The sequence below is a fragment of the Flavobacterium sp. A45 genome, from assembly GCF_002001005.1.
Taxonomy (GTDB): Bacteria; Bacteroidota; Bacteroidia; order Flavobacteriales; family Flavobacteriaceae; genus Flavobacterium.
In genome coordinates, this window is sequence record NZ_MUNX01000092.1 from 1 (window position 1) to 55,941 (window position 55,941).

A 55,941-nucleotide genomic window follows, 5' to 3' on the forward strand; every position below is an offset into this window, starting at 1 on the left:
ATCCTAAGAAGAAGAATCCTAACATATTGAAATTGTTTCACTGATTCCATCCTAATTTAAAAAACAAACATTAATTCTTAATCCTGCCAAAAAATGAGAAATATAGTTATAACACAGAATTCTAAAATACTTTCGACTAGGAGATTGAAATCAGAGCTAAACTCTCCTGTTTCTAATCATATGATTCCTGAAGCAATAGTAAAACTTCCCGAAATTTTGGTCATGACCACTTATCCTCCCAAAGAATGTGGCATTGCAACTTATTCGCAGGATTTAATTGAATCGTTGAATAAAAAATTTAAAAATTCATTTAGTGTAAAAATTTGCGCATTGGAAACGAATGTTGCAAAACACATCTACGATGAATCCATAAAATATGTACTCAACACTGATCAAAAAAATGCATTCTATCATTTGTCAGAAAAAATTAATGCTGATGATTTGATTCAAGTGGTATTGATACAGCATGAATTTGGTCTTTTTATAAAAAATGAAGCCAATTTAATACAGTTTTTGTATAAAACTCGTAAAGCTGTAATTATTGTATTTCACACTGTATTACCTAATCCAAATAGTTCATTTAAAGTAAATGTTCAAGTAATAACTCAACTGGCTCATTCGATAATTGTGATGACACATTCAGCAGCACAAATTTTGATAAATGATTACGGAGTTGATTCTGATAAAATAACCGTAATTGCACATGGAACCCACCTGGTACAGCATTCTGACAAAAAACTTTTGAAAGAAGAGTATAATTTGTCTGGTAAGAAAGTGCTTTCCACCTTTGGGTTATTAAGTTCCGGAAAAAGCATAGAAACAACACTTGACGCTATGCCCGAGATTATCAGTGAGAATGAGGATGTTTTGTTTTTAATCATCGGAAAAACGCATCCGTCTGTAGCAAAAGAAGAGGGCGAAAAATACAGAATGATGCTGGAAACAAAAATTCAAACTTTGCAATTAGAAAATCATGTCTTGTTTATAAATGCCTTTTTGCCACTACCCCAACTATTAGATTTTTTACAACTGACAGATATTTATTTGTTTACTTCAAATGATCCAAATCAAGCCGTAAGCGGAACATTTTCTTATGCCATAAGCTGTGGTTGTCCCATTATCTCCACTCCTATTCCACATGCAAGTGAAGTATTAAGTGGCGGTGCTGGAGTTATAGTCGATTTTGGCGACTCACAACAATTAGCCAAGGAAGTCAATCATTTGTTGCGAAATAAACAATTAAGAAAAAACATAAGTGCTAAAGGGGTACATAAAATTGCATCAACTGCTTGGGAAAATTCTGCAATTGCACATGCACTTTTATTTGAAAAAACAGGAGATAAAAATTTGAGTTTAGAATATAAAATTCCAAAAATAAATTTAGACCACATCAAAAAACTGACAACCGATTTTGGTATGATCCAGTTTTCTATCATCAATCAACCCGACTCAGAATCAGGATACACTGTAGATGATAATGCCCGAGCCATGGTGGCGATGTGTGAACATTTTGAATTAACAAAAGATAAAACCGATTTAGATTACATCAAAATCTATTTAAATTTTATAACGTCATGTTTACAAGAGGATGGTTCTTTTCTAAATTATGTAGACGAGGATGGTAATTTTACCAAACAAAATGATGAGACTAACTTGGAAGATTCCAACGGTAGAGCGATTTGGGCCTTGGGATATTTAATTTCATTAAAAGCCATTTTGCCTACAGCAGTTATAGAAACAGCCAAATTAACCTTAAAGCGAGCTATTGTCAATGTCACTAAAATTCATTCGACACGAGCAATGGCTTTTGTCATCAAAGGACTTTATTACGTTGATTCCGAAGAAAAAGCACACCAAAATACAGCAATAATAATAGAATTGGCTGATCGAATGATTCAAATGTACAAGCATGAATCTAAAACAAATTGGAACTGGTTCGAAAGTTATTTGACCTATGGAAACAGTATTTTGCCAGAAGCGATGCTTTGTGCGTATTTGAATACTGGAAACACAAACTATAAAAAAATCGCCAAAACTTCCTTTGACTTTCTTTTGGGCAAAATTTTTAATGATAAAAGCATCAAAGTAATATCCAACAAAGGATGGATGATGAAAGATGACAGTGAAGATTACCAAGCAATTGGAGGAGAACAACCTATTGATATTGCTTATACGATATTGGCGCTAAGCAAATTTGCAAAAGCTTTTGGTGACGAGGAATACACTAGAAAAATGAAGTTAGCTTTCAGCTGGTTTTTAGGAAATAACCATTTGCATCAAATCATTTATAATCCTTGTACTGGTGGTTGTTATGACGGATTAGAAGATACTTATATCAATTTAAATCAAGGAGCAGAATCTACCGTAAGCTATTTAATGGCTCGATTATGCATAGAAAAAAATACCAAAGGTGCTTTTAAACCAGATACAACACATAATGTATCTAAGAAAGAGAATTATTCAAAATTAAGCAATAAGAAAGCAATGGTTTAATGTGTGAAATATATAATATTTATCAAAAGTTATGAAACACTTTTAAATATTAAAGAACTGACCTTTGTCTATTGAAAATGTCGCATTTTATATTAACTGTCCAACCATAATTTCAATCCGATGAGTACAAAAAAATCTATTGATACCTTAAATATTTTCATCAAAATCAATAACAACCGATTTGAGAGTTACATACTGGCCTCAAAACAAATCAATGAATATGATTTAACAACACTGTTTGTTGGATTTCAAGAAAAAAGCAAACAATACAAAGCCGAATTGGTTTCTGAAATTCAAAAATTGGGAGGAAAACCAGCAACGGAATCACCGATAATATTATTAATTTCTAAATTTTGGATGGAACTAAGATCAAAATTTAAAATTAAAGATCGTGAAGATATTCTGAACCGATGTGAATATGATGCTGATGTGACTCTAAAAAAATACACCAAAGTTTTGAATAATAATATTGATTATCTATCGCATAAACATCAAAACATAATTAAAGCGCAACACCAATCCATCAAGAAAGATCATGACACATTAAAAGGTCTTGGTGATTTATTGGTGACTTGCAGAAGATTCAATTTAAATACTCAAACATAACACTTTAGTGACTAAATTTTACTAAATCAACTTTACAACTACATTTTTTTAGATTATGAATAGTTCAGCAAAAATTATAAAAGTATCGATTGTAAAAACCTATTTTAAAAGCATTTTTGAAGATATTGGTAAGGCCACACTATTTACAACACGTTTTTTTAAAGAAATCACAAACACTTCCTTTGAATTCAAAGAATTTTTTTGGCAATGTTATGCCATTGGATACAAATCCTTACCCATTGTAAGTATTACAGCTTTTATAATGGGTTTGGTGCTTACCATACAATCCCGTCCAACAATGGCGAAGTTTGGTGCCGAATCTTGGTTACCCAGTATGGTGGGGCTTTCGCTAATAAGGGAAATTGTACCCGTAATCACGGCATTAATTTGTGCCGGAAAAATTGCCTCTGGAATTGGAGCCGAATTGGGTTCGATGAAAGTTACTGAGCAAATTGATGCCATGGAAGTTTCGGCCATAAATCCTTATAAATATTTGGTGGTAACTAGAATTATGGCAACCACAATCATGATTCCTATTTTAGTCATTTACGCAGATTTTATTGGGGTTTTTGGTGGATATATTGGTTATAACATTCATGAAAACATGGGTTTTTACCGTTATTTTTCCAATGTATTAGAACATCTTGAATTTCTTGACATTCTGCCAGCGGTAATAAAGACTTTTTTCTTCGGATTTGCTATTGGCCTAGTGGGATGCTATAAAGGATTTAATGCCGAAAATGGAACTGAAAGTGTTGGAAAAGCAGCAAACACAGCAGTAGTTACCGCTTCTTTAAGCATCTTCATCCTTGATATGATTGCCGTGCAAATAACCGACTTATTTTATTAAATTATGACACAGGCAAAACCATTGAAGGATAAAAAAATGACAACAGATTCAGCAGAAACAATCCTAGAACTGAAAAATGTTTGCAAATCTTTTGGGGATAATGATGTTCTCAAAGGCATTAATTTATCTGTAAAAAAAGGAGAAAATTTGGTCATTTTAGGCCGATCCGGTTCTGGAAAATCAATAGCAATAAAATGTCTAGTCGGCCTAATTCATGTTGACGAAGGTGAAATAAAAATTTTTGGAACCGATATCACCGAATTAAGGAATGATGATTTAAACGACATCAGAGTTCGAATAGGTTTTCTTTTTCAAAATGGAGCTTTATATGATTCCATGACTGTTCGACAGAATTTGGAGTTTACTTTAAAACACCACTCTCCACATGTATCCTCTGCTGAAGTTGACCAAGCCATTATAGAAGCACTGGAAAGTGTAGGCTTAGAGGAAGCCATTGACAAAATGCCTTCAGAATTGTCAGGTGGTATGCGAAAAAGAATTGGTTTAGCCAGAACAATTATTATCAAGCCTGAAATCATTTTGTATGACGAACCTACCACAGGATTAGACGCTATAACTTCCAGAGAAATTAGCGAATTAATTTTGTATGTTCAAAAAAAATACAAAACAACTTCTATCATAATTACTCATGATATGGCCTGCGCAAAAATTACAGCAAACCGAATTATGATTATAAAAGATGGTGTCATCTGTGCAGAAGGCAGTTATACCGAATTAGAAAAAAGCAAAGACGAATGGGTTCGCTCATTTTTCATTTAACAAATAAAACACTCAAATTATGTATAAAGAATCAGGGTTCACATGGAAATTAGGAATGTTTGTAACTATTGGGGTGATTCTCTTTGTTGGTACAATATACTTTGTTGGGAAACAGAAAAATTTATTTGGATCTACATTTACCTTGCAATCACAATTCAAAACAGTTACAGGATTAAAAGTTGGAAATAATGTTCGCTTTTCAGGAATAAATGTGGGAACTGTAAGTGAAATCGAACTCCTTACTGATTCGGCTGTAGTAGTCAAGTTTGTCATTAAGGAGGATGTGAGACATTTTATAAAAACAGATGCCAAAGCCAGTATAGGTTCCGATGGTTTGATGGGCGACAAAGTACTTACAATCTCACCAGGAACAGCATCAAAGAATTTTGTAAAAGACAATGCCAGAATTCAATCCATCAATGCAATAGAAATTGAAGACATTATGAAAGGCGTAAAAACCACAGTTGATAATGCCGCAGTTATAACGGATCAACTTGCTGAATTCAGTTATAAAATTAATAACGGAAAAGGAACTCTATCCAAGTTGTTAACGGATGAACAAATGGGCAATAAATTAAATAGCACAATGTCAAATCTGGAAAAAGGGACTGAAGGTTTTAATGAAAACATGGAAGCAGCAAAACACAACTTTTTACTGAAAGGCTATTTTAACAAAAAGGAAAAAGCTGCAGCCAAAAAACAAGAAGAAATCCAAAAAGAAAAGGATAAAGCAGCAGCCAAAAAGCTTGAGGAAAAAGAAAAAGATGAAAAGGAAAAAGAAAAGGAAAAAGAAAAGGAAATTCAAAAAGAGAAAGATTTGAAATCCAAAACTGACAATCCGTAAATTATGAAACGTTTATAGTTAATAGTGTAACAGAATAGTGTTTTTTTGGCTTGACCTTTGTTAATATATTATAGAGGAGATTTTTTGTCTCTTAAAAAACAATAAAATGAAAATAGTAAAAATAATTGCCCTAGCTCTCTTCTTGTTTGCATCAACTGCAAATCATGCACAAGTTTCTGTAAATGTCAATATTGGATCACCTCCACAATGGGGTCCTGTTGGCTATTCTCAAGTATCGTATTATTATATTCCCGATGTGGAATCGTATTATGATATACGTGCACAACAGTTCATATTTTTAAATAACGGAGTTTGGATCAGATCTCATAATCTGCCGAATCGTTACCGAAATTATAATTTGTATGATGGTTATAAAGTAGTATTAAATGATAATTATGGTTCTCGCCCATACAACCATTATCATGAACACAAAGTAAAATACCACAAAGGTTATCATAAAGGAAATCAAAAAAACTATAGAACAGCTTCTAATAACAATAAGCATGATAATGGTAACAACAATAATCATGGTAACAACAATAATCATGGTAATGGTAATGGTAACGGAAACAAAGACCATAAAAAAGATAAACATTAATTTGTAATGCTTGGAAATCTATTAAAGAACTGAATAACAAAATCTTGAAAGTAACTATTTTAATGCGAAAGGAATATACTGAGTTATTAAAGTATCTTCTAGAAATGCATGAAACTATTCCAGATATTAAGAACCAAGAAATAGACAAAAAGTTTTAAAAGAACATCCGAATTCTTTAAAAGAAATAATAGATAAATATGCCCCAAAGCATGGTAATGCTATTCCATAAATTTAAAAAAGCAGAATATGAAAAAAGCAAAAAAGTTAGGCATTTGGATGGATCATTCAATTGCTCATATCATAGAATTTAAAGATCAATGGTATGAATTAAAAACAATAGAATCCAATTTTACTCATCAGGATAAAGTGGAAAGTCTCGCAAAAAGTGAATCAATAATGCACAATAAAGAGCAACAACTGCATGAGGAATTCTTTAAAAGATTAGAAACTATTATTTTGGATTATGGTACAGTATTGCTTTTTGGTGCAACCAGTGCAAAAACAGAACTATTCAACAGAACACAGAAAGACCATCGTTTTACGGACATAAATATAACAGTCAAAACTGCGGATAAAATGAGTAATACTCAAAGAATCTTTTTTTTATCTGATTATTTTGAGAACACAAAAGTCCAAACGTTCTTGTAAAATTAAATTTAAGACAACCTGATCGTTCGTTTAAAATTTAGAATGAGCCCTACTAATAAATTGGTAGGGCTTTTTTATTGGTTTAAAAAAAATAATGAAAACACAAACCATACTGAGAATCTTTTCTAAAATTGGTTCCTGTCACAGCATCAATATTAGCGTACTCAATTTCGTTTCCAAAGGCATTAGGACTAGTTTTTTTTTTGGGGTGGAATTTAGTTTTATTATAAAAAACGTAAATGTTGTAACTATTTTCAAAAATTTTGTAACTCTTTTTTATTAGAATCAATCCACCTTTGTATTGTTGTGAAAATGCATTCACACATAAATTTAAGAAGATGAACACAACAGAATTAAAAGGAAACTGGGACGAGCAAAAAGGAAAATTAAAACAAAAATTTGCTGCCTTAACAGATAATGATTTACTATTTGCTGAAGGGAAAAAAGACGAAATGATGGGAAAACTTCAAATTAAATTGGGGAAAACCAAAGAAGAACTTCACAAAATTATTCAAGCGCTTTAAAATTGCTCTAAGTTGTATCCATTTTAAACTTTTTGAGGCTAAAATGGATACAATCTTTATCAAAAAAAATATAATCTTAAAAATAAATAATATGAAAAAATCATTTTTTACCCTTGCAATTGCAACTTTCGTAATGGGATCAATTTTTATAAGTTGCAAACCAAATACTGAGAAAGAACAAGCAGCTCAAGAAAGTGTTGACAGCGCAAAAGTTGCCGTAACAGAAGCTGAAGACGATTTGGATGAAGCTAAAAGAGCTGCAACAGCTGAAGAATGGCAAGAATTCAAAGATGATACGAATGCAAAAATCGAAGAAAACAACGCCAAAATAGCGGAATTGAAATTGGAAATCAAAAAAACGGGAAAAGAAATCGATAAATCGTATCAGAAAAGTATCGATACTATGGAACAAAGAAATAAAGATTTAAAAGCAAAATTGGACACCTATAAAAACGATGTCAATAGCGATTGGCAATCTTTTAAGAGAGAATTCAACCATGATATAGATTTACTTGGACAAAGTTTAAAAGATTTTACCGTTAATAACAAAAATTAAAAAAATACGTTATATAGTTGTTATATAATTGATTACAAAAAAATATTAATTTCATAAAAACAAGAATCATGAGCAATCTTCTTTATACAGTAGCAGTAATACTAATTATTTTTTGGGCAATCGGTTTTTTTGCCTACAGTGCGGGATCAATTATACACATACTTCTAGTAATTGCAGTAATTGCAGTAATACTAAGAGTAATTCAAGGCCGAAAAATTTTATGATTAATCATTAAAAAATAGAAACATGAAAGTAAATAAAATCGCATTAGGAGTTTTGGGCGGTATAGCCGCAGGAGCAGTTGCAGGAATATTGTTTGCCCCAGCAAAAGGTACGGACACGAGAAAAAAAATTCTGCAAAAAGGCAACGATTATGCTGGTGACTTGAAAGATAAATTTGAAAATTTATCCGGTACATTAAAAAGCAATTATGATAAAATAGTTCATAATGGAAAAGACTTAGTTGCTGAAGGAAAATCTAAATTTGATGATATTAAAAGTATCAATCCATAATTTTATAATAGAAACTAACTGTAATTGAAAAAAGCCAAATTGTATAAAAAACAGTTTGGCTTTTTTTATGGACTTTTCATACAATAGCGAACTTTAGAACCATAATCAGTAAATTATAGAACTAAGTATTAAAATTCTACAACATCATTTCATAGTATTCAATTAACCTTTGTCGGATAAATATCTTAATCTACAAAAATGAATATAAATAAACAACTTTCAGCAATTGCAATAGCACTTGTTGTTTTAATTTCAGGATGCTCAAAGGATGATGCTCAAGAAATCATAGGAGAATCTCCCGTAGTAGTATCAGTAAATCCAGAAAATGCAACTATAAATGTTCCCTTAGATAAAACCATTTCTGTCGTTTTCAATCAGGAAATGAAAGCTTCTACCTTTGATCTATCAAGTTTTACGCTACAAGGAACTACTTTAGTTGTCGGAACAGTTTCCATTAGCGGAAAAACTGCATCATTTAAGCCAACAGCTCCTCTTGCGGCCAATACGACATACACAGGAACTATTAGAACCACTGTAAAAAATATAACTGGACAAGCCTTGAAGGCTGATTATGTTTGGACTTTTAGTACAGGTACTGCTTTAAATCCAATGGTGATTTCAACAGATCCTATCAATAAAGCTACCGATGTTGTCATTAATAAAGTAGTCGCTGCAAATTTTAATATGCCAATGGATCAAACTACTTTAAACGAAAGTTCCTTTACAGTAAATCAAGGAACAACCGTTATTGCAGGAAGTGTTTCCTATATAGGAACAACAGTATATTTTAAACCAAGTGTTTCTTTAAAGGCTAATACGCTTTATACAGCTACGATTACTACACAAGCCAAGAATATTCAAGGAACAGCATTAAATGCTAATTATACCTGGACATTTACCACAGGTACAACAACTGCACCAACAGTAGTCTCTACTGATCCTTTGGATAATGCAAAAGCAACACTACTAAACAAATCAATTACAGCAACTTTTAGCATCGCTATGGATCCTAAAACGATCAATGATAAAACATTTACTGTAAAAAACGGAACTACACCACTAACAGGTGTTGTTACTTATACTGGAACAACAGTTACTTTTGATCCAAGTACTGATCTTTTACCAGGAACGACTTATACCGCAACAATTTCAGGAGCCAAAAATTTGGCAGGTATAGCATTAGCCAATGATTACGTTTGGGATTTTAGCACTAGTTCAACAATAGTTGGAAACATGGTAAATCTTGGATCAGCGCAAAGATTCGGAATTCTAGCGGGTGTTGGAGTAAGTAACAACGCAGGTTTTAGTGAAATAAGGAATATGGATGTAGGGATAAGTCCAGGTGTACGTTCTTCGATTACAGGATTTCCGCCTGCAATCATTGTTGAAGGTGCTATTTATGCTTCAGATGATATTACCCCTTCAGGTATAGCTGCTACTCTAGTAAACGCCAAACAAGATTTGACAAATGCCTATCTTTTTGCCGAAGGAGCTTCTACACCTGCCCCAGCAACAGTATCCGGCGATCAAGGAGGAAAAACACTGGCGCCCGGTATTTACAAATCGACTTCTACCCTACTAATTCAGTCTGGAGATTTAACCCTAGATGCACAAGGTGATGCCAACGCAGTTTGGATTTTCCAAGTAGCTTCTGACTTTACAACTGTAGGTGGTGCTGGTGGAAATGTAATTTTAAGTGGCGGTGCGCAAGCAAAAAATGTCTTTTGGCAAGTGGGTAGATCTGCTACAATTGGAAATTATACAATATTCAAAGGAAACATATTAGCCTTAACATCCATAACAATGAATTCACATGCTACTATCCAAGGCAGACTGTTGGCCAGAAATGGTTCTATTGTTATGACGCACACAAATATTATTTCTAAACCATAAGAGTTTAAAAAAAATAAGTATAAATAATACTGCTAGAAAATAAAAGGATAGACAAATAAAAAGTCTATCCTTTTTTTGTAAAAAAATAACTATTTTTACTTTCTAACTTTTTTTAAAATGAATTCTAACGAACAATTAATATTTAAGTTTTATACTGCTTTTGCAAAAGCAGATACAAAAACAATGTGCGAATGTTATCACGCCAATATTCAATTTCAAGATCCTGCTTTTGGAATTCTAAAAGACAACGATGTTTGTAAAATGTGGAATATGTTGATCGATAAAAGTAAAGGAAATATCAAAATTGAATTTTCAGATGTAAAAGCTGATGATTATTCCGGGACTGCAAAATGGATCGCTACTTATAATTTTAGTAAAACTAATAGAAAAGTCGTTAATGTCATATATGCTCAATTTCAGTTTAAAGATAATTTGATAATCAGGCATACTGATAATTTTGATCTTTGGAAATGGTCTAAACAAGCTTTAGGCTTCAAAGGATTATTATTAGGGTGGACAGGTTTTATGCAAAAGCAAATTCAAAAACAAGTGATTTTTTCTTTAAATAATTACAAACAGAAAGCTTTATAAAATGATTGAGACATTAAAAATTTTATTTAACAGAGATCTCAAAAAACTTAAACTAGAGATTGAATCTTACCCGAACGAGAATAAAATTTGGTGTATTGATAATAACATATCAAATTCGGCTGGGAATCTTTGCTTACATTTAATTGGCAATCTAAATACCTATATTGGAGCTCAAATTGGTAAAACAAACTATATTAGGAATAGAGAGTTGGAATTTTCAGATAAAGATGTTCCAAGGGCTTTATTAATTGCACAAATCGAAGCAGCAATACAAACGGTTAATGACGCACTTGCGCTTTTGACCGAAGAAGATTTAAAAAAAGAATTTCCTATTTTAGTTTTTGAATCTAAGACCTCTACCGAGTTTCTATTAATTCACCTCACAACACATCTTTCGTATCACTTGGGACAAATAAATTATCACAGACGATTACTGGGTTAGTACAGACCAAATCAAGTTATTTTAATTAAAATTATTTAAATTTTAACTAAAATTAGTTAATCTAAAATAAATTATTGAAATATTAAAATTTTAACCATAATTAACTGATTAATTTTATTTGCTATAAGTTTTCTCGATAACGTAATAGTTATTAAAAATAGTCATTAAAACCGGACTATATTTAAACAATCAACTGCTTAAAATTGAATACTTTAATTATTGTTTAAAAATCATTATCATTGTCCAAACAATCTCAAAAATCACTAAATTTACTGGTATAAATGAATTTGTTACTAACAAAAAACGTTAACTCATAATTTTTAAACAAGATGAAAAGTACGACAGAAACTCTATATTTTAAAACAGGAAATTGGAATAATGCAATTGATGTTTATGATTTTGTATTGCAAAATATTACTCCTTATGAAGGAGACTCTAAATTTTTAGTGGGACCATCAGAGAAAACTAAAACACTATGGAATGTTTGCAAAGAAAATTTACTTCAGGAACGTAAAAACAATGGTTGTTTAGCAATCGATACCAATGTTATTTCGAATATAACTTCATTTGGACCAGGATACATTAATAAAGAAAATGAAGTCATTGTAGGTTTACAAACCGATATGCTTTTAAAAAGGGCGATGAAACCTTTTGGTGGTATTAAATTGGTAGAATCGGCAGTAGCAGAAAGAGGATTAAAAGTCTCTGATGAAGTGGTCAAAATTTTTAATTATGCAAAAGATCATAACCAAGCCGTTTTCAGCGCTTATGACAGCGAAATTAGAGCTTATCGTTCCAAACACTTATTAACTGGTTTACCAGATAATTATGCTAGAGGAAGAATCATTGGTGATTTTAGAAGAATCGCTCTTTATGGTGTAGATCGTTTGATTGAAACCAAGAAAAATGATTTTGCAGCAGTTGCAGGTGAAATGACGGATCACAAAGTACGTCTTAGAGAAGAAATTTCAGAACAGATCAAAGCATTACAGGATATGAAAATTATGGCCAATTCTTATGGCATTGATATTTCTGTTCCTGCTACCAATGCGCAAGAAGCAGTTCAGTTTACTTATCTAGCTTATTTAAGTGCAGTAAAAGAACAAGATGGAGCCGCTATGTCGCTTGGAAATGTATCGTCATTTTTAGATATTTATATCGAAAATGATTTAAAATCAGGTCTAATTAATGAAGAAGAAGCTCAAGAATTTATTGATCAATTTGTGATGAAACTGCGTTTGGTTCGTCACTTGCGTCCAGGTGCATACGATGAAATCTTTGGTGGAGATCCAACTTGGGTTACAGAAGCTATTGGTGGACAACTTAATGATGGTAGAACTAAAGTAACAAAAACCTCTTTTAGATTTTTACAAACGCTTTATAATCTAGGTGCTTCTCCAGAACCAAACTTGACTATTTTATGGTCTCAAAATTTGCCAATTGGTTTTAAAGATTTTTGTGCACAAGTATCCATTGATACATCATCGCTTCAATATGAAAATGATGATTTGATGCGTACCAATAGAGGTTCTGATGATTATGGAATTGCTTGTTGCGTTTCTTACCAAAAAATAGGAAAAACTATTCAACACTTTGGAGCTCGTGCCAATTTGCCAAAAGCCTTGTTGATGGCTTTAAATGGAGGTAGAGAAGAAGATAAAGGATCAGTTGTTATTCGAAACATTCCTCAAATGGAAGATGGTGTCCTAAACTATGATTCTGTAATGAATATGTTTAAAATAACGTTGGCTGAAGTTGCAAGAGTTTATGCCAAATCCATGTACATCATCCATTATATGCATGACAAATACTATTACGAAAGAGCCCAAATGGCTTTGATTGATAGTGATCCAAATATTGATATCGCTTATGGTGCCGCAGGAATTTCTATCATAGCCGATTCACTTTCAGCAATTAAATATGCTAAAGTTACTCCTGTAAGAAATGATATCGGGTTAACAGTAGATTTCAACATTGAAGGAGATTTTCCAAAATTTGGTAATGATGATGACAGAGTAGATAGTATTGCACAAGAAATCACTACTATCTTTATCGACGAATTAAGAAAGCACAGAGCTTATAAGGATGCCACTCCTACTCTATCTTTACTGACAATTACCTCAAATGTAATGTATGGTTCCAATACGGGTTCTACTCCAGATGGCCGTAAAGCCGGTGAAGCTTTTGCTCCTGGAGCAAATCCAATGCACGGTAGAGATGTAAATGGCGCTATTGCTTCCTTAAATTCAGTAAGTAAATTGAATTATGAAGACGCACAGGATGGTATATCATATACATTTACAATGGTTCCAAAATCTTTAGGATCTGACAAAGAAGAGCAAGTTTCAAATTTGGAAACCATCTTAGACAGCTATTTTGGAAAAAATGCACACCATTTGAATGTAAATGTTTTGGATAAAGAAACCCTAATGGATGCCTATAATCATCCTGAAAATTATCCTCAATTAACCATTAGAGTTTCTGGTTATGCAGTGAATTTCGTTCGATTGTCCAAAGCACATCAGCTGGAAGTTATTACAAGAACATTTCACGATACAATGTAAATTAACACTGAACTATAAATTTTGAATTAAACCACTAACCTGTCTAAAGAAACTAAATTAAGTTTGATTTAGACAGGTTTTTTTAATCTTTTCATTCGTATGTACTTTCCACAGCAAGAATATATTGACGATTCAATCGACGCAAACAACCCCGATTTATTAAGAATCCATTCTCTTGAAACATTGGGAACACATGATGGTCCTGGAATTAGAATGGTTGTTTTTGCGCAAGGATGCCAATTTAGATGTTTGTATTGCCAAAATCCCGATACGTTGGACATTCATGGCGGTTCTTTTATGCCCATAGAGGAATTAGTAGAAAAAGCGATACATCAAAAATCATATTTTGGTAAAAAAGGTGGTGTGACAGTCTCAGGTGGAGAACCTTTGTTACAACGCGAAAAATTAATTCACTTTTTTGATCGTTTGCATGAAAATGGTATTAATACCTGTTTGGATTCTAATGGAAGAGTTTTGGATTCCAAAACTGAACAGTTATTAGAAAGAACCGATTTGTTGCTTTTGGATGTCAAACACATTAATAAGGAATGGCATAAAAAGTTAACAGGTCTAAAAAACAAAACAACTTTACGAGTTGCGGAGTATAGGGAAAGTACCGGAAAACCAATGTGGTTGCGCTATGTATTGGTTCCTGGCTGGAGCGATCAAGAAGAATATCTGCATGAATGGGGACAACATTTCGCATCCTACAAAACGGTCGAAAGAGTCGAAATTATTCCTTTTCATCAATTAGGAAAACACAAATGGGAAATCTTGGGTTTAGAATATCAATTGAATGATACTCTTCCGCCTACTGCAGAAGAAGTAAACAAAGCCGCTGAAATTTTTAAACTCTATTTTAAAAAAGTAAAAATTAAATAGATCGATTGGTTCTTAAATTAGCTGTTAGCATTAAACAATGCTAAACAACTAGTAAAACTAATCATTAATTACATAGGAGTAAATCACTAAATAAAATAACAATAAAATTATGTCAAAGAATAAATATTTGATCGTATTGGCAGGAATGATTATGCAACTGTCAATCGGGTCAATTTACGCTTACAGCAAATGGATCGAACCTTTATCAAAAGAATTAAACTGGGATGCTCACGATACCAAAACAGGGTTTAGCCTAGCCATTTGTTTTTTAGGATTAACTGCAGCTTTCATGGGAAAATTTACACAAAAAATTGGACCAACAAAAGCTGGATTATTAGCAACACTCTTTTTAACAATTGGATTATTAGGCAGTGCCCTGGCTGTCAAGATGAGTTCAATTTATTTGTTTTACTTGACTTTTGGTGTTCTACAAGGAATAGGATTGGGATTTGGTTACATTGTTCCGGTTTATACCGTTGTAAAATGGTTCCCTGACCGTCCAGGATTAGCTTCAGGTATAATTATAATGTCATTTGCATTAGGATCGTTATTAGCCTCGTTCTTAATTGGACCTTTGTATGCATCTTTAGGATTATCTGGTGCATTTGCTACTCTTGGAGTTTGCTATGGAATCTGTATGTTATTGAGCGCTTTATATTTATCTAACCCAAAAAATCCAAATACTGCACATGATGTGCATATCGATTTGACTCCAAAACAAATTATAACCGATAAACGTTTTATTGCGCTATGGTTATTGTTATTCTTGAACGTATGTGGAGGAATAGCTATAATCTCCAAAGCTGCAATTTTGGGTGAAGAAGTGGTAGGAATGAGCGCCACTCAAGCTACAATGTTTGTTGCTATTATTGGTTTATTCAACGGCTTAGGTCGTTTGTTCTGGTCAAGTATTTCAGATAAAATTGGTTGTTGGAGAACTTTTATGATTTTTATAGGAATAAATGCAGCTTGTTTTGCATTAATACCAACTTTTTCAAACAATCAAGCCTCGTTTCAAACCTTAACCTTTATCATAATTGCTGGCTATGGAGCTGGATTTGCTACTATGCCGTCATTTGTAAAAGATATTTTTGGAACTGAAAAATATGGACCGGTTCTTGGATACATATTAACTGCTTGGTCAGCCGCAGCTTTTGTTGGGCCATTATTATTGGGCTTAACTACAGAAATCACAATTTTCTATCTGTTTTCAATATTACTTGTAATCGCTTTGTTTGTTGGATTGTGGCTCAAGACATTATTGTTAAAACAAGTTACAGCATAATATAAAAGGCACAAACTTTAATTAGTTTGGGCCTTTTAAATTCAAATTAATCTATTTTAGCTGTTTCCCTAATTGAAAAATTTTATGCAGCCATTTTTCACGTTGTTTTTCATCAGATGTTTTTATGATTCCAACATAAGTGACTTTAACCGGTTTAACACCGCAAAATTCTAATGTTGCCTTTTTTAATTGATTGACACTCGGTTTTGAATAAAACAAAAAATAATACCACCTTGGCTGATCTAGTGTGGTTATGATATGAGCCGTTTTTCCTTTCAATAATTTGTTCCACCAAACAGAATTTTCTCGATATTGAAAAGCCATTCCAGGTAAAAAAAGCCTATCAATAAATCCTTTGGTAATAGCAGGTAGACCGCCCCACCAAACGGGATGAATCCAAACCAAATGATCAGCTTTTGTTAGTTTTTCCCAAGCTTCTGCCAAATCGGGTTCTAGATCTATTCTTTTTTGGTAACCATAAGCTAAATTAGGATTGAATTTTAAGTCCGCAATGACAATGGTTTCAACATTTGCTTTTGCTTCCAAAGCTCCATTTTTATAGGATTCCGTTAAAGCAAAATTATAGCTTGCAGGATTGGGATGTCCGTTTATTATCAGTATATTTTTCATAAAAATTATTTTTATCAAAAATATCTTATGCTGATTTAATAAAACAGGACAAATGTCCTAAAATACAACAGCTTGTCTAATTCGGCTTAAATGCCTTGCAGAAACTCCTAAGTAGGATGCTAAATAATTAAGCGGAATGTATTGAATGTATTTTTGATGGTTAACAAACAGCTCTTCATATCGTTCCATTGAAGATTTTTTTTGTAGAGATGAAATGCGGTTATGTAGATTGACAACTTCATTTTCGGCAATTTTTCTGCCAATATCAGCCCATCTGAAACTAGAATTGAAAAGTTTTTCGACAGCTGTTTTATCAATCACTTCCAATTCACAATCAGTAATCGCCTGAATGTTTTCATCGGTTGGACTTTGTGTAATGAAACTTGAAAAAGCAGTCATGAACTCATTCTTAAAAGTGAAACAATTTGTTATTTCATCTTCTTTTGAATTAATAAAAAAAGATCGCATAATTCCGGATTTCACGAATACAATTTCATTACAGACTTGATTCTCGGAAATTAAAAAATCCCATTTTTTAATTTTTCTGTAACTGATTAAGTTATTTAGCAGCAGACATTCTTCTGAATTTAACTGAAATAAATATTGAAAAACTTCTACCATCCTTAATTAATTCTGTTTAATTTTATTTGGTAAAATTAGATTTTTCCATAGTACATCGCCTTTACAATCCCATCTGAAAGTCCAATTTTTGGAACATAAATTTGTCTTGCTCCACTCCATTTCATAGCGTTCAGATAAATGCGGGTTGCCGGAACAATTACGTCAGCACGATCGGGGTTTAAACCCAATTGAGAAATTCTCTGTTCATAGGACAGCGAACTCAAATAAGCATATTGAGAGTTTATATAAATGTATGATAATGGTTTCTCCTGAACTTTACCAGACATTTTGAATAATTTATTAATATTACCACCAGATCCAATTAAGGTAACCTCTTCATAATCGGCAGTATTAGTTTTAATCCATTTTTCAATTTCATCCCAAACTACATCACAAACCATTTCGTTCAATAATCGAACAGTTCCCGCTTTGAAAGATCTAGAATTCACCATTTTCCCGTTAGAAAATAATGTGAATTCAGTACTACCACCACCAACATCAACAAACAAATAGGTTTCGTCAGTTTTTAATAAATGATGTAAATCTGTAGAAGCGATTATGGCTGCTTCTTTTTTGCCGTCAATAATTTCTATTTTAATGTCCGCTTTCTTTTTTATTAAAGCTACCACTTCTTTTGCATTATAAGCTTCACGCATTGCCGAAGTTGCAAATGCCATATATCTTTCTACTTTGTGTACTTTCATTAACAAATTGAATGCTTTCATGGCATCAATCATTCGTTCGATATTTTCAGGAGAAATTTCTCCAACAGTAAAAGCGTCTTGTCCCAAACGAATAGGCACACGCACTAATGAACTCTTATTGAATTGTGTTTCTTTACCTTCTTCTTCTACAATATTGGTGATTAATAAACGCATGGCATTCGACCCAATATCAATAGCAGCATATTTTTTAATTTTAATCATGTTCTCTAGGATGCGATTTATGGTTTAGAATATTTCTATTCTTGCGTTATTTGATCTTCTTTTAATTCTTCTATCAATTCAACTTTTCGTTGATAATATTTATAGGTTTCCAGCTGGGCTCTAAAAATTGGATTATCATTCCTTACTCTATACTTATTATCTAGTTTATAAGAATGATATCTCGCTTTTACATTTCCTTTCCAACCGATATCAAAATTATCAATCAGTTCATTTTTTATTTCTTGATCATAAATTGGGCAGGTTACTTCGACTCTTGCATCTATATTTCGGGTCATGAAATCGGCTGAGGAAATATAAACTTCAGTAAATCCAGCATTCCCAAAAATATAAACTCTTGAATGTTCCAAATAGTTATCAACTATACTAATAGCTTCAATATTTTCGCTTAATCCTTTAACTCCGGGAATCAATGAACAAATACCTCTTACTTCCAATTGAATTTTTACGCCAGCGTTACTTGCTTCATATAATTTGTCAATCATAGCCAAATCAGATAAACTATTCATTTTTAATTTCATGAAAGTTTTTCTGCCAGCTATTGCGTGTGCAATTTCTCGGTCAATTAATTTAACAAAACGATGTCTGGTATATTGAGGAGAAACTATAAGGTGTTTATAACGCTGAACTTTATAATTGATATCAAAAAATTCAAATATTTTTGATATGTCTTTTAATATTTGCGGATGACACGTAAAAAGTGTTACATCCGTATAAATTTTTGCTGTAGTCTCATTAAAGTTCCCAGTTGAAATGAATCCGTATCTTTTAATTTTGTTTTTCTCCATTCTTTCGATTACACAAACTTTACTGTGAACTTTCAATCCTTTTATTCCAAAAATAAGTTCGATACCTTCAGTTTGCATTTGTTCAGAATAAGATATATTGGAAGCTTCATCAAATCGGGCTTGCAATTCTATTTGAACAATTACTTTTTTTCCATTTTTGGCAGCATTAATCAAAGAACTAATGATTTGAGAGTTTTTGGCCAATCGATATAAAGTAATTTTGATTGAAGTTACTTTAGGATCCAAAGCAGCTTCACGCAAAAATTTTATTAAGTAAGCAAAAGATTGATATGGTGCATTCAACAGGTAATCCTTTTCGGCAATTTTTTCCAAAATACTGCCTTCAAGACTTAATCCAGGAATTGGTAGAGGATCATTCTTTTTATACAATAAATCAAATCTGCCAAGATTTGGGAAATCCATATAATCCCTCCTATTATGATATCTTCCACCTGGAATAATACTGTCCGTAGCATCAATATTCATTTTATCCAGAAAAAATTTGAGAGTATCCTTGTCAATCTCCTGATCATAAATAAATCGAACGGGCTCCCCTATTCTTCTGTCTTTTACACTGGTTGATATTTTTTCGAGCATACTCTTACTCAAATCACTATCAATATCCAATTGAGCATCTCTCGTTATTTTTATCATATGCGCAGAAACACTTTCGTAATTGAAAATATTAAAAATACTGCTCAAATGCATTCTGATAACATCGTCAATCAGAATTACATATTGTTTTTCACTTGGAGAAGGTAATACAACGAAGCGATTGATCATTTTAGGAATCTCAATAATGGCGTAACGAACTTCTAGGTTTTTTTTCATCACTAGCTTTACGGCCAAATATCCCAATGAATCTTTGAGAACAGGGAATTCTGCTAAATCATTTAATATAATGGTAACGAGTTCTGGACTCAATTTTTGTATAAAAAAATCTTTTAAAAATGCTTCTTGCTCTTTATTAATGTCATTTTCATGAATGATAAAAATATTTTCGGTTCCTAATTGTTCTTCAATATTATTTAGAATTCTTAAACTTTCGGATTGCTGTTCGATAACAATTTCAGTTATATCTTTAATCAACTGTTGCGCAGTGACTCCACCAAAATATTTCTCGCCAGAAATACCACTCAAACTTAACCGTCTTATCGCAGCAAATCGAACTCTAAAAAATTCATCTAAATTATTGGAAAAAATCCCTAGAAACCTTAATCTGTCTAATAATGGAACTGAATCATCAGCTGCCTCTTGTAAAACTCGAGCATTAAAAGCCAACCAGCTTTTCTCTCTATCAATATATCTATGTTCAAACACTTTTTATTTATTTTAAATCTCTGGGGAATATTACTTTTTTTGTCTTGCCTTTATTAATAGCGTCCCAACTTTCATTATCAAATTCTATATGAACAAATCCAGCTGTAGGAACATTATCAATGTAAACATCCCCAAATTTATTAACAAAATTTGTAATAGCCTCGTTATGTCCGAATATAATTATACTATCATAACCATTACTATAGGATTTGATAACTTTTTCCAATTTTCTTTCATCGAAAGTATATAGTTCATCCTTATACAGAATGCTCTCCAATGGAAAATTTATATTTTGAGCAAAAATTATTGCAGTTTCCGTAGCTCTTTCTGCTGTACTGCTCCAAATACAAAACGTTTTGGGCAAATATTTGATAGCATGCGAAGAAACTAAATGGGCACTTTGCATTCCTTGTGAAGTTAACGGTCTGTCTTTATCGTGTAAAGGTGCTTCCCAACTAGACTTTGCATGCCGAATTAAAATTAAATTTTTCATACAATACAACTTTTTATTTTTTACAATACAAAAAAAATCAAAACAAAAAACAATGATTTAAATTCAGGAAATTGCTGTTATTTATTCAGGTTAGATTTCAATCAGATAAATTGAATTACAAATTCTTTAGGGAGTTACAATTTACAAAAAAACTTTAGATTATCTATTTTAATTTTTATTCATCTGAAGTCAAGACCTGTTTTTTAATATAATTCACAGAAAATTTAAGTAATATAATATGGATTATTAATTATTCTCTCTAACTTAAAATTGCAAAATTGTTTTTTGAATTCTACTTTTTGAAATATTTTTCAAAAAAAAAGCTGCCAATAAAATGACAGCTATCCAACTAAAATACTAACTAAACTTACATCTTTACAAAAATATTTGTATAATATTTCCTTCCATTTGTTGGATTTTCTCTTATGGCTAATCCAAAATGAGAAAAATTACCTTCTATATTTTCTCTATGGCTAGGACTATTCATCCAGGCATCAAATGCGCCTTTTGCACTATTATAATTGTAAGCAATATTCTCACTTACTCTTAACGCACCCAATGCTTTGATTATATTTTCTGATCGAGCTACAAAATAATCATGGTTAACCACATTATTTTCTATCATATACTCATCATGTTCTTCTGACTTATAGGATACGTGATTTATTTTTTCCAAAGCATTTAAGCCAATACTTACTCTATAATTATTTATTAATGCCATGGTTTCCAATTCTAACGGACTGTATTCATAAACTGTAATTACTGGTAATTTTGCCTGTGCTTCATTCGAATTATCTTCAGATGAACATGATGATAAAACTGCAAAAATAAATCCAGTTATTATAAAGCGAAATAATATTGTTTTCATAGGGTGTCAGATTAAATTTAAAGTAGATTGTGGGGCAAAAAACTTTAGTTATCATTAAAATATTTCATTTCAAATAAACAATTAATTCGTTTAAATACCAAAAATAATCGATGAAATGCATATTTTGTATTTATTTTAAATCCAATTCTTACAATTAACGCAATTACCAAGCCTTTAGATAGTTAACAATTTTAACTTTAAGCAAGAAAAAACAGTTTTAACAAACCTCTTTATACCTTCTTAAAGGCAAGAAGACAATAAAAAGAAGTTTTAAAATAATAAAAAAACCTATTTACATTCCCATTTAAAATTGGAAACAGAATCATTTAAACCAGCTTTCAAATTATAATGCCACCATTCGGAATCGAAAGAATTAAAATGCTCTTTAATCATAATTTTTTTTAATAGATTTCTATTGTTCAGAATTTCTTTAGATAAACCGCGAAAACCATGACTCGCTTCTTTACCAAAAAAATCAAACGAAGTTCCCATATCCAATTCTTTGTCGTCAAAATCTACTAGAGTAATATCTACAGCACCTCCTCTATTATGTATTGAGCCTTTGCTTGGGTTTGCAACATACTGTGGATCCGAAACTATTGCCCACATTTTTTTTTGAATATCCAAAGGCCTATAACAATCAAAAAGTTTTATTTTAAAACCTTTCTTCATAAACCTTTGGTTGGCCAAAATCAGCGCTTTTACAGTTTTATACCGCAAATAACATTCGGAACAATCATATACTTTAGATTTCAAAAAATTATCTTCAGTGGCATACTTCATATCATACACGAAATCTTGGCTATAGTTCTTTAAGTTTACAAAGGTGGTGTCATTAACTGCAACCATAGGTACTAAACTCTTTACTGCAGTTTGTGAATAGCAAGTAGTAAGTTCTAGAAAAAATAGAAAAATGAATAAGGCCTTGAGATAAGAAGTCATGAGAGAAAAATTTCCATAAAAATAGGAAAATTTAAAAGGTTTAGAAAACAAATCTATCTAAAAACAGAAAAGCCCCATAATCAAAAGATTATAAGGCTTTTTGTGAACGCACTGCTATGGCTTATAGGCCCCATCATGCCTCCTGCTATGCACTCAATTGATATAATACTTTATTCATACACTATTCATACATTATCCATACATTATCCATACACTATGTCCCGTCCTGTCCCGTCCTAAAATAACTATACATGTTATTAAATAAATCCTAATATAGTTATACAACTATAATTTTTAATCCTAAACTTACTATACAACTACTTTTTCATAGTTAAATTTTTTATTATAATTCTTCCATCGCTTCTTCAATTTCTCTGATTGCAAATGAGCCTGATTTGGGGTTAGGTAGTCACAACTAGAATGAGGTCTGATTTGCGTTTTATGCAAGATTTATTGGGACTTAATAGCAAAAGAACAACAGAAATGTACCCCCATGTAAGTACGAAAAGTATCCAAAAAATAAAAAGTCCTTTTGAAGATTTATAAGTTTTTTTGTCTATTTTAGCTAAGCAATAAAGGCGTTCACTAATCAGACCTATCCCTCCATATTTGGTTGTACAGGTTAGACAAAATCAGACCTAAATATTAGTTAGCGCCAAGCGTGAGGAAAATCCCGCATTTAAAAACCGATTTTTAATTTGTTAATTTGAGAAATTAATAGAAAATTAATAGAATGGCTAAAACAGTAGATTCAGCATTTATAGAGTTTAATAGAGATTTCGTAAATCTTGATTCAGAAAAAACTAAGACCGCTCGTAGTAGTCGCGATTGGCTGTTTACACAGTTAAATAATTTTCCAATCAATGACGAAAGCTTTCCTTTAAAATACATAGAAAGACATATAAAGTACGGCTCATTCTCAAGAAATACAAAAATACGTGAACTAGATGACATAGATGTTATTTATTGTTTACACGCAGATAGCGCACACTACTCTGAAAGTTTTCTTCAACCCAAAACATATTATATACATACAGAAAATTCGGGAGACAGGCTTAAAAATCTATCTGATAATAATAAATTAAATTCAATAAAAGTTGTAAACAAATTCGTTTCTAGCTTATCCAATATTTCGCAATATAAATCTGCTAAAATACACAGGAGGCAAGAAGCTGCAACATTAAATTTGACCTCATATGATTGGACTTTTGACATTGTACCTGCATTTTATACAAAAAATGGCTTTTATTTAATACCTGATGGTAAAGGTAATTGGAAAGCAACAAATCCAGCTTTAGATGATGAGTACATAACTAACCTAAATAAAAATTATAATTATTCTATTCATCAACTTGTAAGAACTCTTAAATATTGGAATAGAAGAGCAAAAATGCCAACGATGAGTTCATTTCTATTTGAAAATTTTGTTCTAAATTTTGTGGAAAGCAAAAGTGAACTATCAAAACATATTGATATTAACCTAATTAATTTTTGGAGTTATTTAAAAACGGCAGTTTATAACAATGTAAATGACCCAAAAGGTATTGATTCAAACATAAATCAATTGTCGTTTGAAGATAAAAATAAAATTTTTGAAAGGGCTAAAGACTCATATGAAAAAGGGTATGAAGCTTATCGATTAGAAACTGAAGATAAAAACCAAAATTCTGCAATTAACAAATGGAAGGAAATATTCGGAAATGATTTTCCTCCATACAATTAATAATAAATATGACTAGATTTGTTCCATTTGACACAACTTACGATCAAATTAGAAAACTTGAAAAAAGTTCTTTTATATTACTTTTAGTATCTGCATTTCTTATTATGATAAATTGGGTTTTACCAAAATTTTTTGATAATGAAATAAATAGTAAATATGATGATGTAAAAGAAATTGCAAAAGTAATTAGTTATGTATCAATGGTATGCTATTTAATTATAAATTTAATATCACGAATTCTTTTTCATAATGTTGAAAAACGTAAAAGAAACGACCTGATTGATAATTCTTTTGGTACTAATTATTCTGATGAGAATACAGTTGGTTATTACAATAATGAGGAAACTCAGAATGGCATAAAAAAACTTACTTTAAATTCGTATGAAAGTTCATTTCACACTGAAAATACTTTGAAATTAATGTTGTATAAAAACTTAATAATTTTAATTGTATTAAGTGTTCCATTTTTATTATCTATATTTTCTAAAAACGGCAGTGACATTGTAAGATTACTCTTTGAAATAAGTATTCCACTTACCCTTATTTCTGAATTCATTGTCATGCTTATATACTACCTAAATGTGTCAGAAATAAATGAACGATTTAAGATTGAATTAACCAATTTAGGTAACAAAAGCATAAATGAAAATGACATTCCTAAACTCCTTATTCCCATTATGGAATACTATAGTATAAAAGCTTGGGCAAATACAAATCTTGATTCCGCAATATTTAACAAAAATAACACTAAGATTTCTGAAAAATGGAAAGCACGAAAAATCAAACTAATACAATAACGCCTTGTGCTAACACACGCTACAAGCAATTTGGGTATTAGGCCTAATGGAAAAATTGGTTTGTATTTGGGAGATTTGGCAAATTCGAATAATGGGCCTAATTTAATCCCAAACTGCTTGTAACGAGGGAACGTTATAGGCAATACTTACTAACCAACCACAATTATAAACTATGATCGATAGAATTACCCAAAGTTTGTTAAAAGATTTTCAATCTAAATTTGATTATGAAGATGTTCAAGAAAGTGATTTATTTGAACATTTTGTAAATTACATAATACTAGAGAAAAAATTAGAAGATAGATTAGATGAAGATGCTCTTAGCGTTGTAAACATAGGAGTTAATGGAACCTTTGGATTAGATGGTTTTGCTATCCTGATAAACAAACATTTAATTACTTCTATTGAAGATTTAGATGAAATAATAGACAATAATTCTAAACCTACAGCTGAAGTGTTTTTCATTCAAGCAAAAACATCTAGTAGTTTCGATGTGAAAGAAATTAGCTCGTTTGGAAATTCTATTGAAGATTTCGTTTCAATCGCACAAAAATATTCTTGGAACGAAAACGCAAAGAATTTTATAAACCTATTTAAGCATTTAACTAATCGTGCTAATGATTTAGAAACAAATCCATCTTGTCAAATTTTTTATTGCACATTAGGAGAATATCTTAATGATAATAATACTGAAGCAGAGAGAGAACGGATTTTAAAAAATGTTAGAGAACAAAGAGTCTTTAATAAAGTTGATTTTCACTTTTTTGATTATAATAGTTTGCAATCAGATTATAAGAAGATTGGGCAAAAAATATCAAGAACCTTTGCATTTAGTCAGAAAACTTTAATCCCTGATATTGACAAAGTTAAGGAGGCTTACATTGGTGTTGTGCCTGCAAAAACAATTATTGATTTAATTGAAGAAGATTCGGAATTAATTTCTTCAATTTTTTATGACAATGTTAGGGATTTCCAAGGTTTCAATAAGATTAATAAAGAAATTAAGAATACAATCTCTGATGAAAACTTAAAGTATGCATTTTCCGTTTTAAATAATGGAATTACAATTATCGCAGAAAAGCTGGTGTCGTCTCGTGATAATGTTACTATTACAAACTATCAAATAATAAATGGTTTACAAACATCTAGAGTCTTATCAGATTCTAAAGAATTTATAGATGATAAAGTTTTTGTAACTCTCAAACTTATTGTAACTGAAGATGAGAATTTAATCTCTAAGATTATTCGTTCAACAAATCGACAGACTGAAGTTAAAGAAGAAGATTTATTAGCATATTCAGATTTCCAAAAGAAATTAGAAGATTTCTTTAAGACATTTAGCGACCCAGACAAATTGTTTTATGAAAGAAGGTCAAAGCAATATAATGGAACTTCTACAGATGCGAAATTAATAATTGATAAGTCTACTTTAATTAAAACAATGGGAAGTTTTTATTTCTTAAAACCGCAACTAGCAACAAGATATTTTGGAGCACTATTCAATGAATTTGGTAAACAATTATTTCTTGATACCCACAAATTATATCCTTATTATACTGCTGCTCTTATTTATAATAGATTAGATAGTAGATTCCGAGCAAATAAAATTGATAAAAAATATAAAAAAATACGATACTTTATTTTGATGATGCTACGTTTAGAATATAATTTAGAGTTTCCTAAATTTGAAGCAAACAAGATTGACAAATATTGCACGGACTTAATTAAACATTTTAATATTAAAGCAAATTTTGATCAAAAGTTGAAAAATGTAATTCAAAAAATTGACTCCTTGGATTTAGATTTGGATAGCACTGAATTATCAAAATCTAATAAACTTGTGGAAAACATAAAAAAACTGTATTTCAAATAAGTACTGCCTATAACAGCCATTTTGAGCTAGTTGGAGTTTAGTGGAATTGTCGTTTCGCATCAAGTTTTCGTTAAGCCGAAAACTGAAAGGTTACGAATTTCCAGCCATCTCAAAGTGGTATAACGTTAGTGGCAAGCAAAAAAAAACGACAATGACGAACAAATTACTACCTAATACACCAATTGAAAATTTAAATTCTGAAACAGATTTTCTTGGAATTCTAGATAAAGCAACGCTTATAAAAGACTTTCTGAAGGGGTCGAAAAACAACTCTGAGAATATTAAAATGTTTTCGTTGTATGGCAATTGGGGTAGCGGAAAAAGTTCTTTAATGAAATTTCTCCAAAAAGAGCTTTCTCAAGAATACAATACTTTTTTCTTTGAAGCATGGGAATTTGAAAAAGATGAAAACTTATCTTTTTCACTTTTGGAATACTTGACTTATGAAACAAAAGATTTGACAGAAGAATTTGCTGATGATGTTCTTAAATATGGCGGAAGAATACTAAGGGGGTTGGGGAAATCTATAAAATTAAATATCCCACTATTTCCCAATGGACCTGCTTTAGAGTTAGATCCTTCAGCATTCGTCGAAGAAATTTCCAAAAATGAAGAGCTAACATTTTACGAAGCAATTAAAAAATTTAAATTAGAGTTTCAAAGATTGGAAGATCTAATGACGCGCCAAGGTCGACCTAGTCATAATATTGTATTTATTGACGACTTAGATAGATGTGAACCACAACAAGTCTTAAACTTAATTTCCGCAATAAAACTTTTTTTTACATTAGGGAAAAAGACTATATTTTTTTGTGGTGTAGATAAGAGTGCTGTTGAAGCAGCAGTAAAAACAAAGTATGGGAAAGTAGTAAAAGCAAATGAATACCTGGAGAAAATTTTTGATATTTCTTTTTCAATGCCTGAAAAATATGACTTACAAAAACTTATTAATCAATATTTTGATGAAACCTGTTATTCATTAGGCGAAACTGAAATGGGAATTAATATGTGGATTAATAATTTTTTTGAATCTTTAGAATTTACAAATCCTAGACGTATAAAAAAGGTGCTAAATAAATTCCAAATGCTTCGAGCATTTGCGAAAATGGATGTAAACAGCAACAAAAACATTCCTAATATTGATCTCCAAAATAACGAAGAGAAGGGTTTTTTAGAAACAATTCTTATTTTGTATTTAATAATATTACATGAATTTTATCAAAATGAATTCGATTCTTTCTTAAACTTTGAACAAAAAAAAGAAGTCTATTTTAAAGTAAACGAAAATAATCCAAATACGCTTACAGCTATTAAAGATGCTATTGAAACAAATTTTAGTTTGGAATTTTTTGAAAATATAGCTCAAAGAAATTTAACAAATCAAGGATTAAAACTACAAGCTGAACGTTCTTTCTTTGTTTGCCTTTCACCAGTTAATGTCGAGAGATTTAACATCAACTCTCTTCAACCAAGAAGGATTATCGAAATGACAGTAAAAGAAAAATATATTGATTATTTATTTTATAAATATATTTCTTCTTTCGACGTTCAAATATTATTGAGTAAAAGTCAAAATAAAACATCTTTTATGTCATTAAAGAATCTCATAAAAACATTCTTATAAAAAGCCAGCCACTAACACACGCTACAAGCAATTTGGGTATTAGGCTAAATTTGAAATTGGTTTTGTATTTGGCAGATTTGGCAAATCCGAAGAATGGGCTTAATTTACTCCCAAACTGCTTGTAGCGCGGGAACGTTATGTACAATCCTATAAAAAAACACAGAATTCAATAGCCTAACTCTACAAATTATAAATATTAAATGAAAAAAGAATTCAAAAATTTGGTACAGACTTCAATAAGTTCTTTAATTAAAGCTAGAGTAGTGAAATCAGTAACTGTTGATCAATTAAATGATAATGGCCGTTTAATTGCGACATTAGAAGGTGAAAATTCAACTTTTGCAGAAGTTTTAATTGGTCGTGATTCTTCTGAAATTATATATAAAAATGGTGGGCTTTCTGAAAGAATGATAAACGAATCCAGTTTGGTTTTATTAGAAGATAGAACTTTAGGAGATAATTTGAGATTCACAACTACTGAATATACAAATCTTGCTAATATGTTAGAAATTCCTAAAGATAAAAAAACTAAAGACGCTGAAGCCAAACAACTTTCTTCAATAATAGCAGTATTAGAAAGTTATTGGAAATAGTAATAAAGACAAAATTAAAGGACTGTGCATAACAGCTACAACAACGGATTTGGGCAATTGGCTTAATAGTAAGTTGGTTTGGCATTTGGGAAGATTTACTTCGTCTATTCGCTATCGCTCGGATGGCAATTCTGAATAATGAGCTTAATTTAACCCCAAGCCAGCTGCGGTACCAGAACGTTACTCCAAACCATCACTCCCAAAACAAAAAGAAGAGACTGTATTTCAAGTCTCTTCTTTTGTTTTTTTAATAAAAATTAGCAGTTCTATTTTTTCAATAGCTTCTCTAAATATTCCACTTTTTCTTTTTCAGCTTGAACCAAACGTTCATAAAGTTTTATTTGTTCTTCATGTGCTTGCATCAATTTATCCAAAGGATTAAAAGTACAACCATAATTTACTGCTGAAGAATTATCTACATGATATGTATTCCCAATAATATTCAAAACTGCTTCTTCTGAAAAATTTCTTATTCCCTCAGCAGAAACACCTAACACTTCGGCAATCGCCTGTAGTTTTTCATCATCAATTGTTTCACTTGCTTCAATATTAGAAACAGACTGTTGGCTTACACCAATTGCATTAGCCAATGCGTCCTGTTTCATACCTTTTAGTTCTCTTATGCGGCTGATATTTCGGCCTATGTGCCTTGGTTTTGTTACTGTGTTCATAGCTCAAAGATATTTAAAATTCTTTAAAAATATAGGTCTTGGTAAAAAACAAGCTTGCTTTTGTGCGATACAATTTTGAATAGTTCGGTACGCTACAATCTATTACTTACTTGCTGTGTATTAAACAAAAATACAATTTTTCAGACATGTTTCACTAAAAAAAGCAAAATTATGAAAGCAATTGACAACACCGGATTACAATTACTTAGCTCTATTATTATTGAAAATATCAGTACTAGCGGAATTTACTGTTTTGGAGAAAAAAAGCAAATTCAGGCTATTCAAAACCCATTTTGGGAATCGACTTCCAAACAACAAGAGCACACCCACTTTTATCTGTTGATTTTAACCAATGAAAACAAAATCAATGCAGCAGCCGACATTAGTGATATTATAAAGGCCAAAACGGAAGGTCGTTATACAGCAACTTTGCTATTGCATAAATCAACATCGGTACGTCATCTCACTTCCCATAAATTATCCTTCTTTTATGAGGCGTTAACTAAATCTCAGACAATTTATGAACATGTTAATGTTCCTCCAAACATCGCTTTTGATGGTATTCCAAAACGCAAAGTTGACTTAATTCGCTCTCATTGGAAAAACAGAAATATAATTGCAAAAACTTTTCTGGAAAGTGAAAACCAAATTGATGGATTTGACACCGAACTAATTCAGGAATCGATGTTGCACATTGCTGTAGAACAAATTTGTCTAGGGCTTATTGATGCTTTTTTGGGGTATCAGCCCAATCACTTTTCACTGACTTTTCTTTTTGATCTCTGTGAAATATTCACTTCCCTCCCATCTGAGATCTTTCCGAGAACAACGGAGGAAGACAAAAGGATGTTTGATTTATTAAAAATACATCCTAGTTCCCTTCGTTGGGCGAGTCTGAAAACATCCAGTTTTTTGCATACAGAACTTCTGGAGAAAAGGTGTAATCTTTTCTATGAAAGAGCCTATGGACTCATAGAATCAGAATTGGAACGCCTGGAAAATCTTGAACCTAAAAAGCAGTAGTCATGTCTAGTTAAATTAAAACCCTCGAAGAATTTAAGCATTTTACCTCTTATCATTTTGATGCTCTAACATAAAAAGAATTGCTAGATGGAGAACGGCGATAGAAATAAAGGAGGACGGGTTAGCACCGAATCATTTTCGCATTGTCAAAATAGGCCTATATGGTCTTAATAGTCCCTTTTGGTCCTTCCTGAACCCCTGTTCTTTGATATTCTTTAAAATAGTTAAAGCTTTGTACTATAAATCCGCTTTTAGATGCATCGAAATTGGTTTTATAAGGTTTGAAGAAATGTACCTAAACATTTTATATATCAACATTATAATAAACAAAAATTATGGCTCAGCAAAAAGGTATAATTAAATTAAGAGGTACTATCGGGGATATTACTTTTTACAAAACTAAGGATGGTCATATCGCACGAGAAAAAGGAGGCGTTGATGCCAAACGAATTGCTAACGATCCAGCTTTTCAGCGCACCAGAGAAAATGGTTCTGAATTTGGAAGAGCAGGAAAGGCAGGTAAAATATTGAGAGCGTCGATACGCACTTTACTTTTGAATTCCGCAGACAGCAAAATGGTCAGCCGATTGACACAATCGATGATGAAAGTGATTCAGGCCGACAGCACCAGTGCACGCGGATTACGAAACGTAATTGATGGAGAAGCTGAATTATTAATCGGTTTCGAATTTAATATTAATGCGACATTGGGATCCTGTTTGTTTGCCACCTATGAGGGAACTATTGACCGTGTTACTGGTGCAATTACGGTTGACCTTGCTCCTTTTGTACCTGCTAATATGATTGCAGCCCCAGCGGGGACAACACATTTTAAAATCATTTCGGCCGGAACTGAAGTTGATTTTGAATCGGAAACATTTGTCGAATCCCATTCGGAAACTGCAATATTATCATGGGATATGGTGCCAACTGCAACCATTACACATACCAATATGGTAACGCCAAATAGTACTAAACCACTTTTTTTGGTTTTAGGGTTGGAATTTTACCAAGAAGTCAATGGAAAAATGTACACCTTGAAAAATGGATCTTATAATCCATTGGCTATGGTAACTGTAAGTGGCTTATAGGATGGTTTTGGTGTTAACCAGAACATATTTCCCCGAAGGAACTAATGGGACACTTGTCTATAAGGACAAAATAATCTGCAAGACGATTGAATTGCCTTGGAAGGATAACCTGTGTAAAGTTTCTTGTATTCCGGAGGGGGAATACTTTTTAGAAAAGCGCTACAGTTCTCGATTTGGTTGGCATTTGGAAATTATTGATGTTCCCAACAGAAGTTTGATTCTGTTTCATCCCGCAAATAATGCCTTAAAAGAACTACTGGGCTGCATTGCTCCCGTTAGCCAACTTTCCGGCTCCGGATTAGGACTTCAATCAAAAAAAGCCTTTACAAAGCTTAAAAACTTGGTTTATTGTCAACTGGACGAGAAAGAGAGTGTTTTATTACTAGTTCAATCTTGATTCCTTATGGGAATTTCAAAAAATCGAAAAAATATGAATATTATCAAACGAGTGAAAGCTCCTACACCCAAATTTTTTAAAGTACTGCGCAATATTGGAGTAGTTTTAGCTGCTGTTGGTGGCAGTATTGTTGCTGCTCCCATAGTTTTGCCCTTGACTGTAGTTACGCTTGGCGGTTATCTAGCAGTCGGAGGCAGCGTATTATCAGCAGTTAGTCAGCTAACTACCGACTCTAATTCGAAACCAGATGCAAACGAGTAACAGTCCGCTAGTAGGGACTGCCAGTGGCACTTTTTTGAGTGTATTACCGAATTTGCATTCAGAAGACATTCTGAAAACTATTGTTCTGGCTATGGTCGGTGCAATTGTCAGTTTCGCTATTACAATACTGCTCAAAAAACTGGTTCGAAGGGAAAAAAAATGAAACCGATTGGGTTATGAGTATGAGTTTTGTTTTAAGAGTCCAGATCAAAAGGTCTGGACTCTTTTTGTTCTAAATTCAACTATAAAATAACAAACTAATTCAATGCTATTCAATATATTAAAAATCTTTACTTAAAGTAAAAATAAGATAGTTAGTAATCACAATTTTTTTATGACGATTCTATAAATGCACACTGCTAATGATTTGAATTATTTAAATTTTCAGGTATTGAACAAAAGCTATAGTTAAAGCAAAAAAAGTATCTAAAAAAGAACGTAATATGATAAAATATGTACAGAATAAACAATATAAAAATGAATCAAGTTATCCAACAATCAGGGGCAGTACCTGTTCTAACTTTAAACCAGTATATAAACAAAACTCTTCAATACTTATGAATTGATGTTCTTGTTTTTTCAACTGTTTTTTTATGTCAATCAGCAGTAATCTTGCATATCGGTAACTTTTACCTGTAATTCTTTGAACGTCTTTTGGGTAGATACACACCCTTTTCTGCTCTATTTTCATATCCTTTCTTATGATGTTGTTTTTATGAAAATTCAAAATTCAACTGGTGCAGTCTCAATATACAGCACTTTTTGCTTTTGAATTCATGACAAACTTACCCTCTGAAAAAATCTTCCACAACATTATAAATATGGTTTTCCACGATAATAAGTATGGATTTCTTGGAAATTAACACCTCTTTTTTATAAATAAAACACTACAATTAAAATGTTTATATTATTTTTGATTTCTGCTTCGTAAAATTTTACTCACAATCTTTAGAGGCTTGCATGGATATTTTTACAGAGCCATTTACTCACTAAACCTGCGACTTATCATGAATCGAAATCACCTGCTTTTATTTTTCATATTAATATCTCAATTTATCACAGGGCAAAAAAACATGTACTTAGCTATTGACTCTTTAAAAAATAAGAGCTATGACTATCTGGATGAAAAATTATATGAGCTGAGAAAAGACAGCACAAAAGCTTCAGTTTATTTATTTGCTTATTTACACAAGGCTAAAAGAGAGCACAATTGGAAAGAAGTTACAAACGCATACCAAAACATACTGCATCAGTCACCAGATAAATTGCGCCTAATCTATGCGGACAGTATGATTCTTGCAGCAAAAAAAACAAATGAAGATGCTATAATTGGATCAGCTTATCTTTCAAAAGGTATTGTTTATTACGGGCAAAAACAGCAAATCGAAGCAATGGACAATTATCTAATTGCAAACCGCTTTATTTCTAAGACCAACGACAACTACCAAATCCATAAAGTAAAATATCACATTGCGCTAATTAAGCTCTATATTGGTTTTTATGATGAAGCAATTTCATTATTGAAAGAATGCGTGGCCTATTACAAAGACAGCCAACCCAGACCCTACTTAAACTCCTTGCACTCTCTTGGATTATGCTATAATAAAATCGGGGATTATGGCCGCTGTTCTGAAACCAACGCATTAGGACTGTCTGAATGCAACCGATTAGAAATCAAGGAAATGATTCCTTACTTTAATCATTCAGAAGGAATAAATGAATATTATAAAAAAAATTATGATACGTCAATCAAAAACATCCAATCTTCTCTTGAAGAAATAAAAGAAAATAAAGATTTTGCAAATGAATCAATTGGTAATTTTTATATCGGTAAAAGCTACTGGTCATTAAATCAAAAAAACAAAGCACTGTCCTATTTTCAAAGGGTTGATAAAATTTTTGAAGAAAAGAATTATTTGCGACCCGATCTTCGTCAAGTATATGAACTATTGATTACTTACTACAAAACCAAAAAGAATTTAAATTCGCAATTGTATAATGTAGACCAGTTGTTGAAGGCTGACACACTTCTTACCGAAACTAACAAATACTTAATCGGAAAGATTTATAAAGAATATGATACTAAAGAATTAATATCTGAAAAAGAAAAAATAAAGGGAGAGCTTGCTCATAAGAAAAATAATGATTTCATCTCGGCAGGAGTTATATTACTATCATTTCTAATAATAGTCTTTATGACCTATCGCCACTTTAAAAATAGAAGCCTTTATAAAAAGAAATTTGGGGAACTGATGAATCAGTTAAATAATAATGAAAATAAGCCAAAAATTAGAATTGAAAAATCGCAAATTCTCGACATAAACGCGGACACTGTAGCTACAACTTTAAAACAATTGGAAAAATTTGAGAGGGATAAAAAATTTTTAGATAAAGATTGGAATCTAGGTACACTTTCCGCATCATTCAATTCTAACTCCAAGTATTTATCAGCTATCATTTTTCATTACAGGGATAAACGTTTTGTGGAATATATTAATGATCTTCGTATTGACTATATTATTTCACTACTGCACAATGAGCCCAAATACAAGCATTACACCAACGGATCCTTGGCTGAGGAAGCAGGTTTTAGCAGTACACAGCGCTTTGCCAATGCTTTTTTAGCAAAAACAGGTATGCCCACCACTTATTTTATGGAAGAACTACGAAAAAAGCAATCTTAACTGCATCAGCACTTTAGAAAAAGCAGCTTGCTTTTTCCCCCGATATGAAATTAAATGTTGATCCAATTTCAGCAATTTTAACAACAAATTACTTCTGTCGTATTTGTAAACTTCTATTTTTGCAGGCTAATTTAATACGAAAATATTATGAAAGATTTAGTTGCAAAAATCAACGCTGAATTCGAAACATTCAAAACAGAATCTGAATCACTTATTGAAAAAGGTGTGAAAGCTGCTGGGCCAAGAGCCCGTAAATCAACTTTGGAACTTGAAAAACTTTTAAAAGAGTTTAGAAAAGTTTCTGTTGAAGAATCGAAAAAATAAGATTTCAATTTACAGCCCTTTGAAAAATCAAAGGGTTTTTTTTTTGGCCGCACCCTTTCACTTTGAGTTCTGATTTTATTATCACGAATTTAAAACGGACTATACATTATCCAAGTATTATCCATACACTATCTATATTCGTACTCACTTGAAATGCGGTGATTTATAATTCTGTGGAATAACGGAGCACATAGGCTAACGGTATCAATTTTCATAAAAGATAATAGGTTATTAAATTGATTTGCTTTCCGTAAAAAAAGATAAATTTTATTTAACCAATTTACCCGTCATTTATAGCGTTGAGTAATTAGCTCGTTATTAAAATAATGCTAAATAATATTCTTTTATTTGGTAAATAGGTATTTAGTTGTACTTTTGTAGTAACAGTACACACCACGCGATAGGTCTTTTTTATTAAAGACACAGCGTCCCAGGGTGTGTCTTTTGCTTTATAAAGGTTTTAAAATTATAGTTTAACCCTGCTTTAGCTACATTTTTATTGTAGATTAGCAGGGTATATTTTTATATTATGTTTGAGAAAAAACCGACAACCATTGACGAGCAAATAGACCAATTAATTAAAAGAGGACTAACGATAAAGGATAGAGACATAGTTGCTCACTATCTTTCGCATATTAGTTATTATCGATTGGGAGAGTATTGGTATTCTATGCAGTCTGATAAGGAACAACATATTTTTAAAGAAAACAGTAAATTTGAAGATGTTATTGCTCTATATTGCTTTGATGGAGAACTAAAAATACTTTTATTTGATGTTATTGAAAAAATTGAAATAAGCTTACGCACAAAACTTATTTACCATTTATCGCATGAGATAAGTCCTTGGTGGTTCCAGAATTTTGATTTATTTAATGATAGTAAAGCTTTAGTGAAAACCTTATCCAGTCTTGAAGAAGAGCTTGAGCGGACTAAAGATGATAGTATAAAGAATCATTATAGGAAGCATAAGGATGATTTGCGCTTTCCTCCCGCTTGGAAATCATTGGAGCAGACTAGTTTTGGAGCTTTATCTAAATTGTATGGAAACCTCAAACATACTGTAAGTTCTAAAGATATTATCGCCAAAGAATATGGAGCAGTCAACCATACTTACTTACCTAGTTGGTTACAATCAATTGCCCAGATACGAAATTATTGCGCTCATCATTCTCGTTTGTGGAACAGAAATTTACCAGGGAATCCAAAATTATTGAGTACGCCGCCTAACCCATGGATAGCTGATGTGCCAAAACAGCATGAATTTCAAAAGTTATATGTTCACCTATGTTTGATGAAATATTTTTTAAATATTATACAACCAGAAAATTCATTTGCTGAAAAGCTTTATGAATTATTTGAAAAGTATCCTAATGTTGACCCTAATGCTTTGGGAATGAAAAACAATTGGTATAAAGAACCTTTATGGGCTAAAAAATAAGACGTAAGACTTGTTTGAATTTAAATAATATTGTTTTACAAATCTATATTAGTTTTTCTTTTCAGAAAAACTAGATTTCTCATTGCCTGTTAATAAATTAAATCACTCGCATTAGGTTTGGGACAACTATAAATAGTTTGAGGTTCAAAGACCTCGAATAGCAGTTTTCCTGGAGGGATTTTTTAATTGTCCTACTTCCTATTTATAAAACTCAATCTTTACTGTTTGGAGCAAAGTCCAATCAAGATCTTTTACTTTTCTTTGGCAACAATTAGTTTCAGGGAATTGATATAATCTGTATCAAATTCTATAACTCTTATTTTGTTTAGCTTAAAACTCATTTCGCCTTCAAACTCCCCTTCGGTTCCTAAAAAATCTATTACCAGCTCTTCCTCATTTAGTTCTATGAGTTTGCCAAGATAGACAGCTTTATTTGATTTTTTTGCAATCTGAAAAATCTCATATTTGTCCGCCAGAAAATATAAAATTGAAGGCAAATCTTTAAGTGGAATTATTTCTTCCGCGCTTGTTTTCAACCCTTTAAGTTTAATTACTCTTTCAGTAAATTCATGATCCTTGTCTTGAATAATTGACTTTACATTTTTATTTTTTAATATTGTATAACCATCAATTATAAAATCAACAGGATTGTTTTTCAGTAAAATCCAATCTTCAGTCCAATCGATAAGAAAACCGCTAAAGATATCTTTTATATCATCAAATTCTATTGAAATTAATTGTCGTAGATATTTTTCCATTATGTTTTTTTTAAGTTTAGTGTACACATTGGTGCTATATAAGTTGGCTTGTCCTGTTTAATTTTTGCTTTCGGATGAGCTGCATGGTTCAAAAAATTCTTTTTCAATGTCTTCAATACTTGGCAAACTCGATTTTAGGTCGTCAGGCAGCATTTGTGTGAGTTCGTATTCTGATACGCCAATGGGTTTGTTTAGGTCACGCAACGCATATTCGGCAAAAATTTTGTCTTTACCTTTGCATAAAATCAGTCCTATGGTAGGTTTATCGGTTTCGTGTTTTAATAGATCGTCGACAGCCGAGCAGTAAAAGTTCATTTTGCCTGCATATTCCGGTATAAAATCACCTTTTTTTAAATCGATTACTACAAAGCAGCGCATTTTGAGGTGGTAAAAAAGCAGGTCGAGCTGAAAATCTTTGCCGCTCACTTCCAGTTTGTACTGCCGTCCCACAAAGGCAAAACCCGCACCGAGTTCCAATAGAAATTTCTCGACATGTTTGACCAATTCCAGCTCTAATTCTCTTTCGGAAAACTCAGTTGCCAGTGTAATAAAGTCAAAAACATAAGGATCTTTAAAGGTTTGCTTTGCCCAAAGCGAATGGGCATTGGTAAGCGTATCGTCAAAATTGTGAACTAATGTGCCTTGGCGTTCGTGAATCCTGCTTTTGATTTGTGCCACCAAAGTATCACGACTCCAGCCCTGTTCCAAAATTTGCTGCATATACCAATAGCGTACAGACAGATCCTTTACTTTCTGCAAAAGGATAGTGTGCTGCGTCCAGCCCACCAATACAATCAATTTAGCTTGATTTTCGTTATCCCGCAATTGCGCAACTGTTAGTTGCGCAATTGCGGGATTGTCTAAATACGCAACGGGCTGCTGCGTATTTGTATCATTTTCTAATTCGGCAGCGGATAGTTTTCCAATTGAAATCAGCTCCTTATATTCATTAAAAAATTGAACCATCATCTGAATATTTCTTACCGAAAATCCTTTTACTTCAGCGAGTTCATTCTTTAAATCGACAGCCAATTTTGGGATGACGCCTTTCCCCCACCCTTTTTGCTGCTGCTGCAAATGAATCATCCGTCCAATGTCCCAATAGGCTGCCAGCATTTCGGCATTGGCAGCAAGATTAACTTTTAGCTGCCCTTGACGGACTCTATTCTTGATGCTGGTCAATAAACCTTTGTAGATTTCTATTTCGTTATTCATTTTTTACACCGTTTAAAGTCTTGAAATGAGCCTCACTTAATTGTCGTGACAATGTAACGTCAGTATCTAGGCTGCAAATTGGTATTCAAAATTATATTCATTCCTCTTTGCTGTCATACTCATTCCAATAAAAAAGGGCTCCTTCGGGATCAATTGTTTTGTAATAGTCCACTAACTTGATCAATAAGTCATCAGCAACACCGTGCATTGTCAATGACAGCAGGCTGTCCAGCAAATGTTCGATGGTATTTTTATCGGTACATTTTTCGCTGATGATTTGGTTCACTTCCTTTTCTAAGGCAGGAAGGTGCTGTCCCAATGCTGTATTGAAATTATCTATTAAAGCCTTTATATCATTGACTAATTTATCCATTGCATTCTATGTTACTACCAAAATTTCAGCAGATTAAACCATCATTTTAAAAGTCAAATAGCGGCTATAACTGCTTCGATGCTACTCAATGGTCTGCTTTTACAAAAATATGTATTAAAACTGATTTCGTTGTAATTATTTATGCGACTGCTGTTATAGGCAGTGCTTTATTTTGATGCTTTAGACTTCCGAATGCTCAAAGCTTTCTGTTTTATCCATTGAATTGAAATATCAACTGGTGCTGTACTACTGCCAGAAACAGTATTATGTCCTAATGCTGGAAACAAGGCATATTCGAATGGCTTGCCTTGAGCTTTCAATGTATTTAATTGCTCCATACACAACTTTACTGGAACCTGTATATCTTTCTCACCAAAAAGCCAAATTCCTGGAATTGAAAGAGTATTCAAGGAAATTTTTGGGTCAGTCGCCACGAATTGATATTTGTCCGGGTCATTTTTAGTATGTTCACGAGCATCTGATTCTGTATGATTTTCCCAAAAATCATTGTTCCCATTAGTATAAAACTGAAATCGAAGCTGTTCCAGGGTTGTAATTGTAGGGCAGCTAAATAAAACCATAAATTCTATTTGTGGATTTCTGCCTGCAGCAATTGGGATTATCCATCCTGCCTGACTAAAGCCAACTAATCCAATTGGTGTTTTTTTATCTTTCAAATAGGTTCGAAATGTATTTACTGCCGCACCTGCATCCTCAGATAATAAATTAAGATTAGCAGTGTCAATATTATTCGTACCAACAGATGGTCCTGCATATACACCGCCTGATTCTCCAACTCCGCGTTTATCATAAGTCAATACAGCAATACCTTCTTCGGCAAGACGTTTCGCGAACTCCATTTCTCTTTTTACAGGATCAGACCCATGAACAATTACAACTGCGGCAACTGTTTTTTTAGGCGTTAAAATCGAGCCTTTCAGCGTGACGCCCTGACTTTCAAACTTTACATCCTGAATGGTAAAGCTGTCCGATTGAGAAAATACCATTTCGGGTAAACTTATTAATAATAGCCAAAGAAATAAGTTAATGTTCATTGTGGTTTAATTAAAAATTGTTTCGAATTGTCCTGATCTTCGCTAGCATTGCTTACCTAAATACAAAACCAACTTTTTATTAATCAAATTATTCAAATCCGTTATTCCTTTTAGCGACTGACATTAATTCCAAAGTCACTTAAGAACTTAATCTCTTCAATTTGGTACGTATAATCATTTTCATATCCTTTTATTTGATTATTAGTAACCATAATTCTTCGAGTTTCATTCTTTGTTGAAAAAACTATGTAGTAATCTATTTTAAACTTTTTTAAACCCACTGGTTTTGCGTTATTCAAAACCTCTAAAAGCTCAGCAATTTCTTTGCTATTTAGTTTCTTTACCTCGGCAAATTTCCCATGAGATTTTCTATCAGGCCGTTCTAAAACAACTTCTTTAATTTGATTAATCTCTGTAGGGTAATCAAGATTTTCTTTTTGTAAACAAGAAATGAATAGTAGCGTTAATAAAATTAATTGAGTTTTCATTTTTATAAAGTGTTCGTTCTGTATGTCTGCCACTATTTAGCACTATTATTTACGTTATTGTTTGACATTATCGATTGCAGGCCGGATACCATAAATTAGCAAATAACCAATCATCCAAAATTCTCCTATTGTCGCAGGTATAACAAAAATACCTAAATAAGGACTTTGAACTCCTGCACAGATAACAAAAGTCTGCAAGATGTAACCTATTCCTCCAATAAATAGTATTCGTCCGAGCCAAATTGGCATTCTTCCAGAACTGATTACAATAAAACCCATTGGCATAAGCCAAAGTCCAAAGAAGAGACCACCAACTGACCAAGCATTTGTGATTATTTGTCCCAATAGCTGTATCATTATGGTTTTCTCCTGCAAATTCGGCAAAGATGAATTAGCAATCTCAATGGCAGAATTCATTGATATTGCACTAACTATAATAACAACAGCGTTAACTGTTCCCCAAATTCCAAGTGTAGAAGCAGCCCACTTGTTTATATTACAAAACAGTTTGTAAAACCATACTGCGGCAAGTGCTTGCGAAACAATAATAACCAGCTCAAATAGAAGTCTCACTCTTGAAATAGACCTAAGATTGATCAAATTGTTTAATGTTTTCTGAGGGTCATCCGTAACAAAAATCTGAGGATGGAAAATCATAAATCCAAAAATTCCAGAAATTGCCAGAATCAAATACCACAATCCTGTAAGTCTGGCAGTCTTAATTAATTGTTTGTGTTCCATTGTCATTTTTCTATTTTGTTTTTTTTCTTTTTCAACTAGCTCATAACGTTCTAGTACTTCAGCAGGTTTGATACTAAAGTAAGCCCTATTTTCTGATTTGCAAAATCATTCTAAATACAAAACAATTTTCCATTAAGCCAATTGCCCAAATCCGTTGTAGGTTTTATTTTTTTATTAGATTTTCTATTTCATTTATTAAATCCACTTATTCTTGTCATTCTTCAAATCCAGGATTTTTTTAACTGATTTGATAAAGTGGATCGTATGTTGAGAAATAAGTGAATTTATCTTTTTGAGTTATTTCAAAACTTTCATCAACACTGTCACTTCTTGTGCTTACTTTCAGAAATCCTTCGTCAGTTTCAACTCTTTCAATATTAAATTGATTTTTATCAATATTAATTTTGTTTTCGGCAACAATTTTATGAATACAATTCCAATAATCTTGAATTCTTATTTTCGGTATTTTCTTATTTTAATTTTGACTTTTTTAAGACTATCATTCGGAAAAAAACGTATCATATCTCAAAACTTCTGCGTTGTTTTGAAAGACAATCAAATTTGAATGTATTCCACCATACCAATAACTTTGAAAACCCATTTTTAGAATTAATGAGTTCTCGTCTTTTAGGTTAAGCAAATTAATATAGGGATTTTGACTTTTATTTTTCTCTTTAAACTCAATTTGGGGTATTTTAAACTCTTGCGAAAAACAAATAAAATTAAACAAGAGCAATATTATGATGTTTAGTTTTTTCATTAATTATTTTTGATAAATCTAACATACATTCCATTCTCTGCTGTATGTGCAGAAACTTCACCTGTAACAGAATTATCTTCTGTCATTAAACCAATGAAATCATTACTATTTTTACTTACCTGTACTTTTGTACTCCAAAAGAAAACACAATAGTCTAATGGATAAAAATCCATTTCACCCACAGTACTTCTATATCCACCTGGAATTGCGTTAAATTCAGACCTATTATCTCCATCCCATTTTTTAGATTTTAAATGCAAGCCGGCATTGTCGTAACCTCCAAAAGAAATAATTATTACCTTCCATTCCTTAGATGTGGGAATATGGAATCCTTTAGGACATATTCCTCTTGGATCATTTACAGCAAATCCATTATAAATTTTTCCAATTTTTTTCTTATTCTTTTCATTATTTTCGTGATAACACCAAGCTGGTTTTTTTAATTTGCCATACTTTCTCCATTCCTGCATTGTTTTTACTTCGGGTATGATATCACCATTATTGAAATGACTTACATTTAAATTTTCACTTGAGATTAAATACTTGTCAATTTTAACTAAATTGTATTTATTTCCATCAATATCGGCAGTTATATTGTTTTGAGATTTGTTAGGAAGAAAGACTAATAGAATGAATGATAAAAATAGTTTGTGCATTTCTTTAGTTATGGTTAGTTAATTGAGTTCTCTTTGGTTTTGTAAAATGTCGCCCAACGTCAGTCTGTGAAAAAACTTCCGTTTGATTACAAACAAATATAACAAAAAAGGTGTGTCAAAACAGGAATTTTCGTATTTTTAAGGATGTAGCATATCACAGTAATTTCCTGCCATCTGATGTGTATTTCAAGTTAGAAGATGATGTATCTCCCTATAATCAAATACGTCTTGCAGATGCTTTTGCAGCCCATACAGACCTTGTTAGCCTTAGTCACTTAGTTATCAGCTATGAATCATTCACACTTCTATTGTCTTTGATGATTTTTCTTGTTTAAAAATATATCTTATATTAAAAAAAGCAACCTTTTTTCTATCTTTAAAACCTGATTTTAAAATGTAACTCCACTAATTGTAAAACTGCTAAGAAGAAAAATAACACACAAAAATATAAATGATTGAAGAACAATATTTCACAATAAAATATACATTTACTGACATTCTAAGAGAAGATTCATTGGGCGACGATCCAAATGACTTTGTAAACAAAATAGAATTTGAGGTCTATGAAACTGACATTTATGGAAAGTTATCCGAAGTAATTGCAAAAGGGCAAATCAGTCAAATCCTGTTTGGTCTAGCCATCGATCATGGTTATCCTCTTTTTGAGGTTATGGATGCTTCTGAATCCATTCTTGATATGTCCGGTATGTTGTTTGAGTTTGATGAAGACAAGGATTTTTGGGACAAACTAGATACCTATTTTGCAGATACGATTCCCCTAAACCATACAATCTGCTACCTGGAATATTTAGAAATTATTCCCAATTATAGACGAAAAGGAATTGGTAAAAAAATTATAAAAAGTATGATGGAACGATTTTATGATTCCTGTGGTTTATGGGTTGTGAAGGCCTTTCCAATCCAGCATAGCGGTCTTATTCAAAAAACAACTTTTGAAAATTTGGACCAATGGGATCAACAAATGGATTATGATAATTTTGAAAAAGATTTTGAAAAATCTCAATACAAGCTTTTTCACTATTTTCAAGAATTCGGTTTTCAAAATCCGTTTGATATGGACTATTTTATTGCTGTACCCTCGTTAGTTATTGGTGACAAAATGCAGCGGTGATTTTTCTTTAGTAGTCCTCTGAATACTTTCTAAATTTGAAGAGGTTTTTTCACAGCCTGACATTCTGCTTCTACATTGGGTTTGGGACTAAATTAAGCCCATTCTTTGGATTTTCCACCCGAGTCCCGATAATTAGCGGGACGAACAGACGAAGTAAATCATCCCAAACACAAAACCATTCTCAAATTAAGCCAAATACGTTACAGGAGCAATTAGCAATAATTACCAATTGGATTTTATTTCTAATGTATTAACACCTATGTTATAAGCATAAACGGCTGCTGGAACATAGGTTATGTTTATATTTTCTATGATTTTGTTATCTGATATATCAATGGTAGTTACTAATGTGGCTTTGAAATTATTTTGTTTACAGAAATGGATTAAACTATTCAATTCTTGCGGTTTTTCTACATAACGATTACTCCATTTGATTTCGATACACCATTGCGGTTTGAATAATTTGTTGTCCAGTAACACAATATCCACTTCTCCTTCGGAGCGTCCCATTTTCCATCGAGCATACTTTAAATCGAGATTTTCACGATGCATCCATTGTGAAAAAATAGCTGTTTCGACCATATTGCCTGTTTCTTTGTCCGTTTCCACAATAGGCGAAAACAATGCGGTCCGTAAAGACGAATTGGTTACATAGACCTTAAAGCTGGTAACTCTTTTGAATTTTTTAGCGTTATCATCAATCTTATGAATCACTTTAATTAAAAATGCCGCTTCCAGATATTCTAAATACTTTTTGATAATTTCTTTTGCAATACCACTGTCTTTTCCTAATCGTTCAAAAGAAAATTCATTTCCTGTATTATAGGCTAAATAACTAAAAAAGCTATTTAATTCCTGCACGTCTTTGATGCCGTATAAACTAGGTAAATCCCGTAGTAAAACTTTATCTACAATATCATTTTTTACATAGCGGCCCATATCACTTTGAATCTTTTCGGACAAGACCACTTCGGGATAACCGCCAAAGTTCAGATAGTGAAAAAATTCTTTATTGAATGTTTTGTTGTCGTGCGTAATAAAAAATGGAATTTCTTTGCCATTATACAGTATCGTTTTTGATTGTACCAAATGATGCAGCCCTTTTAAATGAATGTATTCATGAAAAGTTAGGGGTGGTAACATAAAATCGGTAAAACGACCTGCACCACTTTCTGAGCTTTGCAAGCGTAAGGCAGCTGCAGCCGAACCTGATACCACAAATTTGGTTTTGGGATAAGAATCTACCAATACTTTAAGGTGGCGTTCCCAATCATTAAGATATTGAATTTCATCAAAAAAAACAAAACAACCTTCCAGGTGATCCAATTGCACGGCTTCTTTAGCCAAGAGCAGAATGTCTTCTAAACTCAGGTGCATATAAATAGGATTGTCAATCCCTATGAAAAAGATTTTTTGTGGTTTAATGTTTTCTTTGATTAGTTCTTGAATGGTGTGATACATCATTACTGTTTTTCCCACACGGCGTGGTCCCATAAGGACAACGGCTCGTTTGATGTCGGTTTCTTTTACAAAAGGGTAGAACAAATCAAAATAGAGTCTTTTGGACATATCTTGATAGGTTTGTTGCACATTGCCTGATGCCCACCAAGGGTTTTCGTATTGTAAACGTTCTATTCGTTTGGATGTTGGAATAACTGTATCAAAACTCATAATAGTTCTTGTTTTTACACAAATGTAAAAATAAGTATTTTAAAAATACACTATTTTTACAAAAATGCTATTTTAAGTTATTTTTAAATACTTTTTAAACCTTAGTTTTTTCAGTTGTACTTAATACCAATATTGTTTAAACGCATCTGTTATGAGAACAAGTTGCATCCTTATTTGTTTATTAAATGATTAGTTTTATAAAGAAATGAGTCATGAGACTTTGCCTAGGGTAGTGATGAACACTTTGTGGAGCTGGGATAAGTCATTCTCAGAAAAAGTCGGAAGACTTTTATCCTATTTTCAATTTACGAGAACATTTAAAAAAAAGCAAAGTCAAAACGCATTTGCCTACTGTAGAGACGAACACTTCGTGAAACGTATAATAGTTCGAGGTCAGGAGACCGCGAAGAGCTGGTGAACACTTCGTGGAGCTGGGGAATAATTTGTTGTAGAAGATGAATACGATGTTGAATAAGTTTCCTTATTTTCATTGTATCTCATATCAGGTGTGCCATCTTTTTTTAGATGCTGTGCATTAAGGAAAATCCATAAAAATAAAATGATAATAGTAATTTTTTTTTCATAATATCCTAATTTACAATGTTTTTTATCTTAGTATTTTAAAAACTTCCTATAAGGTTCCCGCGCATGTAGCTGTTTGAAACTTATGAAACTGAGTATTTCGGCTAAACGAAAATATGAATTAAAAACATTAATTCTACTAAATTTACAAATAGCAAGAGAAGTGTGTTAACTCTAGCCCATTATTTCCCATTTGTCCAAAGCAATTTATCTACGATTCTATTTTTACAGATTAAGTTCAAATTTTCCAAATCTTTAAATTCATCATGAATTATGTTTGTTAATGGGTTTGTATAATTTATTAAACTTTCGAAAATTGTTTCATTTTGCTTTCTAAATTCAATGAGGTTTTGATTATAAATAGCATATTTATTTTGTTTTTGGTTTAAAGTTTTTCTTGCCAAACTATCCATTGGGATTATTTCCCAAGGGTTATTTAAAAACAAAATTTTCGAAGCCATTGATGCCATAACATTTCCGCGAGTTAGACCACTATTTGCTAGTTTTTGGGCAAACAAATCAACATCATCTGAGTTTTCAGTTTTTATCCATGTAGAAGTTTCGGCTAATAATTTATCTACAGTTCCGCTTAAAAAATTTCTCACAACTCTAAATTCAATTAAAAATGAATAAAAACTGCCAACATCTTTTTTGATGTAATTCTCAGCAGTAATTTTTCCATTTTTAAAATCTTGAAATTTCCTGATGTAATTTAAATCTGTTCGATAATAAGTCAGAAAGTTTCCAATAGCTTGAATTTGTTTTGTTGTCATAAATCAATTTTTATACGCAAAATGATGTTGAGCTACAGTTAAAGTTCTGGTACTACCGCGCTTTTGGGACTAAATTAAACCCATTATTCGGATTTGCCCTCCGAGTTCCGCTAATTAGCGGGACGAACAGGCGAAGTAAATCATCCCAAATACAAAACCAATTTTTCAATAAACCTATTGCCCAAATCCGTTGTAATAGTTGTTATTCGCTCGCCTTTATTTGTTTAACCAATGCTTCCTAATTATTATCAAATAAATGAATAAAGCATTCTTTTCGAGTACCAGCAAACATATTTATTAATTCTTTTTGAACTTCGGGATATTCTTCGAAAGCGTTCATCCAAATGGACCAAAATCCAGTCTTTAAAGATAAATCTACGATCGTTTCAATATCGCATTTTTCATCAATGTATTTTTGTCTATATTTTTTTCCAAGTTCCCAAGCTTGCTTTCTCTCCTGCCATCTATCATCTTTTGTGCTATAATGAGCATGACCAGGTCTTCGATCTAAACCTATTAAACTGATAAGTTCTTTTATTTTTTGTTTCAGAGGCTCGTTAATATTTTCTTTTACCACAATTAGCCCACTTTCGAGATATTCAAATACTGAAAAAGTATTGTCTAAATGCGGAAGTATTATATTTTCAAAGTTTATTTCTTTTACTCCTTTAATGGAATTACAATTTTTACAAGCTAATAGAAAATTAATCCATAAAAACTCTTTATCCTTATGTGAGTCTTTATCTTCAATATGCTCGACATCTAAGGATGAGCTAAATCCTTCACGCTCACAATAGCTACAAAAATTACCAATTGCTTCTATTAAATTGGGTTTAGCATTACCGTAAGGATTATATTCAAGTTCGTTATTTGCATATAATGTTTTATCTAAAGGTCTCATACGCCTAACTCCGATTTACGTTCCGCTTGCATTAATGCAACATAAACAGGGTCATCATTGAATTCAAGCTCTAGAGAATCTAGTTCTTTTTTTAACTCATTCGTTGCTATATCATCATTTGATTTTTTACCTTGTTCAATCAGATCAAAATATTTTGCTGCTATTTCTTGATACTTATTAAAACGCAAACTTCGATGAGCATTTTCAACATCCATTTCTTCTTCGGCTATTTCTTCAATACTTTTAGTAAAAGGATCTTCATTTGGAGTTCCACCATCTAAATTAATTACTTCTTCGGCTCGCAATGATTGAATAATAAATGGAGAATGTGTTGTAACAATAAATTGAATATTAGGAAAAGTTTCTTTTAAATCGTCAACGATTCTTTTTTGCCATTTTGGATGCAAATGCATATCAATTTCATCAATTAAAACAATCCCTTTTGTATCCAAAACTGCTCTCTCTCCTAAATGTGGATTGAGTTTGATAGCTCGATAAGCTATATCCGCCGTTAAACTAATTATTCCTTTATAACCATCACTAAAATTTCTTAAGGGAGTCCATTTTTCATTATGATCTTTACCTAATAAGTCATCTAATCCCCAATGAAAATGAATTTCTTGCCAATCAGGAACCATTGATGTAATTGAGTTTTTAAAGGCAATATATAAAGCTTTATCTTTATTGAATTTCAGTATGTTATCTTCATATGTTTTAAACCAATTTAAGAATTTCTGTTCAATTGAACGAGGGTCTAAACAGGCATAATATCCGTCTAATCTAGAACCTATTCTTTCGTATTCTATCTTTTTTTCTTTACCACCTTCTTTTATTTTTTCATAAATTTGCCCCCATAAACGTCCAGTTGTATGATATGCTATTAATGGCAAATCCTCATTTGTTTTTAGTTTATCTAAAACTTCTCGACCGTACTTTTTTAAATCGGTTGCATCTCTAACAGTTAAGTTTTTTGCACCTACTTTTTGTTCTCTTTTCCAAGAAATACAATCGTCTATATTTTCGATACAAAAAGTACCACTTAAAATGACATCTGAAAATTCTATATTATCATCAGAAATAATTACTTTTCTAATCTCATCCTTTAATAAGGGTCTTGATTTTGTTCCCTTGAGACCAAAAGAAGCGGTTGTATTCATAAGAAATGTTCCCATTCCAATTGATATTGCATCTAGAATTGATGATTTTCCTGTTCCATTTTCTCCAATAAGGACATTAAATTGAGAATTGAATTCAAAGTCTCTATTTTCTATTCCCTTGAAGTTTTCTATATGAATATTATTAATCTTCATTTGTTAAAAAATTTAATGCGTAAATATAGGAAATATAGATTTAATCAGGATACACTTCTAATTTGTTGTTTGACTTTACTTTGTTTAACCTTTAATCGTGATATGAAAAATAAATGCATCTGAAACTCTTATATCATTTATATATCAACTTTGTTCAACATATTTTAAATTTGTCGATAATCTTTGTTTTTTTTGTATTCTTGCTCGGTTTTTTGGCGTACTATGGCAATGTTCTGATACTTCATAGAAAGAAATCAAACGTGTAGCGCGATCGGGATCTTTCGCTCTAGTGTTAAGGTAAAATAATAGATTATATATTTTTTTAATTTCCAAAAATAAATTTTATTTGTTGAATTCTCTTCGGTTCTATTTGCATTATCGCCAACGTTCTCGTGCTACAGCGGGTTTGGGACTAAATTAAGCCCATTCTTCGGATTTGCCAAATCTTCCAATACAAACCAATTTTTCCATTAAGCCAAATCCCCAAATTGCTTGTAGCGTGTGTTATGCGTTCGCCTTTTTTTACCCAACTTGTGATTCTGAATACTGTCCTTTAATATTCGCATTAAAGAATTTTCCGCACGAACCTGAAGATTTCATTTCATAAAATAGACTTTCGGCGACGTCAAAATATTGCCAAATAACACCATTATTAAATTCAAATTCTAATGTTGATGATGAACTATCGAAACCGTAACTTCTAATCATTGATGATTCTACGTATTCTCTTTCCATATTTTAAAATTTTTGTTGTCTAATTCTTGTTACTACTATTTTGTAATTTTCTTCATCTTCGGGATGTTCTTCTAACCATTTTTCAACTAATTTTGGGTCGTCGCTTGTTGGTCTTGGAACATTAAGTTTTAGTCTCACTCTGGATGGAATTTTGATTGCTTCTCCTACAATTATTGCTTCTCCAGTTCTTAAAGATGGCAATAAATCAATCAAACTGTTAAGATTGTCAGGTGCCGAATTTTTTACAATTGATTGGTCGCCGGAATTAGTTAACCTTAATGCTATAAAAGTACCAACTTGAGCTAAAATAGTTTCAGATATTTCAGATGGTCTTTGTGAAATTACTAATGCGCCAAGACCAAATTTTCTACCTTCTTTAAAAACTTTTTCAACAGCTTCTTTAGAATAACTATTATTATCATTTTTGTTTAAATAAGTATGTGCCTCTTCATAGGCAAGCAATAAAGGCCTATTCTTTCCTGTATATGTTTCGTGACGACCCCAAAACATACTATCATAAACAAAACGTGTAATAAGACCAACAGTAATATCCAAAACTTCAAATGGTACTCCACTTAAATCAAGAATAGCAAGCTTTTTATCGTTTCCTATCCATTCATTCAAAAGCATATGGAGGTCTTTAGGTGACTTAGAATCCTTATATTCTCCTGGATTAAATAGAAAATCAAATCTTGAATCTCTTAATCTTGAGAGAATTTTTCTTTCGTATGAGTAAAACTCATTATGCTGTGATTTATAAGGTTCATTATTGTTAGCAGTTGATAAGTGAGATGTAAACTTTGCTCCAACTAAATTTTCTGCATCACCATCATTTTCTTTTATTGCTGTAATTTCGTTTTGTTCGTCCTTTTTAGTTGTAGAAAAACTTGCATTAAGCCACCAATTCATTCGATACCAAAGTTGTCTAGCACTAAAAGGTATTGGCGAGTCTGCTGTTACAAAATCAGGATTCACATTGCCAGATTTAAGAGTACAATTTTCTTTTTTTAAATTAGTCACTAACTCCCTAAACAATCTATAATCAGGTTTTTGGTCATCAGTTGGTTTTGCTCCAACAAGAAAATAGGCTAATTCGTCAAAACTCATTAACCAAAAAGGGATAAATAATGGATTTGCTACTTCATTAATTTTTAATACTTTGGCGTCAGGAAATGCACTAGGATATTCTCCGTGTGGATCGACTAATATTACTCTTGAACCTTTATAATCATCTAAAATTGCTTTCAAAATACTAACTGTAGTATTTGATTTTCCACTACCTGTTGAACCTAAAATGGCACAATGCCTTAAAACAAGTTTATGTAAATCTGCATAAACACTTAGATTTTCTGACGATGAATGTTTACCTATTTCAATAGAGCCAGAATCCTTTTTACCATAAATATCAAAAAGGTCTTTTTCTATAACAATATGTACTTCATCATTGATTGTTGGATAAGTTCCAACACCTTTTTCAAATTCATCTTCTCCAATTTTTTCACCAACTAGTTGTACTGTCAAAAATCTTGAACCAAAAGAATGTTTCAAATTAATTTCCTCAGATTTACTTGGAGTATTGCTTACAGAAGAAACAATACCATATATTGTTATGTTTCCTATAGGAATTTTAATAAATGTTCCTATTTGCCCGATTTTATATAATCGACCATTTATAATTGGTGCAGCTGATGGAATATCATTAGACACTTCAACTTCAATGGTTCCAGAATCAACACGAATAATATGCCCTAAATATGTTATTTCAGTTTTCATTTTGTAATTGATTCAATTGTTTCTTTTTTACCAGAATTAGCAATAAAGAATTTTACAAGTTGATTAAAATCACCTAACATAAATTCATTTTTAGCTTTATTCCAATAAGTGTCTGATTTCTCATTTGGATATAAATGAGGTGTAAATTCCCATTCACCCAAATTCCCATTAATAATTGCTTTAGTAGGGCCAAAAACATTTAGATTCATATATGATGAAGTTTGTTTGTACAAGTTTTCTACTTCTGAATCTAGAAAGAAAAAAACTAATACAGTTAATCTATTATTTTGCCTTAAACAGTTGAAAATAATTTCATTTATATGTTGGTCTGAAAAAGAATAACCACTAAAAACAAATAAAAGTTCTCCACTTAATAGATAATTCTTAAGCCTATCGAAATAAGCAATAAAAGGTTGTTTTTTTGATGAATCATATTTTTCTTTTGACGGATAAATTACAAGTTCATTATCTTCTTTTTTGATGTTTTCAACTTTACCTATTCGTATAATTTTTTGAGAATTTGTTTTTTTATCTTCTTTCCAAAACCAACTTAATGAACCGTGTATTTTCCAAAGTCTAATCCAATTTTGAGTCAAATCATTTTTTGATACAAATTGATCTATACTTTCTTGCCAAAAAAAAGGTTCAAATGCCCCTACAAAACCATCGAAATAAGGAATTTGACTTGCTTCTAATGATTTTTCAATAATCAAATCGTAATTTGTTGTAAACACTTCTTTTGAGTAATCTCTATTCAATAAGCTTAACCAAGCAAAGAATTTTTTTGTTGTATCAATGTCTGCAACAGATTCTTTATCTAAGATGATTTCGTAAATTATTTTACAAATTTCTTTGTCTAGTAATTTTGCGTTTTCACCACTAACTCCTTCATATTCTTTTATAGTTTCACCTGTTAGTTCTCTAATTCTTCGGATTTGATTTAAAATATCTTCAATATTTACTTTTCTAGTAGTTATGATTGATTCTAAATCAGTTTTGACAAGTTTAAAGTTAACTAAAAAGTCATCTGTCAATGTAGCTTCAATACCAGCTGTTAATTGTTCAACGTTAGGAATACCTAGAGCACAAGAAGTTCCAGCACCAAAAAAGAAACCGATATTTTTTGAATAAGACAAATGCGTTTTAAGTTCTCTTATTTCTCTAATTACATTTATTTTATCCATTTTAATATATTATTTTTAAACTTTGTGTTCTATTTTTAGTGAGGTCGCATAAGGTGACGCATAACGCTCTCGCGCTACAAGCAGTTTTGGACTAAATTAAGCCCTGTTTTCGGATTTGCCAAATCTTCCAAATACAAAACCAACTTCAAATTTAGCCAAATTCCCAAATTGCTTGTAGCGTGTGTTAGCGGTTCGGTTGTTTTACTTTTAAATTATAAAATTCCAATACTTATTTTTTAGTTTATGTTTTTTATATACTTAAATTTAGTAATTCACTAACCTACTACGAAACTGATATTTCCATTTCGTTATTGTTATGGATTTTTATTTTCAATTTTCCCTTGCGGTTTAAATATTTCATATCCAAAACCTAATCCAATCCAAGGTCTATTTCTGTATATCCAATTTCGTCCTATTTCACCAGACATTGTATCAATCCCAACAAAAGTGCTTATTTGAAATTTTTCAACTTCAAATATTAAACCACCACTAAAAGTGATAGCGCTTTGAGATGATTCAGAGGTTATAAAATCTCTTGTTGTTTGTGGAGTCACTTTTATGGATGAAAAACCAATTCCGCCAACAATAGAAACCGCTACATTATCTTTATAATTGTTTACTCTCCATCCTGCTGTTATTCCAATATTAAAATCATTTCCAAATTCTGAATAAATAACATCTGCATCGTTTTTATCTTTTCCGTTTCCTGGTCTAATTTTAATTAGAGTTGTTGATGCACCAACAACAAAGCTCCCTCTTCTTTTAAGTTCTTCTGCAAAGGATAAATATTGACTAGAACTAATTTTGAAATAAATATTTTCTGAGGTAGATTTTTGATAAGTGAGTGCATTTTGGGCAATTGATTCAGGACTACCATCAGTAAATTCAGAAATTTGAATTACGTAATCTTTACCATCATTGACAATATTTCGGACTCTAAATTTCCAGTCTTTTTCCATTACTTTTGAATTGGCTGGAGTTATTAGTGTTCCATCGAAATTACATTCACTTAATGAAATATCGAATTTAAAAACATGCCTATTTTCTCTAATATCTGTTTGTCCAAAAGAAGTAATTGAAAATAAAAGCAAAAAACATACAAAAAGGGAATAATTTTTTTTCATTTTAATTGGTTTTGATTAGTATTATGTTTTAATATATGGTAACTAGTTTAAAATCATTTATTGCAGATAGATTTTTTAGTTTAATATCTTCGTCATTTTGGGCAACTGACCGCTAACGTTCTGGCACTACAGCGGGTTTGGGACTAAATTAAGCCCATTCTTCGGATTTGCCAAATCATCCCAAATACAAAACCAACTTTCCATTAAGCCCAATGCCCAAATCCGTTGTAGTAGCTGTTAGTGGCAGTTGTTATTTTTTGCATTTATATATGACAGAGAAATTTGCTTGCCTATTATTTTTTAAATATTCGGCTTTGTCTTCCTCAATCTCTCTTTTATCTGTAATTTTATTTATCTCATACCATTTGTCAAGCCAAAGATTTAAAATAACGTTTTCTTCTGCGGTTTGTGTTTTTTGTGTATCTGAAAAATAAAGAATCTCAAATTTATCTGAAGGAAACAATATATCAAAATCTCTCTCCGAGAAATAATGCTTAAAGTATTCATTGTTTTCAGGATTGTTAGGATTGTTTGAAGGATGCTTTTCAGAATGAACTTCGACGTATATTAATGTTCCCTGAACAATATTTTTGTACCAAGACTTAACTAAAGAAATACAATTGTCGAGCGAAAAAAAATGTAATAAATTTGAGCAAACTATAAGCGCATATTTCTCTAAAGGGATTTCATCAACTCCAATATTGAGATTAAAAAAATTCCAATTATCAACAGAATTTTTCTTTTCCAAAACGCGTTTTTCAAGGTAATCTAATTGCAATTGTTCACTATCTACAGCAAATATTTGTCTGTCAGAGTTTATAAATGCCAAAAGGTCTTTTGATTGACCGCATCCAATGTCTATTATTGGTCCGTGAATCAAGTCCTGCTTATAACTTTTAATTAAGCAATTACCTTCAATCAGTTTTTGAGTTGAAAAATTTTCAAAATATAAACTCCAATAAAGTTTCATTGAACTATCCATAAATGATGTTTTTTTATAGTTGCAGTGCGACAATTGCCACTAACTAGTCTATATGTGTTACTCTGTCACACATATCCACCCAAAATCGGGTGTGAATGTGTGATTAAATACACACTTTTTTCAAAATCAAATATACCATTAATCCTTATAAATCATCAATCAAAAAATTTATTTTATGGTTTTTTTTCTTACTAATAGGGCGGAGTTTAAGAAAAAAAGCCTCCCAGCGTCTTTCCTATTTCCTATTTCCTTTTCCTCCCCCACTCTACTTAATCCTCGATCCTGAAGTAACAAAATTGTAAAAATTACATTGAATTCTAAAGACATTCTAGGAAAAAGTCGGGAGACTTTTTTCCCATTTTTCAATTTACAAGAACATTTAAAAAAAAGCAAAGTCAGGAGACATTTGCCTAGCGTGGAGAAGAACACTTCGTCGAGCTGGGTATATTAAAGTGAATGCTTTGGAGCAAAGAGAATTGATTAATAGGTATTATCCAATATAAAAGCAAATTATTGGATAATTAAAAAGAAAAACATTTTTAATTATATATATA

55 protein-coding genes are annotated in these 55,941 nt (G+C 31.8%); 30 read left to right on the plus strand and 25 right to left on the minus strand.

What is annotated here, in order from left to right; all coding sequences use genetic code 11:
* The first annotated feature begins 93 nt into the window (after nucleotides 1–93).
* The 17 genes from B0E44_RS11400 to B0E44_RS11480 all read left to right on the plus strand — a co-directional run bounded on the left by B0E44_RS11400 (nucleotide 94) and on the right by B0E44_RS11480 (nucleotide 16,069).
* Nucleotides 94–2,493, plus strand: a complete 2,400-nt coding sequence (locus B0E44_RS11400; protein WP_217341306.1) for a glycosyltransferase — start codon at nucleotides 94–96, stop codon at nucleotides 2,491–2,493.
* 120 nt (nucleotides 2,494–2,613) lie between these two features.
* The gene (locus B0E44_RS11405) at nucleotides 2,614–3,099 is read left to right on the plus strand and encodes a PA2169 family four-helix-bundle protein (protein ID WP_077374924.1); all 486 of its coding nucleotides are present in this window, start codon (nucleotides 2,614–2,616) and stop codon (nucleotides 3,097–3,099) included.
* A gap of 55 nt (nucleotides 3,100–3,154) precedes the next feature.
* Nucleotides 3,155–3,949, plus strand: coding sequence for an ABC transporter permease (locus tag B0E44_RS11410; protein WP_077374927.1), 795 nt, complete (start codon nucleotides 3,155–3,157; stop codon nucleotides 3,947–3,949).
* A 3-nt stretch (nucleotides 3,950–3,952) separates the two neighbouring features.
* The gene (locus B0E44_RS11415) at nucleotides 3,953–4,729 is read left to right on the plus strand and encodes an ABC transporter ATP-binding protein (protein WP_077374930.1); all 777 of its coding nucleotides are present in this window, start codon (nucleotides 3,953–3,955) and stop codon (nucleotides 4,727–4,729) included.
* A gap of 19 nt (nucleotides 4,730–4,748) precedes the next feature.
* A complete protein-coding gene (locus B0E44_RS11420; RefSeq protein ID WP_077374933.1) occupies nucleotides 4,749–5,573 on the plus strand; it encodes an MlaD family protein in 825 nt (274 codons plus the stop codon).
* Nucleotides 5,574–5,679: 106 nt separating this feature from the next.
* On the plus strand, nucleotides 5,680–6,171 hold the full coding sequence (locus B0E44_RS11425) for a hypothetical protein (protein ID WP_077374936.1): 492 nt from the start codon (nucleotides 5,680–5,682) through the stop codon (nucleotides 6,169–6,171).
* 246 nt (nucleotides 6,172–6,417) lie between these two features.
* On the plus strand, nucleotides 6,418–6,819 hold the full coding sequence (locus tag B0E44_RS11430; RefSeq protein ID WP_077374939.1) for a hypothetical protein: 402 nt from the start codon (nucleotides 6,418–6,420) through the stop codon (nucleotides 6,817–6,819).
* Nucleotides 6,820–7,157: 338 nt separating this feature from the next.
* A complete protein-coding gene (locus B0E44_RS11440; protein WP_077374944.1) occupies nucleotides 7,158–7,343 on the plus strand; it encodes a CsbD family protein in 186 nt (61 codons plus the stop codon).
* Between the two features lie 91 nt (nucleotides 7,344–7,434).
* Nucleotides 7,435–7,899, plus strand: a complete 465-nt coding sequence (locus B0E44_RS11445) for a hypothetical protein (RefSeq protein WP_124019319.1) — start codon at nucleotides 7,435–7,437, stop codon at nucleotides 7,897–7,899.
* A 68-nt stretch (nucleotides 7,900–7,967) separates the two neighbouring features.
* Nucleotides 7,968–8,123 (plus strand): lmo0937 family membrane protein, encoded by a 156-nt coding sequence (locus B0E44_RS18610; protein WP_124019320.1) that lies wholly within the window; start codon nucleotides 7,968–7,970, stop codon nucleotides 8,121–8,123.
* A gap of 22 nt (nucleotides 8,124–8,145) precedes the next feature.
* Entirely contained in the window at nucleotides 8,146–8,412 is a 267-nt protein-coding gene (locus B0E44_RS11450) for a YtxH domain-containing protein (RefSeq protein WP_077374950.1), read from the plus strand.
* A 198-nt stretch (nucleotides 8,413–8,610) separates the two neighbouring features.
* Nucleotides 8,611–10,305, plus strand: coding sequence for an Ig-like domain-containing protein (locus tag B0E44_RS11455; RefSeq protein WP_077374953.1), 1,695 nt, complete (start codon nucleotides 8,611–8,613; stop codon nucleotides 10,303–10,305).
* Nucleotides 10,306–10,422: 117 nt separating this feature from the next.
* Nucleotides 10,423–10,896, plus strand: coding sequence for a nuclear transport factor 2 family protein (locus tag B0E44_RS11460; protein ID WP_077374955.1), 474 nt, complete (start codon nucleotides 10,423–10,425; stop codon nucleotides 10,894–10,896).
* 1 nt (nucleotide 10,897) lies between these two features.
* Nucleotides 10,898–11,338, plus strand: a complete 441-nt coding sequence (locus B0E44_RS11465) for a DinB family protein (protein ID WP_077374958.1) — start codon at nucleotides 10,898–10,900, stop codon at nucleotides 11,336–11,338.
* A 329-nt stretch (nucleotides 11,339–11,667) separates the two neighbouring features.
* The gene (gene pflB, locus B0E44_RS11470) at nucleotides 11,668–13,902 is read left to right on the plus strand and encodes a formate C-acetyltransferase (RefSeq protein ID WP_077374961.1); all 2,235 of its coding nucleotides are present in this window, start codon (nucleotides 11,668–11,670) and stop codon (nucleotides 13,900–13,902) included.
* Nucleotides 13,903–14,001: 99 nt separating this feature from the next.
* Nucleotides 14,002–14,784 carry a pyruvate formate-lyase-activating protein gene (pflA, locus tag B0E44_RS11475; protein ID WP_077374964.1) on the plus strand — a complete coding sequence of 261 codons (783 nt, stop codon included), beginning with the start codon at nucleotides 14,002–14,004 and terminating at the stop codon, nucleotides 14,782–14,784.
* A gap of 109 nt (nucleotides 14,785–14,893) precedes the next feature.
* The gene (locus tag B0E44_RS11480; protein ID WP_217341307.1) at nucleotides 14,894–16,069 is read left to right on the plus strand and encodes an OFA family MFS transporter; all 1,176 of its coding nucleotides are present in this window, start codon (nucleotides 14,894–14,896) and stop codon (nucleotides 16,067–16,069) included.
* Nucleotides 16,070–16,120: 51 nt separating this feature from the next.
* Here the strand turns inward: B0E44_RS11480 and B0E44_RS11485 are convergent, their stop codons facing one another.
* The 7 genes from B0E44_RS11485 to B0E44_RS11515 all read right to left on the minus strand — a co-directional run bounded on the left by B0E44_RS11485 (nucleotide 16,121) and on the right by B0E44_RS11515 (nucleotide 22,675).
* Nucleotides 16,121–16,699: an NAD(P)H-dependent oxidoreductase gene (locus B0E44_RS11485; protein ID WP_077374970.1), complete on the minus strand. Its 579-nt coding sequence runs from the start codon at nucleotides 16,697–16,699 to the stop codon at nucleotides 16,121–16,123.
* A gap of 57 nt (nucleotides 16,700–16,756) precedes the next feature.
* On the minus strand, nucleotides 16,757–17,320 hold the full coding sequence (locus tag B0E44_RS11490) for a Crp/Fnr family transcriptional regulator (RefSeq protein ID WP_077374973.1): 564 nt from the start codon (nucleotides 17,318–17,320) through the stop codon (nucleotides 16,757–16,759).
* A gap of 35 nt (nucleotides 17,321–17,355) precedes the next feature.
* Nucleotides 17,356–18,246 carry a Ppx/GppA phosphatase family protein gene (locus B0E44_RS11495; protein WP_077374976.1) on the minus strand — a complete coding sequence of 297 codons (891 nt, stop codon included), beginning with the start codon at nucleotides 18,244–18,246 and terminating at the stop codon, nucleotides 17,356–17,358.
* A gap of 35 nt (nucleotides 18,247–18,281) precedes the next feature.
* Nucleotides 18,282–20,372: a polyphosphate kinase 1 gene (gene ppk1, locus B0E44_RS11500; protein ID WP_077374979.1), complete on the minus strand. Its 2,091-nt coding sequence runs from the start codon at nucleotides 20,370–20,372 to the stop codon at nucleotides 18,282–18,284.
* Between the two features lie 7 nt (nucleotides 20,373–20,379).
* Nucleotides 20,380–20,865 carry a histidine phosphatase family protein gene (locus tag B0E44_RS11505; protein WP_077374982.1) on the minus strand — a complete coding sequence of 162 codons (486 nt, stop codon included), beginning with the start codon at nucleotides 20,863–20,865 and terminating at the stop codon, nucleotides 20,380–20,382.
* Between the two features lie 367 nt (nucleotides 20,866–21,232).
* Entirely contained in the window at nucleotides 21,233–21,733 is a 501-nt protein-coding gene (locus tag B0E44_RS11510; RefSeq protein ID WP_077374985.1) for a CAP domain-containing protein, read from the minus strand.
* A gap of 288 nt (nucleotides 21,734–22,021) precedes the next feature.
* The gene (locus B0E44_RS11515; RefSeq protein WP_077374988.1) at nucleotides 22,022–22,675 is read right to left on the minus strand and encodes a M15 family metallopeptidase; all 654 of its coding nucleotides are present in this window, start codon (nucleotides 22,673–22,675) and stop codon (nucleotides 22,022–22,024) included.
* A 733-nt stretch (nucleotides 22,676–23,408) separates the two neighbouring features.
* Here B0E44_RS11515 and B0E44_RS11525 point away from each other — a divergent pair.
* The 5 genes from B0E44_RS11525 (at nucleotide 23,409) to B0E44_RS11545 (ending at nucleotide 29,285) form a co-directional block, all read left to right on the plus strand.
* Complete coding sequence (locus B0E44_RS11525; RefSeq protein WP_077374991.1) at nucleotides 23,409–24,398, plus strand: hypothetical protein; 990 nt, start codon at nucleotides 23,409–23,411, stop codon at nucleotides 24,396–24,398.
* Between the two features lie 8 nt (nucleotides 24,399–24,406).
* Nucleotides 24,407–25,195 (plus strand): hypothetical protein, encoded by a 789-nt coding sequence (locus tag B0E44_RS11530; RefSeq protein ID WP_077374994.1) that lies wholly within the window; start codon nucleotides 24,407–24,409, stop codon nucleotides 25,193–25,195.
* A 172-nt stretch (nucleotides 25,196–25,367) separates the two neighbouring features.
* The gene (locus tag B0E44_RS11535; protein ID WP_077374997.1) at nucleotides 25,368–27,068 is read left to right on the plus strand and encodes an AIPR family protein; all 1,701 of its coding nucleotides are present in this window, start codon (nucleotides 25,368–25,370) and stop codon (nucleotides 27,066–27,068) included.
* A 151-nt stretch (nucleotides 27,069–27,219) separates the two neighbouring features.
* Nucleotides 27,220–28,692, plus strand: coding sequence for a P-loop NTPase fold protein (locus tag B0E44_RS11540; protein WP_124019321.1), 1,473 nt, complete (start codon nucleotides 27,220–27,222; stop codon nucleotides 28,690–28,692).
* Nucleotides 28,693–28,892: 200 nt separating this feature from the next.
* The gene (locus B0E44_RS11545) at nucleotides 28,893–29,285 is read left to right on the plus strand and encodes a hypothetical protein (RefSeq protein ID WP_077375004.1); all 393 of its coding nucleotides are present in this window, start codon (nucleotides 28,893–28,895) and stop codon (nucleotides 29,283–29,285) included.
* A 266-nt stretch (nucleotides 29,286–29,551) separates the two neighbouring features.
* Here the strand turns inward: B0E44_RS11545 and B0E44_RS11550 are convergent, their stop codons facing one another.
* Complete coding sequence (locus tag B0E44_RS11550; RefSeq protein ID WP_077375007.1) at nucleotides 29,552–29,956, minus strand: helix-turn-helix domain-containing protein; 405 nt, start codon at nucleotides 29,954–29,956, stop codon at nucleotides 29,552–29,554.
* 171 nt (nucleotides 29,957–30,127) lie between these two features.
* On the opposite strand from B0E44_RS11550, the gene B0E44_RS11555 reads away from it, so the two are divergent.
* The 4 genes from B0E44_RS11555 to B0E44_RS11570 all read left to right on the plus strand — a co-directional run bounded on the left by B0E44_RS11555 (nucleotide 30,128) and on the right by B0E44_RS11570 (nucleotide 32,728).
* Entirely contained in the window at nucleotides 30,128–30,979 is an 852-nt protein-coding gene (locus B0E44_RS11555) for a hypothetical protein (protein ID WP_077375010.1), read from the plus strand.
* Nucleotides 30,980–31,314: 335 nt separating this feature from the next.
* Nucleotides 31,315–32,070 (plus strand): hypothetical protein, encoded by a 756-nt coding sequence (locus B0E44_RS11560; RefSeq protein WP_077375013.1) that lies wholly within the window; start codon nucleotides 31,315–31,317, stop codon nucleotides 32,068–32,070.
* 1 nt (nucleotide 32,071) lies between these two features.
* Nucleotides 32,072–32,467 carry a DUF5675 family protein gene (locus B0E44_RS11565; RefSeq protein ID WP_077375016.1) on the plus strand — a complete coding sequence of 132 codons (396 nt, stop codon included), beginning with the start codon at nucleotides 32,072–32,074 and terminating at the stop codon, nucleotides 32,465–32,467.
* Nucleotides 32,468–32,518: 51 nt separating this feature from the next.
* Nucleotides 32,519–32,728: a hypothetical protein gene (locus B0E44_RS11570; RefSeq protein ID WP_371594757.1), complete on the plus strand. Its 210-nt coding sequence runs from the start codon at nucleotides 32,519–32,521 to the stop codon at nucleotides 32,726–32,728.
* 487 nt (nucleotides 32,729–33,215) lie between these two features.
* Here the strand turns inward: B0E44_RS11570 and B0E44_RS11575 are convergent, their stop codons facing one another.
* On the minus strand, nucleotides 33,216–33,419 hold the full coding sequence (locus B0E44_RS11575) for a hypothetical protein (RefSeq protein WP_077375019.1): 204 nt from the start codon (nucleotides 33,417–33,419) through the stop codon (nucleotides 33,216–33,218).
* Between the two features lie 382 nt (nucleotides 33,420–33,801).
* Between B0E44_RS11575 and B0E44_RS11580 the strand changes: the two genes are divergently transcribed.
* The 3 genes from B0E44_RS11580 (at nucleotide 33,802) to B0E44_RS11590 (ending at nucleotide 37,174) form a co-directional block, all read left to right on the plus strand.
* Entirely contained in the window at nucleotides 33,802–35,412 is a 1,611-nt protein-coding gene (locus B0E44_RS11580) for a helix-turn-helix domain-containing protein (RefSeq protein ID WP_254423287.1), read from the plus strand.
* Between the two features lie 147 nt (nucleotides 35,413–35,559).
* Nucleotides 35,560–35,736, plus strand: a complete 177-nt coding sequence (locus B0E44_RS11585; RefSeq protein ID WP_077375025.1) for a histone H1 — start codon at nucleotides 35,560–35,562, stop codon at nucleotides 35,734–35,736.
* A gap of 529 nt (nucleotides 35,737–36,265) precedes the next feature.
* Nucleotides 36,266–37,174 (plus strand): Abi family protein, encoded by a 909-nt coding sequence (locus B0E44_RS11590; RefSeq protein ID WP_077375028.1) that lies wholly within the window; start codon nucleotides 36,266–36,268, stop codon nucleotides 37,172–37,174.
* A 251-nt stretch (nucleotides 37,175–37,425) separates the two neighbouring features.
* On the opposite strand, the gene B0E44_RS11595 is transcribed toward B0E44_RS11590, so the two are convergent.
* The 7 genes from B0E44_RS11595 to B0E44_RS11630 all read right to left on the minus strand — a co-directional run bounded on the left by B0E44_RS11595 (nucleotide 37,426) and on the right by B0E44_RS11630 (nucleotide 43,220).
* Nucleotides 37,426–37,932 (minus strand): hypothetical protein, encoded by a 507-nt coding sequence (locus B0E44_RS11595; RefSeq protein WP_077375031.1) that lies wholly within the window; start codon nucleotides 37,930–37,932, stop codon nucleotides 37,426–37,428.
* Between the two features lie 57 nt (nucleotides 37,933–37,989).
* Nucleotides 37,990–39,147, minus strand: a complete 1,158-nt coding sequence (locus B0E44_RS11600) for a YhcG family protein (RefSeq protein ID WP_077375034.1) — start codon at nucleotides 39,145–39,147, stop codon at nucleotides 37,990–37,992.
* 97 nt (nucleotides 39,148–39,244) lie between these two features.
* Nucleotides 39,245–39,520 (minus strand): hypothetical protein, encoded by a 276-nt coding sequence (locus B0E44_RS11605; protein WP_077375037.1) that lies wholly within the window; start codon nucleotides 39,518–39,520, stop codon nucleotides 39,245–39,247.
* Between the two features lie 167 nt (nucleotides 39,521–39,687).
* Nucleotides 39,688–40,575: a S9 family peptidase gene (locus tag B0E44_RS11610; protein WP_077375040.1), complete on the minus strand. Its 888-nt coding sequence runs from the start codon at nucleotides 40,573–40,575 to the stop codon at nucleotides 39,688–39,690.
* A 110-nt stretch (nucleotides 40,576–40,685) separates the two neighbouring features.
* On the minus strand, nucleotides 40,686–41,063 hold the full coding sequence (locus B0E44_RS11615) for a hypothetical protein (protein ID WP_077375043.1): 378 nt from the start codon (nucleotides 41,061–41,063) through the stop codon (nucleotides 40,686–40,688).
* Nucleotides 41,064–41,117: 54 nt separating this feature from the next.
* Nucleotides 41,118–41,804 carry a DUF4386 domain-containing protein gene (locus tag B0E44_RS11620; protein WP_165688790.1) on the minus strand — a complete coding sequence of 229 codons (687 nt, stop codon included), beginning with the start codon at nucleotides 41,802–41,804 and terminating at the stop codon, nucleotides 41,118–41,120.
* Nucleotides 41,805–42,563: 759 nt separating this feature from the next.
* Nucleotides 42,564–43,220, minus strand: a complete 657-nt coding sequence (locus B0E44_RS11630; protein WP_077375052.1) for a fibrobacter succinogenes major paralogous domain-containing protein — start codon at nucleotides 43,218–43,220, stop codon at nucleotides 42,564–42,566.
* A 451-nt stretch (nucleotides 43,221–43,671) separates the two neighbouring features.
* On the opposite strand from B0E44_RS11630, the gene B0E44_RS11635 reads away from it, so the two are divergent.
* Nucleotides 43,672–44,352, plus strand: coding sequence for a GNAT family N-acetyltransferase (locus tag B0E44_RS11635; RefSeq protein WP_077375055.1), 681 nt, complete (start codon nucleotides 43,672–43,674; stop codon nucleotides 44,350–44,352).
* Between the two features lie 222 nt (nucleotides 44,353–44,574).
* Here the strand turns inward: B0E44_RS11635 and B0E44_RS11640 are convergent, their stop codons facing one another.
* The 9 genes from B0E44_RS11640 to B0E44_RS11685 all read right to left on the minus strand — a co-directional run bounded on the left by B0E44_RS11640 (nucleotide 44,575) and on the right by B0E44_RS11685 (nucleotide 55,387).
* The gene (locus tag B0E44_RS11640; RefSeq protein ID WP_077375058.1) at nucleotides 44,575–46,023 is read right to left on the minus strand and encodes an ATP-binding protein; all 1,449 of its coding nucleotides are present in this window, start codon (nucleotides 46,021–46,023) and stop codon (nucleotides 44,575–44,577) included.
* Nucleotides 46,024–46,787: 764 nt separating this feature from the next.
* Nucleotides 46,788–47,378, minus strand: a complete 591-nt coding sequence (locus tag B0E44_RS11650) for a hypothetical protein (protein WP_077375064.1) — start codon at nucleotides 47,376–47,378, stop codon at nucleotides 46,788–46,790.
* Nucleotides 47,379–47,616: 238 nt separating this feature from the next.
* Complete coding sequence (locus tag B0E44_RS11655) at nucleotides 47,617–48,279, minus strand: HNH endonuclease (RefSeq protein ID WP_077375067.1); 663 nt, start codon at nucleotides 48,277–48,279, stop codon at nucleotides 47,617–47,619.
* Nucleotides 48,276–49,589 (minus strand): AAA family ATPase, encoded by a 1,314-nt coding sequence (locus tag B0E44_RS11660; protein WP_077375070.1) that lies wholly within the window; start codon nucleotides 49,587–49,589, stop codon nucleotides 48,276–48,278. The genes B0E44_RS11655 and B0E44_RS11660 overlap by 4 nt, the downstream gene beginning before the upstream one ends.
* Before the next feature lie 522 nt (nucleotides 49,590–50,111).
* Nucleotides 50,112–50,324, minus strand: coding sequence for a KTSC domain-containing protein (locus tag B0E44_RS11665; RefSeq protein ID WP_077375073.1), 213 nt, complete (start codon nucleotides 50,322–50,324; stop codon nucleotides 50,112–50,114).
* A gap of 3 nt (nucleotides 50,325–50,327) precedes the next feature.
* Nucleotides 50,328–52,097 carry an ATP-binding protein gene (locus B0E44_RS11670; RefSeq protein WP_077375076.1) on the minus strand — a complete coding sequence of 590 codons (1,770 nt, stop codon included), beginning with the start codon at nucleotides 52,095–52,097 and terminating at the stop codon, nucleotides 50,328–50,330.
* A complete protein-coding gene (locus B0E44_RS11675; RefSeq protein ID WP_077375079.1) occupies nucleotides 52,094–53,281 on the minus strand; it encodes an SIR2 family protein in 1,188 nt (395 codons plus the stop codon). The genes B0E44_RS11670 and B0E44_RS11675 overlap by 4 nt, the downstream gene beginning before the upstream one ends.
* A 314-nt stretch (nucleotides 53,282–53,595) precedes the next feature.
* Nucleotides 53,596–54,405 (minus strand): hypothetical protein, encoded by an 810-nt coding sequence (locus B0E44_RS11680; protein WP_077375082.1) that lies wholly within the window; start codon nucleotides 54,403–54,405, stop codon nucleotides 53,596–53,598.
* A gap of 250 nt (nucleotides 54,406–54,655) precedes the next feature.
* Nucleotides 54,656–55,387 (minus strand): class I SAM-dependent methyltransferase, encoded by a 732-nt coding sequence (locus B0E44_RS11685; protein ID WP_077375085.1) that lies wholly within the window; start codon nucleotides 55,385–55,387, stop codon nucleotides 54,656–54,658.
* Nucleotides 55,388–55,941: the final 554 nt, after the last annotated feature.

Coding starts and splice junctions, on each gene's coding strand:
- B0E44_RS11525 (WP_077374991.1), top strand. CDS start 23,409: ATGGCTAAAACAGTAGATTCAGCATTTATAGAGTTTAATAGAGATTTC.
- B0E44_RS11530 (WP_077374994.1), top strand. CDS start 24,407: ATGACTAGATTTGTTCCATTTGACACAACTTACGATCAAATTAGAAAA.
- B0E44_RS11590 (WP_077375028.1), top strand. CDS start 36,266: ATGTTTGAGAAAAAACCGACAACCATTGACGAGCAAATAGACCAATTA.
- B0E44_RS11550 (WP_077375007.1), bottom strand. CDS start 29,956: ATGAACACAGTAACAAAACCAAGGCACATAGGCCGAAATATCAGCCGC.
- B0E44_RS11565 (WP_077375016.1), top strand. CDS start 32,072: ATGGTTTTGGTGTTAACCAGAACATATTTCCCCGAAGGAACTAATGGG.
- B0E44_RS11635 (WP_077375055.1), top strand. CDS start 43,672: ATGATTGAAGAACAATATTTCACAATAAAATATACATTTACTGACATT.
- B0E44_RS11595 (WP_077375031.1), bottom strand. CDS start 37,932: ATGGAAAAATATCTACGACAATTAATTTCAATAGAATTTGATGATATA.
- B0E44_RS11420 (WP_077374933.1), top strand. CDS start 4,749: ATGTATAAAGAATCAGGGTTCACATGGAAATTAGGAATGTTTGTAACT.
- B0E44_RS11430 (WP_077374939.1), top strand. CDS start 6,418: ATGAAAAAAGCAAAAAAGTTAGGCATTTGGATGGATCATTCAATTGCT.
- pflB (WP_077374961.1), top strand. CDS start 11,668: ATGAAAAGTACGACAGAAACTCTATATTTTAAAACAGGAAATTGGAAT.
- B0E44_RS11640 (WP_077375058.1), bottom strand. CDS start 46,023: ATGAGTTTTGATACAGTTATTCCAACATCCAAACGAATAGAACGTTTA.
- B0E44_RS18610 (WP_124019320.1), top strand. CDS start 7,968: ATGAGCAATCTTCTTTATACAGTAGCAGTAATACTAATTATTTTTTGG.
- B0E44_RS11630 (WP_077375052.1), bottom strand. CDS start 43,220: ATGCACAAACTATTTTTATCATTCATTCTATTAGTCTTTCTTCCTAAC.
- B0E44_RS11560 (WP_077375013.1), top strand. CDS start 31,315: ATGGCTCAGCAAAAAGGTATAATTAAATTAAGAGGTACTATCGGGGAT.
- B0E44_RS11650 (WP_077375064.1), bottom strand. CDS start 47,378: ATGACAACAAAACAAATTCAAGCTATTGGAAACTTTCTGACTTATTAT.
- B0E44_RS11460 (WP_077374955.1), top strand. CDS start 10,423: ATGAATTCTAACGAACAATTAATATTTAAGTTTTATACTGCTTTTGCA.
- B0E44_RS11615 (WP_077375043.1), bottom strand. CDS start 41,063: ATGAAAACTCAATTAATTTTATTAACGCTACTATTCATTTCTTGTTTA.
- B0E44_RS11440 (WP_077374944.1), top strand. CDS start 7,158: ATGAACACAACAGAATTAAAAGGAAACTGGGACGAGCAAAAAGGAAAA.
- B0E44_RS11600 (WP_077375034.1), bottom strand. CDS start 39,147: ATGAATAACGAAATAGAAATCTACAAAGGTTTATTGACCAGCATCAAG.
- B0E44_RS11670 (WP_077375076.1), bottom strand. CDS start 52,097: ATGAAAACTGAAATAACATATTTAGGGCATATTATTCGTGTTGATTCT.
- B0E44_RS11660 (WP_077375070.1), bottom strand. CDS start 49,589: ATGAAGATTAATAATATTCATATAGAAAACTTCAAGGGAATAGAAAAT.
- B0E44_RS11575 (WP_077375019.1), bottom strand. CDS start 33,419: ATGAAAATAGAGCAGAAAAGGGTGTGTATCTACCCAAAAGACGTTCAA.
- B0E44_RS11685 (WP_077375085.1), bottom strand. CDS start 55,387: ATGGATAGTTCAATGAAACTTTATTGGAGTTTATATTTTGAAAATTTT.
- B0E44_RS11450 (WP_077374950.1), top strand. CDS start 8,146: ATGAAAGTAAATAAAATCGCATTAGGAGTTTTGGGCGGTATAGCCGCA.
- B0E44_RS11485 (WP_077374970.1), bottom strand. CDS start 16,699: ATGAAAAATATACTGATAATAAACGGACATCCCAATCCTGCAAGCTAT.
- B0E44_RS11620 (WP_165688790.1), bottom strand. CDS start 41,804: ATGGAACACAAACAATTAATTAAGACTGCCAGACTTACAGGATTGTGG.
- B0E44_RS11665 (WP_077375073.1), bottom strand. CDS start 50,324: ATGGAAAGAGAATACGTAGAATCATCAATGATTAGAAGTTACGGTTTC.
- B0E44_RS11400 (WP_217341306.1), top strand. CDS start 94: ATGAGAAATATAGTTATAACACAGAATTCTAAAATACTTTCGACTAGG.
- B0E44_RS11655 (WP_077375067.1), bottom strand. CDS start 48,279: ATGAGACCTTTAGATAAAACATTATATGCAAATAACGAACTTGAATAT.
- B0E44_RS11405 (WP_077374924.1), top strand. CDS start 2,614: ATGAGTACAAAAAAATCTATTGATACCTTAAATATTTTCATCAAAATC.
- B0E44_RS11445 (WP_124019319.1), top strand. CDS start 7,435: ATGAAAAAATCATTTTTTACCCTTGCAATTGCAACTTTCGTAATGGGA.
- B0E44_RS11505 (WP_077374982.1), bottom strand. CDS start 20,865: ATGAAAAATTTAATTTTAATTCGGCATGCAAAGTCTAGTTGGGAAGCA.
- B0E44_RS11490 (WP_077374973.1), bottom strand. CDS start 17,320: ATGGTAGAAGTTTTTCAATATTTATTTCAGTTAAATTCAGAAGAATGT.
- B0E44_RS11605 (WP_077375037.1), bottom strand. CDS start 39,520: ATGGATAAATTAGTCAATGATATAAAGGCTTTAATAGATAATTTCAAT.
- B0E44_RS11585 (WP_077375025.1), top strand. CDS start 35,560: ATGAAAGATTTAGTTGCAAAAATCAACGCTGAATTCGAAACATTCAAA.
- B0E44_RS11495 (WP_077374976.1), bottom strand. CDS start 18,246: ATGATTAAAATTAAAAAATATGCTGCTATTGATATTGGGTCGAATGCC.
- pflA (WP_077374964.1), top strand. CDS start 14,002: ATGTACTTTCCACAGCAAGAATATATTGACGATTCAATCGACGCAAAC.
- B0E44_RS11675 (WP_077375079.1), bottom strand. CDS start 53,281: ATGGATAAAATAAATGTAATTAGAGAAATAAGAGAACTTAAAACGCAT.
- B0E44_RS11535 (WP_077374997.1), top strand. CDS start 25,368: ATGATCGATAGAATTACCCAAAGTTTGTTAAAAGATTTTCAATCTAAA.
- B0E44_RS11415 (WP_077374930.1), top strand. CDS start 3,953: ATGACACAGGCAAAACCATTGAAGGATAAAAAAATGACAACAGATTCA.
- B0E44_RS11540 (WP_124019321.1), top strand. CDS start 27,220: ATGACGAACAAATTACTACCTAATACACCAATTGAAAATTTAAATTCT.
- B0E44_RS11610 (WP_077375040.1), bottom strand. CDS start 40,575: ATGAACATTAACTTATTTCTTTGGCTATTATTAATAAGTTTACCCGAA.
- B0E44_RS11455 (WP_077374953.1), top strand. CDS start 8,611: ATGAATATAAATAAACAACTTTCAGCAATTGCAATAGCACTTGTTGTT.
- B0E44_RS11555 (WP_077375010.1), top strand. CDS start 30,128: ATGAAAGCAATTGACAACACCGGATTACAATTACTTAGCTCTATTATT.
- B0E44_RS11515 (WP_077374988.1), bottom strand. CDS start 22,675: ATGACTTCTTATCTCAAGGCCTTATTCATTTTTCTATTTTTTCTAGAA.
- B0E44_RS11480 (WP_217341307.1), top strand. CDS start 14,894: ATGTCAAAGAATAAATATTTGATCGTATTGGCAGGAATGATTATGCAA.
- B0E44_RS11545 (WP_077375004.1), top strand. CDS start 28,893: ATGAAAAAAGAATTCAAAAATTTGGTACAGACTTCAATAAGTTCTTTA.
- B0E44_RS11680 (WP_077375082.1), bottom strand. CDS start 54,405: ATGAAAAAAAATTATTCCCTTTTTGTATGTTTTTTGCTTTTATTTTCA.
- B0E44_RS11465 (WP_077374958.1), top strand. CDS start 10,898: ATGATTGAGACATTAAAAATTTTATTTAACAGAGATCTCAAAAAACTT.
- B0E44_RS11510 (WP_077374985.1), bottom strand. CDS start 21,733: ATGAAAACAATATTATTTCGCTTTATAATAACTGGATTTATTTTTGCA.
- B0E44_RS11580 (WP_254423287.1), top strand. CDS start 33,802: ATGTACTTAGCTATTGACTCTTTAAAAAATAAGAGCTATGACTATCTG.
- B0E44_RS11425 (WP_077374936.1), top strand. CDS start 5,680: ATGAAAATAGTAAAAATAATTGCCCTAGCTCTCTTCTTGTTTGCATCA.
- B0E44_RS11410 (WP_077374927.1), top strand. CDS start 3,155: ATGAATAGTTCAGCAAAAATTATAAAAGTATCGATTGTAAAAACCTAT.